Genomic DNA, 57,671 nt, shown 5'->3' with positions numbered 1-57,671 from the left:
GCGCTCGGAGGCGGCGACAGCCTTGAGTCGTTCGCCATCATCGCCAGTATCGCCGGGCTGGCCTGCCTCGTGCCGCTACAACCTTTCCTGCGACGCTGCCCTCTCACGGCCGCCGCCTGATCAAATCAAAAAGGACTTTTGATGATTCACCTTCCCTACACCGACGCACTGTGTGCGCTGGCGCAGCCTTACGAGCAGGATTCGGTACCACCGGGGCTGTTCGACCGCGCGATGGCTGAAGTCAGCCTGTTTCATTACCACCACACCCCCGGCTACGAACGCTGGCTGAGCGGCCATGGCCTGGATGAAAAGGCCCTTGATGAGCTGAATGACTGGTCGCAACTGCCGCCGATCTTCGCCAATTTTTTCAAGCAGCAACTGCTGTTGAGCCCGAGCGGTGAAGACGCGCTGGAGCTGACTTCGTCCGGCACCAGCGGCCAGAAAAGCCGCATGCGTTACGACGCTCGCAGCATGGCCGCCGCCCAAGGCATGGTCACGCGGATTTTCCAGCACTATGGCTGGGACACCCCGGACACGCCGTGCAACTACCTGTTGCTGAGCTACGAACCTGAACCCGACAACCGTCTGGGCACCTCTTACACCGATCAGTTTCTGTGCCGTTATGCGCCGGTCAATCAGATCGTCCATGGCCTGCGTCGCACCGGCACCGGCCATGAATTCGATCAGTTCGGCGTGATCCGTGCCTTGCAGGCGTTCGCCGAACAACAACTTCCCGTGCGCATTTTCGGCTTTCCGGCCTTCCTGTGGCAGGCGTTGCAACGCATGCAGGCGACGGGCATTGCGCCGCTCAAATTACCGGCGGAGTCATTGGTGTTTCTCGGCGGCGGCTGGAAAAACCATGCTGCGCAGGAGATTCCCCGGACTCACCTGTATGAGCGGATCGAGCAGCAGTTGGGCATCGATCCGGCCCGCTGTCGCGACGGCTACGGCGCGGTCGAGCACTCGGTGCCCTATATCGAGTGTGCCCATCATCATTTTCATGTACCGGTTTACTCGAGGGTTTTCGTGCGCAATCCATCTGACTTCAGCGTCCAGCCCTACGGCCAACCCGGCCTGTTGGGCTTCGTATCGCCCTATATTTCGTCGAGCCCGGCGCATGCCGTAGTGATGAGCGACCTGGCCACGCTTTACCCCGGCGCGACATGCGGCTGTGGCCTGTCCAGTGACTGGTTCCAGTTGCACGGGCGCGCCGGCACCAGCGTCGGGCGCAGTTGCGCGATGGCTGCGGCCGAATTGATCGGGAGGGTTTGAAATGTTCCTGATCAATGGCCAATTGCATGCCGGACTTTCCCTCGATAGCGCTCTGGACACCCTGCACCAGGCGTTGCCGCGATTGCTGATGACGCCCATCGACAGCGACACCGTCGTGGCCGCCGCCGCTCGCTTTGCCGAGCAATTGCAAGCGGACGAATTAGGCGTGGGCCTGGAAGAGGAGCAACGCTTGGGGCTGATCGATTTCTGCCAGCCTGGGCACCTGACCGACAAACTGGAGCGCGAACTGGGTGTGCAGGCGCGCTCACTGAGGCGCATCGATTACCGGCAACCGCGCTTCGAGAGTTGGCACCCGTTGGGGCTGGTGGTGCACATCACGCCAGGCAATGCTCCGATGTTGGCGTTTTGTGCGGTCCTGGAAAGCCTGTTGGCCGGCAACATCAATTGGCTGCGCCCCAGTTCCAGCGACCAAGGGCAAACAGCGCGCCTGCTGCACGCCCTCGCCCAGTGCGACAGCAGCGGCAGGCTGGCGGACTTTATCGCGGTGTTGCCCTTGGACACCGCACACATCGGACGTCTCTGCACCCGTGCCGACGGCGTCGCAGCGTGGGGCGGCGAAACCGCGCTCAAGGCCATCCGCCAGCAACTGCCCGGCGGCTGTCGCTGGATCGACTGGGGGCATCGGATCAGCTTCGCTTACCTGAGTCCCGAGGCTGCACAGCCGTCGACACTCGATACCTTGGTCGATGAAGTCTGTCGCCTGGATCAACAAGCGTGTTCCAGTCCGCAATGGGTGCTGGTGGACAGCGATGACCCGGCCGTTCTGCGGGATCTGGGTGCGCGCCTGGCCGAGGCGTTCAAGCGCCGCAGCGCGCAGTGGCCGGCGCTGGTGCCCACGGATCAAGAAGCCTCGGAAATCACCACTCGCTGCGCGATGGCCAAACTGGAGCAATGTTTTGCCGGGCAAACCGGTGAGGTCTGGAGCGGAGCCGGATGGCGAGTGATCTGGGAACATCACCGAACCCTCGCGCCTTCACCGCTGTTTCGCACGTTGGTGCTCAAACCGGTGCCGCAGCCGCTGATTGCCGAAACCCTGCTGCCCTGGCGCACGGTCCTGCAAAGCTGTGCCTTGATCTGCCCACCAGCGCAAACCCCGGCGCTGGTACGCAGCCTGATCAATGCCGGCGTCACGCGCATTGCGCCTGCCGGGTCGATCCATGATGGCTACGCCGGTGAGCCTCACGATGGCGTCTATGCGCTGACACGCTTGAGTCGCCGGCTGTCGGTGAGCCTGTCCGCTGGCGTGCTGAGCAGCCATGCCAGCCTTGATGCACTGCCCGCTGCCCCGGACATTAGCGGTCTTGCGATCATGGACAAAACCGCGTTCCAGGCCCAGCCCATCGACCGCACGGCGCAGTTGTACTTCCGTTCTGGAGGCAGCGGTGGCACCCCGGCGCTGGCCGGTTTCAGCTACCGCGACTTCCATCGGCAAATGCGCGCAGCGGCTGACGGGCTGTTCGCTGCCGGGCTGGATCCGTCGCAGGACCGGGTGATGAACCTGTTCTACGGCGGCAACCTTTACGGCGGCTTTTCGAGTTTTTCCTGGATCCTGCAACAGATGGGCGCCACGCATTTCCCCATGGGCGCCCCCCATGACGATGACTTCAGCGAAATCGCGCAAATAATTGTGCAGCAACGGGTCAGCGTGTTGATCGGCATGCCGAGCACCCTGCATCGTCTGTTCCTCTCTGAGCAAACGACCCTGCGCGGGTATGCAGGCATTCGCAAAGTGTTTCTCGGTGGCGAGCATCCGGGATTGGCCAGCCGCCAATTGATGGCAAGTTGCGGCGTCTCGACGATCCGCTCGGCGATTTACGGCTCCGTCGACGCCGGCCCCTTGGGCCACGCTTGCGCCGCGACCGGCGATGGCATCTTTCATTTGATGTGCGATACCCAGCATCTGGAAATCGTCGATCTGGAACAGGACGCGCCGGTCCGCAATGACCAGGTCGGGCGCCTGTTGTTCACCTCACGGGCCCGCCAGGGTCAGAGCGTCCGCCGCTACGAAGTGGGCGACACCGGGCGCTGGGTGATCGGGCCATGTCCGTGTGGATTGAGTTCGCCACGCTTCCAATTGCTGGAGCGCCATGGGCAATGGCTGCGGATTGGCACCCAGTTCATCTCCCCTTCGCAACTGGCTCAATACGCAGGCGTGCCTGTTCAGATAGTGCTCGACTACGCAGCCAACGGGGTCGAACGCCTGGTGGTACGCGCCGAGGCCGACGCTGATCACGTTCACCAGCAATTGCTTTGCGATGCAACACTTAAAAATGTCGTGGACGCCACACTGCTGGTGCTGGAAGTGAGGACCTGCGCCGCGACTCAATTCGAGCGCAACAAACACAGCGGCAAGATGCCATTGGTGATCGACCGCCGACAACGCCCAATAACGGAAAAGGAATTCCAATGAACGAGCTGCTTACGCTGGAGCAACTGGTGCAATACCTGCGCGAACACTCGCGTTTTTATAAAAAGCACCTTGAACACTTGCCGCTGCAGGGATTTACCTCGGGCGATATCCCCTTGATCGACGGCAACACCTATTGGGCCGGCAGCCACGACCTGGCGCAGTGGCCCGTTCTTACGGCCCCGGTCGACGATGCGCTGTTGTTTAAAACCGGGGGCACCACCAGCCAGGGCAAACTGGCGGTCTACACCCACGCGGAATGGCAAACCCTGGTCACGGCATTTGGCAAAAGCCTCTCCTCGCAACTGAACGGCGGTGACCGGGTGGCCAATCTGTTTTTCTCCGGCGACCTGTGCGCCAGCTTTCTGTTTATCCACGACTCTCTCGCCCACGTCAGCGTCCCGATCAGCGAATTCCCCTTCACCGGCAACGCTGATTTTTCCGGATTGGCGGCGGCGATTCGCGACCATCGAATCAATGTGCTGGCAGGCATCCCGGCGCAGTTGCTGAAGTTCGCGGCTTACCTGACCGAGCACAACCAGGTGTTGCTCGGCGTCGACACGCTGCTGTATGGCGGGGAAAGCGTATTTGCCGGGCAACTGACGATCTTCGCCCGAGTCTTTCCCAATGCCCGCGTGACTTCCATCGGCTATGCCAGCGTTGACGCCGGATTGATCGGCGGCAGTGATCGTGACTGTGCACTGGGCGAACATCGGGTATTCGACCAGCACACATTGCTCGAAATCATCGACGAACACAGCGGCGAGATCATCGAAGAATGCGACCGTGTGGGCCTGTTGGTGGTGACCAATCTGAGTCGTCGCCTGATGCCGTTGTTACGCTACCCAGTGGGCGATCGCGCTTGCTGGCTCGAACCCGTCGCCAGCCCCAGGCGCAAGTTCGTCCTCAGAGGCCGCAGCGCCCATAGCCAGCGAGTGCGGGTCGGCGTTATGTCATTGCAGACGGACGAAATACACGGAATTGTCCAGCAGGTCACCGGCAGTGATCAGTGGCAAATACGCATTGAACAGGTGGAGTACATCGACCAATTGAGCGTGAACTGGGTGCCCGACACCGGTGCCCTGGCCATCGAGCACATGAGTGCTGCGCTGCACGATGCACTGGTCGCCCACTATCCCGCCATCAGCACTTTGAGCCAAGACGGCTTGCTGGTTTTCCAAGTCACAACGTGTGCCGCCACCGAACTCCCGTTGCATCCGCGCTCGGGCAAACAACTGCGGGTCCTGGACTTGTGGGTATACACGTCCGCGTCGCAGGTCGGGCCATGATTTTCCGCCCCTTCAGGGCCGCCGACGCCCAGGCTCTCAGTCAGCTGTTTCGTCTGGTCTATGGCGATCATTACGTGCAGCCGGACGTTTATCTGCCGAAGCTGATCACCCAGCACAACGCCGACGGTCGCTGGCAATCCATGCTCGCGCTGCAAGGTTCACAGGTGGTCGGCCACGCGGCGTTGTGCCGCGACAGGCTTCCGACCGCCAGCGCCGAACTGGCCCTCAGCGTGGTGCACCCGGCGGCCCGTGGCCAGAGCATCGCCACCCGCCTGGGCCGTGAGGTGCTGGAACATGCCGGGACTGTCGCGGGTCGCTGCGTGCTGATCAAGCAAGTCACCCATCACCCATACACCCAGCGCATGGCGCAAACCCTGGGGTTCCATTGCACTGGATTGCTCCCCGACTACGTGCCGTCGCCTTTCGCCGGGGCATCGGCGGAAAGCATCGTGGTCGGTGTGCATCCACTCGACGGCCATGCTTGCCCACTTCCGGACATTGCCTGGCCGGACAGCTGCCGTGGGTTCATGCAGCATCTGGGTTCGGTGTTTGGCAGCGGCAAGAGCGTGGCGGTTTACCCGGCTCAGCCCCTGCACATGCAACAGCATCAGCAGAGGATCGATGTGGTCATTGAGCGGTTGGACAAACGCTTGCTCGATCAACTGATTCAACTGCCGGCGGCCTGGCTGATTTCCCTCAGGCTGGCCCTGTCACCGGGCTTTGCCGAGGACTGTCAGCGTTTGAGCATCAAGGATTTTGTGTTCACTGGGGTGATGCCCGCACCCGATCAAGGGCGATGGTTCGCCTTGTTCCATCGCGGCGCCCGGGCGCGGGATTTGCAAATGCACTGCCCGCACATGCAACGACTGCATGACCACTTGCAAGGAGCCGAGGCCGATCAGTCAGCCGCTTGAGTCACTTCGATAAAACTGCTGGCCCGGTTGCGCACAGAGTTCAACCAGCCAATCAACGAATACCCGCACCCGCCGGGATAACTGGCGGTGCGGCGGATACAGCGCAGTCAGCGGCATGCCCGGCGGCGGCGCGTCTTTAAGAACCTCGCACAGACGCCCTTCGCTCAATTGTCGGGCAACGTGATAGTACGGCGCCTGGACCAGACCATAACCGGCCTCACACGCGGCCATGTAGCCGTCGGCGCTGTTGACCGAGACCTGTCTGGGCATATTGACTGCTTGCACCTGCCCGTCCACCACAAACTCAAGCCCGAAGCGCGTGCCGGTGGTCGCGGAGAAATACTCCACCATCTGATGGCCGTGCAGGTCCGATGGGCACTCGGGCACGCCATGACGCTGCAAGTATTCAGGGCTGGCGCAGGTCACCTGATCGAGCATGACCAGTGGGCGCGCCACCAGAGAGTCATCCAGCGGCGAGCCACCGCGCAACACGCAATCCACGCCTTCGCGAATCAGGTCAATCGTGCGGTCGTTCAAGCTGATCTCCAATTCGATCTGCGGATACCGGGCGGTAAATTGCGGCAATGCCGGAATCACGATCAGCCGCCCGATTCCCGCCGGCATGTCGATCCGCAGCAAGCCCTTGGGATTGTGTCGGGCGGCAGAAAATACCGCTTCGGTTTCCTCGAGGTCCGCAAGTAATTGCACACAACGAGGATAATAGGCCGCGCCATCCAGGGTCAGGCTGATGTGCCGGGTGGTGCGCTGCAACAGTTGCACCCCAAGATGAGCCTCGAGTTGCTTGATCAGAATGGTCACCGAGGCGCGGGGCATTTGCAGGCTGTCCGCTGCCTTGGCGAAGCCGCCCAGCTCGACGATCCGGGTAAATACGCGCATGGCGTTGAGACGGTCCATGGTTCTGCCGTACCTGCCGATTATTTAGAAATCATGAATAGTGATAGCAGTTTTAGCCGGTTTATCTTGTTTCTGTCGAGGGGAACAATGGCGACTCACATCTTCAAGGAGCTGAACTGATGCAAACACGTCAACTGGGCAAAAACGGACCACAGGTGAGCGCTATCGGATTGGGCTGCATGGGCATGACCGATTTCTACACCACCGGCACCGATACCCGCGAAGCCACCGCGACCCTGCACCGTGCGCTGGAGTTGGGCATCAACCTGCTCGATACAGCCGACATGTACGGCCCACACACCAATGAAGAACTGATCGGCAAAGCCATTGCCGGCAAGCACGACCAGGTGTTCCTGGCCAGCAAGTTCGGCATCGTTCGCGATCCGGCCAACCCGACCGCACGCGGTGTCGACGGGAGCCCGGAATACATTCGCCAGTCCATCGACGGCACTCTCAAGCGCCTCGGCGTGGACACCCTGGACTTGTACTACCAACACCGGATCGATCCGCAAGTCGCCATCGAGGAAACCGTCGGCGCCATGGCCGAACTGGTGAAGGCCGGCAAGGTGCGCTACCTGGGATTGAGCGAAGCCTCAGCGGCCACGCTGGAACGGGCGAACAAGGTCCATCCGATCAGCGCACTGCAAAGTGAATATTCATTGTGGAGCCGTGACCAGGAAGACAACGGTTGCCTGGCCGCGTGTCAGCGCCTGGGTATCGCGTTTGTGCCTTATAGCCCGTTAGGCCGTGGCTTTTTGACCGGCGCACTGAAAAGTCCGGACGACTTTGCCGCCGACGATTACCGTCGCTTCAGTCCGCGTTTTCAAGGGGAGAATTTTGCGAAAAACCTGTTGCTGGTGCAGCAAGTGCAAACGCTGGCCGCCGACAAAGGCGTGACGGCCGGGCAACTGGCGTTGGCCTGGGTGCTGGCGCAAGGCGAGTTCCTGATCCCGATTCCCGGGACCAAGCAGCGTAAATACCTGGAGGAAAATGTCGCGGCGCTGGAGGTGAAACTGAGCGCCGGCGAGTTGCAGGCGCTGGAAGCTATCTTCCCGGCCCACGCCACGGCCGGCCTGCGTTACCCGGAAGCGGTGATGCAAATGCTCGACCGCTGATCCAGCGACTTCTGCCCCGCTCAGCATACTGAGCGGGGCAGACAGTCATTTGTCCTTTTTCTTGACCGTAGTGCCGTTACCTTCACCGTAGGTTTTCAGGTTCTGCAGCACGTAGATCGCTTTCTTGAACTCAGGCACTAGGTAGTTGGCGTACTTGTTGCCCTTGAGGTTGTTGCTCTGGATCGAATCCAGCTGCGTGGCAAAGTAGTCCAGCGCATTGAATTTGGCATCCGGGTCGTTCGGGATACCAAACTTGTCGAATTTGTCGCCAGCGTTGAGCAAGGTCAGCGCGGTCACATCGCCGATGATGCCGTTCTGCTTGAGGAAGGTGCTCATGTTGCCCAATTGCTTGGCCGAGATGTTCGATGGATCGAAGCCCTTGACCTGTTTGAACAGTTGCAAGCTATCCATTTTCGCCCGATCGAGGATCGTCGGGTTGGTGCCGACCATGGTCAGGATTTCCCGCACCTTGGCGCTCTGGGTCACCGGCTTCGCATTCTCCGAACCCTGGCGCACCAGCAGGCCCGATTTGGCAGTCCAGTTGCCGACCAGACCAATTGTCATGACCGTACTCCTTTCGACTGGAACATAGAAAATCCTTGTTTTGAGCGAGATGATTGCGGGGAAGTATCGGCGTGAAACGACAGTACACCTATTAATATTTCGTCTTTTTACAAATTTCGTACATTTTTGATACAAATCGCCAAGTGCCCGGTTTCATTGGCCTAGATGAAATTTTTGATCTTGGTCTAGCCGCCCTATCGATTGTCATTTTTTACAGAAACATTCCGTTTGTAGCGGTCTCGACACTCGCCTGATCTTGACCGTCTGTCCCCCTGACTGATTTCTTGTACGCCCGTACTAAAGCTCGCCCCCGCCAGGCCGATAAGCCCTGGATAGCCCCACTTCCAGAACCCAAACAATAAAAACGCAGCACAAGGACCGGTCCCATGCCCGCATTCCGTACCATTCAGGCTCGCTACACGCTGTTTCTGGTCCTGTTCATCCTGCTGCTTTCGGTGCTCACGGTGGTGGGCATCAGCCAGTTGGTCGCGCCGAAACTGCGCCAGACCGAAGAACAGGTGGCCCTCAACCGCATTGCTGAAGTCGCCGAGCAAATCCAGGGCGAACTGAACAAGGTCCAGGCCCAGCAACGCAGCATCACCCAAACCATTCCCCTGCTCGACAGCGCCGCCATCGATACGGTGTTGCCCGGCCTGGTGGACCAGTACGGTGAGCTGAAAGTGTTCGGAGGCGGGATCTGGCCATTGCCCGGCCAGCGTGAAGCGGGCCGCAACAAGTTCAGCACCTTCTGGCACCGCGACAGCTCCGGCAAACTGGCGGTGAACACCTTCTGGAACAGTGACGCCGCACCTAACTATTACGACCAGACCTGGTACAAGGGCGGCATGGCCACCCCGCGCGGCCAGTGCGCCTGGGCTGCGGCCTATAAAGATGACGCGAGTGCCGAACCGCGCACCAACTGCGCCATGGCCATCCAGAAAAATGGCGCGGCTTACGGCGTGTCGACCATTGACGTGACCCTGGGCTTCTTCAACGACCTGATCGCGCGCAAGGAAAAAGACCTCGGCGCCGAAATGCTGATCGTCGAGTCCGACGGCAAAATCATCAGCAACAGCTCGCGCATCAGCGGGCCGATCGTGCTGAAGAACATCAGCGAACTGGCCGGCAACTCGCCGTTCGCCAGTCAGGTCAAGGCTGGCCTGCAAAACCGCGACAAGGCCCAGCGCGTCGAATTCGACAACAACGGCGAAGCCAGCACCTTCTTCATGCGCCCGATCGAAGGCACGCCGTGGTACCTCGCCACTGCCCTGCCGACCAAGTTGATCACCGCTCAGCGTGACGATGTGCTGAACACCTTGAGCCTGTTGCAGATTCCGATGGTGATCCTGCTGGTGCTGTTGCAGATCTACGCGATCCGCCAGTTGATCCACCGCATGAAAATCCTCAAGGCCAACATTGACGCACTCTCTGCCGGCGACGCCGACCTGACCAAGCGCATCACCATCCGCGCCGAAGACGAACTGGGGGCCATCGGCCATTCGGTCAACGCCTTCATCATCTACTTGCAGAACATGATCGGCGAAGTGACCCAGGCCACCGGCGCCATGGCGTCGAGCCTGGACAACCTGCAACGGACGTCGGAGCACACCAGCCAGATCCTGGTGCGTCACGCTTCGGAAACCGATCAGACCGTTACCGCCATCACCGAAATGAGCTCCACCGCCGACAGCGTGGCGCAGAACGCCGCCGAAACCGCTTCGTTTACCCAGCGCGCCAGCGAACACGCGGATCGCTCGCGGGTAGTGGTCGGTGAAGCCTCCAGCAGTGTGGTGGCGTTAATTGAAGAAGTGGCCAGCGCCACGCATAAAGTCGAAAACATGCAGCAGGATGCGCAGCGGATTACCGAGATTCTCGGCGTGATCGGTGCGATTGCCGGGCAAACCAACCTGTTGGCACTTAACGCTGCGATCGAAGCGGCACGCGCCGGTGAACAGGGTCGTGGCTTTGCGGTGGTGGCCGATGAAGTCCGCGCCCTCGCTGCCCGGACCCAGGCCAGCACCTCGGAAATCAACGAAATGCTCAAGCGCCTGACCCAGGGCGTGAGTTCCTCGGTGGCTGCGATGGAAAACACCCAGGCCAGCTGCCAGTCCGCCGCCGATGCGACGGCGCGGGTGAACTCCGGTCTGGATGAAATGGCCGGCTCCGTCAGCCACATCAACAGCCTCAGCACGCAGATCGCCACCGCCGCCGAACAGCAAAGCGCAGTGACCGAAGAGATCAACCGCAGCATGGTGCAAATCCGCCACATGGTGGATGAACTGGTGAAAAGCGGTCACGCCAGCGAACTCAATACCCAGCAATTGCTGGAAGCAAATAGCCGGGTGAGCGCAATCATGGGCCGGTTCAAGGTTCGCTAGGCCATATGTCAGCGCTCGGCTCGTAGCAGCTGTCGAGGCACGAGGCTGCGTTCGGCTCGTAGCAGCTGTCGAGGCACGAGGCTGCGTTCGGCTGCGAAGCAGTCGTGAAATCAGGCGACGCGGTCTTTCAGCAAGACCGTGTATTCAGGCTTGACGACTGCTCCGCAGCCGAACGCAGCCTCGTGCCTCGGCAGCTGCTACATGAGCCAGTCGTGAAATCAGGCGACGCGGACTTTCAGGAAAACCGTGTACTCAGGTTTGACGACTGCTCCGCAGCCGAACGCAGCCTCGTACCTCGGCAGCTGCTACATGAGCCGGCACTGTATTACTTCGAAACACTCTCGCCCCGCGCGGTCGGTTAAAGTGGTCAAAATGCGTCTTTTTTTGACCGCCACCCGAGTCGAGATCCTCCCATGCGAACCCACCTGCGTCTGGTCGCCCTGAGCGCCCTGTTTCTCTCCTCCCTGGCCCACGCCGCCGCCCCGATCCCCATCGAAGTCCACCGCGACGCCAACTGTGGCTGCTGCAAAAAATGGATCAGCCACCTGGAAGCCAACGGCTTCAAGGTCGAAGATCACGTCGAAGCCGACATGAGCCAATTCAAGCAACAGCACGGCGTGCCGCCACGCCTGGCGTCGTGCCACACGGCGCTGATCAACGGCAAGTTCGTCGAAGGCCATGTGCCGGCCGAGCAAGTGCTGGCCCTGAGCAAGCGTGACGATCTGCTGGGAGTCGCCGCACCGGGCATGCCGATGGGTTCGCCGGGCATGGAAATGGACGGCATGAGCGACGCCTATCAAATCATCGGCCTGAAAAAGAACGGGACTGACACGGTGGTAGCGGACTACCCCGCCCATTGATGTCCGGCGCACTTATCGGGCTGTTTCTGGCGGCGTTCGGGGCCGCGACGTTATTGCCGTTGCAGTCCGAGGCGGTGCTGGTCGGGTTGTTGCTCAGCCATCGTGATTGGCTGTGGTCGTTGCTGGCGGTTGCGACGCTGGGCAATGTGCTTGGCTCGCTGGTGAACTGGTGGCTGGGTCGCGGTATCGAACGCTTTCGTGAACGGCGCTGGTTTCCAGTCAAGCCACGGCATCTGGAAACAGCGCGAAAACATTATCAGCGCTATGGTCACTGGTCATTGCTGCTCAGTTGGCTGCCGGTGATCGGTGATCCGCTGACCCTGGTCGCTGGCGTGATGCGCGAACCGCTGTGGCGATTTCTGTTGATCGTCAGCCTGGCCAAAGGCGCGCGTTATGCGGTGTTGGCCCTGGCAACCCTCGGCTGGATGAACTGAACCTGTGGGAGCGAGCCTGCTCGCGAAAGCGGCATATCAGCCAACATTTATGTTGAGGCAAACGGCCCCTTCGCGAGCAGGCTCGCTCCCACAAGGTCATTTGCTTAATCTCGCCCTAATCGCGCCGATCCAGCATCGACGAATTTCCCATGGAGTCCACCTATGTCCCCTTCCCGCTGGCTGCCCGGCCTGCTGTTGACCGCCGCCCTGCCAATGCTGGCTCACGCCGAAGGTCCGGAGTACGGCCCGGAGCTTCAGGGCTTCGAGTACCCCTACACGGTCAAGCACTTCGCCTTCCAGTCCCAGGGCAAATCCCTGCAAATGGGTTACATGGACGTCGCCGCCCATGGCAAGGCCAACGGGCGCAGCGTGGTGCTGATGCATGGCAAGAATTTCTGCGGCGCCACCTGGGACAGTTCGATCAAGGCCCTGAGCGAGGCCGGTTACCGGGTGATCGCGCCTGACCAGATCGGCTTCTGCACCTCCAGCAAACCGGACAACTATCAATACAGCTTCCAGCAACTGGCGACCAACACCCAGCAGTTGCTCAAAGCCTTGGGCATCCAGAAAGCCACGTTGCTCGGGCACTCCACCGGCGGCATGCTCGCCACCCGTTATGCGTTGCAGTACCCGGAACAAGTCGAGCAACTGGCGCTGGTCAATCCCATCGGCCTGGAAGACTGGAAAGCCCTCGGCGTGCCCTATCGCACCGTTGATCAATGGTATCAACGCGAGCTGAAAGTCAGCGCCGACGGCATCCGCGAATACGAACGCAGCACCTATTACGCCGGGCACTGGAAGCCTGAGTTCGACCGTTGGGTCGACATGCTGGCGGGGCTCAGCAAAGGTCCCGGCAAGACTCAGGTGGCATGGAACTCGGCGCTGATCTACGACATGATCTTCACCCAACCGGTGTACTACGAGTTCAAGGACTTGAAGGTGCCGACGCTGTTGCTGATCGGCACCTCCGACACCACCGCCATCGGCAAGGACATCGCGCCACCAGCGGTGAAGGCGAAGATTGGTCACTATGAAGTGCTCGGCAAGCAGGTTGCCCAGCTCATACCTCAATCGACGCTGATCGAATTTCCAGGCCTGGGCCATGCGCCCCAGATGGAAGAACCGGCAAAATTCCACCAGGCCTTGCTTGGCTGGCTGACTCAATACAACCCTGTTCGCGGATGAGGTAAGGCTGATGGCAGTGCAGATTGCGGTGATCGATGACTGGCAGGACGTGGCCAGCGGCGTGGTGGACTGGTCGGTGCTGGAAGGTATTGGCCAGGTGAGTTTTCTGCATGACTACCCGGCGGACAACGACACGCTGGCCGACCGTTTGGCCGAGTTCGAAGTGATTTGCGTGATGCGCGAACGCACACGGTTCGACGCAGACCTGCTGCGCCGTTTGCCGAAACTCAAACTGCTGGTCACCGGCGGCATGCGCAACGCAGCCCTGAACTTTAAAGCCGCCGCGGCGCTGGGCATTCAGGTCAGCGGCACCGACAGCTACAAACACGCCGCCCCGGAACTGACCTGGGCACTGATTATGGCCGCCACCCGCAACCTGGTGGCCGAAGCTAACGCGTTGCGCGCCGGCCAGTGGCAGCAAAGCCTGGGCGGTGACTTGCATGGCAAGACCCTGGCGATCCTCGGCCTGGGCAGCATCGGCCAGCGTGTCGCGCAGTTTGGTCAGGTGTTCGGCATGCGGGTGATCGCCTGGAGCGAAAACCTCACTGCCGAACGCGCCGCCGAAGTGGGCGTGAGTTATGTCAGCAAGCAAGAACTGTTCGAACAGGCCGACGTGCTGTCGGTGCATCTGGTGCTCAGCGAGCGCAGTCGCGGGATCGTCGATGCCCAGGCGCTGGACTGGATGAAACCCACTGCCCTGCTGGTCAACACGGCGCGCGGGCCGATTGTCGATGAAGCGGCGCTGATCAAGGCCTTGCAGAAGAATCATCTGGCGGGCGCGGCGCTGGATGTGTTCGACGAGGAGCCGTTGCCCGAACTGCATCCGTTCCGCACGCTGGACAATGTGCTGGCCACGCCGCATGTCGGGTATGTCAGCCGGCAGAATTACCAGCAGTTCTTTTCCCAGATGATCGAAGACATACAGGCTTGGGCGGCGGGAGAGCCGGTTCGGTTGCTGACCTGAAACCGAGTCATCGTTCATCGCGAGCAAGCTCGCTCCCACAGTGGATTCGGGTGCACACAAAATTTGTGTTCACAGCAGATCCCCTGTGGGAGCGAGCTTGCTCGCGATGAGGCCACCACTATCACTACAACTCTTAAAACTCTACGCACCACAACAGTGCAAAACCCATCTCCCCCTCGCACACCCATGTGACTCCCACGTGACATTTTGGCCCGTCTTTTCAAAAAAACATGCCCTTCGTCGGTGCGTTTGCCCTCCGTATTTGCACGTCCGTACCTCTTTAAACCGATTGTCGAACAATTTTGCCATTTGGTCCGTGCCGCTCTAAGTTCTGGCCTAGACTGATTTTCGCAGGCTGAAACCGGTCGGTCACAAAGCGGGAAAAAACTCGAAACTTTTACCTGTTGTGCAGAGTCCTCTCTAAGACAGGTGCGTTCCGACTGGTGCAATCCTTGCAACAGCCCCTTCACCCTTTGTGCTTTAGCGTATCGGGCAGCCATTGCTCCTTGATGCGTAGCGCGTTTGCGCCCGGCCACAGGATTTGGCCACGAACACCGTTTGTGCCAGGCCTAGAATTAGATCAACAACACGGGAGATTCATATGATCAGTGCGGCTTTAGATATTCAGGGAGAACGTGCTCATCAGCAGGTCGGCGAATCGAGCGCCGTGAATGCCCCGAGCAGCAAGACAGTCAGCGTCCCCGGCACCAAGACGCTGGCACCGGTCGCCAGTCAGAACCCCAACCGGAAGAAAGTCCTGTTTGTCACATCGGAAATCGCCGACCTGGTGAAGACCGGCGGTCTGGGTGACGTTTCTGCAGCGCTGCCGCGCGCCATGGCTCATCTGCACGATGTTCGTGTGCTGATCCCAGGTTATCCGCAAGTGCTGCACAGCGAAAACCCGATCCACATCATTGGCGAACTCGGCGGTCATGCCGCATTGCCGCCCTGCAAGATCGGGCGCATGGACATGCCGGACGGCCTGGTCATTTACGTGTTGATCTGCCCCGAACTCTACGAGCGCGAAGGTTCGCCCTACGGCGCCAACAACGGTCGCGACTGGCCGGACAACCATATTCGTTTCGCCCGCCTGGGCCTGGCCGCTGCCGATATCGCCGCCAACCTCGCACAAATCCACTGGTGCCCGGACCTGGTGCACGCCCATGACTGGCCAGCGGGCCTGGCCCCTGCCTACATGCACTGGCGCGGGCAGCGCACGCCGACCCTGTTCACCATCCATAACCTCGCCTATCAGGGCGTGACCAGTCTTGGCTCTTGCCCAGAGCTGGGCATTCCAATGCACGCACTGCAACAGGAAGGCATGGAGTTCTACGGCAAGATGTCGTTCCTCAAGGCCGGTATGGCTTATTCGAGCCACATCACCACGGTCAGCGCCACCTACGCCCAGGAAATCACCACGCCGGACTTCGGCTGCGGCCTCGACGGCTTCCTCGCCGCCAAGACCCAGCAAGGCCTGCTCAGCGGGATTCCCAACGGCATCGACGAGAGCTGGGACGCGGCCACCGACCCGCACCTGTTCTGCCCGTTCACCATTGGTGACTGGGACGGTAAAGCGGTCAACGCCGCCCATGTCCGCGAGCTGTTCGGCCTCGAAGACTCCGAAGGCCCGCTGTTTGCCGTGGTCTCGCGACTGGTCTATCAGAAAGGCCTGGACCTCACCGAAGCTGTGGCTGACTACATCGTCGAACACGGCGGCCAGATTGCAATCATCGGCCGTGGCGAGCCGGAAGAAGAACAAGCCATGCGTGAACTGGCCCTGCGTTTCCCAGGCCAGGTTGGCGTGCGTATCGGCTTCAACGAAACCGACGCCCGTCGCATGTTCGCCGGCAGTGACTTCCTGCTGATGCCTTCGCGTTACGAACCTTGCGGCCTGAGCCAGATGTACGCCCAGCGCTTCGGCTCGTTGCCGGTGGCACGCAATACCGGCGGCCTGGCCGACACCATTGAAAACGGTGTGACCGGTTTCCTGTTCGACGAATCCACCGCCGAAAGCTACCGCGAAGCCTTGAGCCGAGCGTTCAAGGTCTTCGCTTTCCCCGATCTGCTTAACGCAATGCGCTGCCGCGCGATGGCCGCACCGTTCAACTGGTGCAAGGCGGTCGAACCCTACGCCGAACTCTACGAAAAACTGGTGGGCAAAGCCTTGGGCAAATCGGGCCACAAATAACTCAGAGGCTTTCAACAATGCCGTTACGGACCCTTGAGACCTGGCCCCACGGCGCAATCATGCTGGACGCTGAACACACGCGTTTTGCCTTGTGGGCGCCAGATGCGTTAAACGTCAGTCTCGAACTGGATGATGGACAATCAATACCGCTACTGCCCCAGGCCGACGGCTGGTTTGTGATCAAGACCCGCTGCCCGGCCGGCACGCGATACCGCTACAACATCGACGCCGAACTGCAAGTGCCGGACCCGGCCTCTCGCGCCCAGGCCGGGGACCTCGACCGCCACAGCGTGGTGATCGATCCCCTCGCCTACCACTGGCAAAACAACGCCTGGCAAGGGCGGCCGTGGAATGAAGCGGTGATCTACGAATTGCACGTCGGTGCCCTCGGCGGTTTCAGTGAAGTCGAGCAGCACCTGGCGCGCCTGGTTGAACTGGGTATCACCGCCATCGAACTGATGCCGCTGGCGCAATTTCCCGGCGAGCGCAATTGGGGCTACGACGGGGTCCTGCCCTACGCGCCCCAAGCCTCCTACGGTTCTCCCGAACAACTCAAACACCTGATCGACACCGCCCACGGCCATGGCCTGGCGGTGATTCTCGACGTGGTCTACAACCACTTCGGCCCCGACGGCAATTACCTGCATCACTACGCCAAAGGCTTCTTCCGCGAAGACAAACATACGCCGTGGGGCGCGGCCATCGACTTCCGCCGCCGCGAAGTGCGGGAGTTTTTTATTGAAAACGCCTTGATGTGGTTAATGGAATACCGCTTCGACGGTTTGCGTCTGGACGCGGTACATGCCATCGAAGACCCGGACTTCCTCCAGGAACTGGCGCAGCGCGTTCGCGAGCAGACTGCACCCGGCCGCCACGTCTGGCTGAATGTGGAAAACGAACACAACCAGGCCAGCCTGCTGGAACAAGGTTTCGATGCGCAGTGGAACGACGACGGCCATAACGCCCTGCACGTGCTGCTGACCGGTGAAACCGACGCCTACTACGCCGACTACGCCGAGAACCCCACCGAACAACTGGCACGCTGCCTGAGCGAAGGCTTCGTGTTCCAGGGCCACATCAATCGTCACGGTGAGGCGCGGGGCGAGCCCAGCGGCCATTTGCCACCGAGTGCTTTCGTGCTGTTTCTGCAGAACCACGACCAGATCGGCAATCGCGCCTTTGGCGAACGCCTGCATCAACTGGCCCCGACCGATGCGTTGAAAGCGGCGACTGCGCTGCTGCTGTTGTCGCCGATGATCCCGCTGATGTTCATGGGGGACGAGTTCGCCGCCGAGCAACCGTTCCTGTTCTTCACCAGCCACCACGGCGAATTGGCGGAACTGGTGCGCGAAGGTCGGCGTAATGAATTCAAGGCCTTCAGCGCGTTCAAGGATCCGCACAAACGCGAAAAGATCCCCGACCCGAACGCGCCAAAAACCTTCGAAGCGTCGCAGCCAAAACCTGCCGGCGAACCGGCGCAGCAAGCCATTCACGAGCTGTATCGGCAACTGCTGAAACTGCGTCACGAGCACATCATTCCGCACCTGACCGGCACCCGCGCGCTGGGGGCCGAAGTGCTGGCCGACGGTGCAGTGAGCGCTCGCTGGCGGCTCGGCAACGGCAACCTGCTGCGCATTGACCTGAACCTCAGCGACGCGCCTGTGGTCCACCCTCCACAGGCCGATGCTTCGCTGTTGTTCGAACACCCTCCCGCGTCCGGCCTGTTGAACCAGAGCAGCCTCGCCCCTTTTTGCGTGCTCGTCAGCCTCACGGCTGCAAACCCTTTGCTACCTGATGGAGAGCGCCTATGAGCGATGCGCAACTGGAAATACTGGCCAGCCGTGCTGGCCTGGCAGTCGACTGGATCGACGCCAACGGACGCCCACAGAAAGTCGCCCCGGCCGTACTGCGCGCAGTCCTGATCGGCCTTGGCCATCCGGCCGGCACGACTCAGGAAATCGACGCCAGCCTGCTGCAATTGCAGCAAGTGCAACAAACCCGCCACCTGCCGCCGCTGATCACCGCGGACCTGGGCAAGGGCCTCGACCTCGCCCGTTATTTCGAGCCGGAAACCCCGTGCGAAGTGCACCTCGAAGACGGCTCGCGCCTGAACCTGAAACTCGATGCCAATGCGATCCTGCCGGGCCTGATCCCGGTCGGCTATCAACACGTCAGCATCGACGGCCATTCCTTCACGTTGGCCGTGGCCCCCGAGCGCTGCTACAGCGTCGGCGATGCGGTCGACAGTCCGATCCCGCGCACCTGGGGTTTGAGCGTGCAGCTGTATTCGTTGCGACGCCCCGGTGACGGCGGCTTCGGCGATACCCAAGCCCTCGAAGACCTGGCCCGCGTGGCCGGTGAACGCGGTGCCGAGGCGCTGGCGATCAGCCCGATGCACGCGATGTTCAGCAGCGACACCCATCGCTACAGCCCGTATTCGCCGTCCAGCCGCTTATTCCTCAACAGCCTCTACGCCGCGCCGGGGGCGATCCTTGGCGAGCGCGCCTTACGCGATGCGATTGATGCCACCGGGCTGGCCGAACAACTGCAAGAACTGGAAGCCCTGCCGCTGATCAATTGGCCGGTGGCCGCCGAAGCCAAGCATCGGCTGTTGCAGGCGCTCTACGAAGGTTTCGTCCAGGGCGAACATCCCTTGCATGAAGACTTCAGCAGCTTCCGCCATGCCGGCGGTGAAGCGCTGGAAAACCATTGTCGCTTCGAAGCCATCCAGGAAGCCCGCGCCGCTCGCGGTGAAGACCTGGACTGGCGTCACTGGCCGGAACAATGGCAAGACCCGCGCAGCGCCGCCCTCGCCGACTTCGCCGAAGAGAACGCCGGACGCATCGGCTTCTTCGCCTTCTGCCAATGGCTGATCGACCGTTGCCTGGCCCGCGCGCAAAGCGCTGCGCTCGGTGCAGGCATGAGCATCGGTTTGGTAGCCGATCTCGCAGTCGGCGCCGATGGCGGTGGCAGCCAGGCCTGGAGTCGCCAGGACGAATTGCTCGCGTCCCTGACCGTCGGCGCGCCACCCGACATCCTTAACCGTTCCGGTCAGGGCTGGGGCATCTCGGCGTTTTCGCCGGAAGGTCTGGTGCGCAATGGCTTTCGTGCATTCATCGAAATGCTGCGGGCCAACTTCGCCCACGCCGGCGGCCTGCGCATCGACCATGTGATGGGCCTGCAACGCTTGTGGGTGATCCCCAACGATGCACCGCCAGCCGATGGCGCCTACCTGTATTACCCGGTGGACGACATGCTGCGTTTGCTGGCCCTCGAATCCCATCGACATCAAGCGATTGTGCTCGGTGAAGACCTCGGCACCGTCGCCGACGGCCTGCGCGAAAAACTCATCGCTCGTTCGATCCTTGGTATGCGTGTGTTGCTGTTTGAACAAGACAACAGCCACTTCAAGTCGACGCTCGAATGGCCGGACAACGCGCTGGCGACCACCAGCACCCATGACTTGCCTACGCTCAACGGCTGGTGGCATGGCCACGATATCGACTGGAATGCCCGGCTCGGGTTGGTCGATGCAAATGGCGAGATCGAGTGGCGTCATCACCGTGAACGCGAGCGCGAAGGCCTGCGTCGGGTGTTGAGCGAGGACCCGCAGAACTTCCGCGAAGAGTCCCATGAAACCGATCAGGTGCTCGACGCCGCGATCCGCTTCCTCGGCCATACCCGCGCGCCGCTGGTGTTGCTGCCGATGGAAGATGCCCTGGGCATCGAACAGCAAGCCAACCTGCCCGGCACCATCGACACGCACCCTAACTGGTCACGGCGTTTGCCCGGTGACAGTGAAGCGTTGCTGGATGACTTGGACGCGGCCCGACGCCTTGAACTGCTCGCCTGCGCGCGACTCCAGGCGGCCGAGCGTGACCAATGAACCAGGCCTTGATCCAACCGCTGCGGGCGACCCTGCGGCTGCAATTTCATAAAGGTTTTACCCTCGACGATGCGGTACCGCTGGTGCCGTACTTCGCCAGCCTGGGTATCAGCCATGTCTACGCCTCGCCACTGCTCAGCGCCCGCGCCGGTTCCATGCACGGCTACGACGTAGTCGACCCGACCACGGTCAACCCGGAACTCGGTGGCGAAGCGGCACTGCGCCGTCTGGTCGATGCGTTGCGCCAGCAGAAGATGGGGCTGATCCTCGACATCGTCTCCAACCACATGGCGGTCGGCGGTGGCGATAACCCTTGGTGGCTGGACTTGCTGGAATGGGGACGCCTGAGTCCTTACGGCGAGTTTTTCGACATCCAGTGGCATTCTCCCGATCCGTTGATGGAAGGCCAGTTGCTGCTGCCGTTTCTGGGCAGTGACTACGGCGTGGCGCTGCAGGACGGCACCCTGCCCCTGCGCTTCGATGCCGAACACGGCGCGTTTTATGTCGAGCACTACGATCATCACTTTCCGATCTGCCCGACCGGCTACGGTGATTTGCTCAAGCCTGACGATCAACTGAATGCCGAACAAACCGAGCAACTGAAGTTTCTCGCCGACCGTTTTGCGGCCCTGAGCTACCAGACCGATGCGCATAGCCTGGCGATTCCCCTGCAAGAGGAACTGCGCGAGCTGGCCCGCGACCCGACCCTGCTGCACGCCATCCAACAGCACATCAGCAGTTATGACTCGCTGACAACAGAAGGCTTCCAAAACCTGCACAACCTGCTGGAGCGCCAGAGTTATCGGCTGGCCAGTTGGCGCACGGCGGCGGACGACATCAACTGGCGGCGCTTCTTCGATGTGAATGAACTCGGCGGCCTGCGGGTTGAACGCCCGGCGGTGTTCGAGGAAACCCACGCGAAGATCTTCGAACTGATTGCCGAAGGCCTGGTGGACGGCTTGCGCATCGACCATATCGACGGCCTCGCCGACCCTCGCGGTTATTGCCGCAAACTGCGGCGTCGGGTCGATAGCCTGTCACCGCAGCGGCACCTGCCGATCTACGTCGAGAAGATCCTCGGCGAAGGTGAAACCCTGCACCGTGACTGGTCGGTGGATGGCACCACCGGTTATGAATTCATGAACCAGTTGTCGTTGCTGCAACACGATCCCGCTGGCGCCGAAACCCTCGGTGAACTGTGGAGTCGCCATAGCGAACGGCCCGCCGAGTTCATCCAGGAAGCCCAACTGGCGCGCCAGCAGATCCTCAACGGTTCGCTGGCCGGGGATTTCGAAAGCGTCGCCCAGGCCCTGCTGCAAGTGGCCCGGGATGACGTGATGACCCGCGACCTGACCCTCGGCGCGATCCGCCGGGCATTGCAGGAATTGATCGTGCACTTCCCGGTATACCGCACCTACATCAGCCCGCGCGGTCGCTCGGCCGAAGACGATGTGTTTTTCCAGCAAGCCATGGACGGTGCACGGCAGACCTTGGGCGAGGCCGACTGGCCGGTGCTCGATTGCATCGCCGGCTGGCTCGGTGGCGAACCCTGGCGTAAACGCCCGGTGGGCCGCCAGCGCAAGATCCTCAAACACGCTTGCGTGCGCTTCCAGCAGTTGACGTCACCGGCGGCGGCCAAGGCCGTCGAAGACACCGCGTTCTATCGTTCGGCGGTGTTGCTGTCGCGCAATGACGTGGGCTTCAGCACCGAACAGTTCAGCGCGCCGGTCAGCGATTTCCACGACGCTTGCCTGCAACGCCTGGAAGCGTTCCCCAACAACCTGCTGGCCACCGCGACCCACGACCACAAGCGTGGCGAAGACACCCGGGCGCGTCTCGCGGTGTTGAGCGAACGCAGCGGCTGGTACGCCGAACAGGTCGAGCATTGGCGAAACCTGGCGCGGGAACTGCGCACCGACGACAGCTCGCCCTCGGCCGGTGATGAGTTGATCCTCTATCAAGCGATCCTCGGCAGTTGGCCGCTGGAACTGCGCAGCGATGATCAGCCGGCGCTAGAGGATTACGCCAAACGCCTGTGGCAGTGGCAGCAGAAAGCCCTGCGCGAAGCCAAGTTGCAAAGCAGCTGGAGCGCGCCGAACGACGCTTACGAACAGGCCACCGAAGCCTTTCTCAATCGTCTGCTGCTGAGCCCCGAAGGTCAGCCGTTGCGTTCGGCCTTGGGTGAAGCGGCCCAGGCGATTGCTGCGCCCGGCGCGTTGAATGGTTTGGCGCAAACCTTGCTGCGGATGACCGTGCCGGGGGTGCCGGATCTGTATCAGGGTAACGACTTCTGGGACTTTACCCTGGTCGATCCGGACAACCGCCGGCCGGTGGATTACGCCGCTCGACAACAGGCTTTGCAGGCGCCAATCGACCTGTCCGGGCTGTTGGCGAATTGGCGTGACGGGCGCATCAAACAACGGCTGGTCGCCCATACGTTGAACCGTCGGGCCGAGTACGCCGAGCTGTTTCGCCAAGGGACCTATGCGGCCCTTGAAGTGGTCGGCAGCGAGGCTCATCGCGTGTTGGCGTTCATGCGTTCGCTGGAAGGCCAACGCGCCATCGTGATCGTGCCGATACGCTGTGCCGGGTTGCTGGAAAACAGTGCCGCACCTCAGGTGGACGCGCTGCGATGGGGCGATACACGGGTCAAATTACCGTTCACCACCCCGAACGAAAACCTGAAGGGACTTTTTTCAACCACCGCAGTCACAAAAAACATGGAGCTGGAAATCAGCGCCGCGCTGGGGGACTTCCCGGTCAATCTCTTTATCCAAACTATCGACACTTGAGTTCAGTTCAGGAGCATTGCGATGAGTACCGAAGATAAACGCGTTCGCGAATTTGCCTATCAAATCTGGGAGTCGGAAGGGAAACCCGAAGGCCAGGAAGAGCGCCACTGGGAGATGGCGCGCAAGCTGGCCGAAGCCGAAGCCCTGGCGCCGAAGAAATCGCCGAAAGCTGCTGGCAGCAAGGCTGCTGCGGCCAAACCGGCTGCCGCCAAGGCTGACAGCAAACTCAACGGTCAGTCCGATGGCAAGGCTGCGGCGTCGAAAGCCAAGGCCAAACCTGCTGCGGCCGCCAAAGTAACCCCGCCGGGTGAAAAGGCTCCCGAGAAAAAACCACGCGCCGCGAAAAAACCGCCAACGGTTTAACGCTTCACGCCTTTTCCTGATTGATCTCGTGGCGAGTTCGCTCGCCACTGTGGGCGCACTCGCCCGGAATAAAGAGCTTCGCGAACTGAAACACTGCAATCCCTGTGGGAGCGAGCCTGCTCGCGAAAGCGACCTGTCAGCCGGTATTGATGGTGCTGACACACCGCTTTCGCGAGCAGGCTCGCTCCCACAGGGTCTGCACCAGACCGACTGACATCACCGTACTCGTACCCCATTTGCAGGAGCATTTATGACCAATCCAAAAAAAGCCGCGCCAGAACCTCAAGCCGAGGCCTCGCGAATTCGTGAAGGCTTGCCCTTCCCGTTGGGCGCGACCTGGGATGGTTTGGGGGTTAACTTCGCACTGTTTTCCGCCAACGCCACCAAGGTTGAACTGTGCATCTTTGACGACGCCGGCGAAGTCGAACTGGAACGTATCGAGCTCCCGGAATACACCGATGAGATCTACCACGGCTACCTGCCCGACGCCCATCCGGGGCTGATCTACGGCTACCGTGTCTACGGTGCCTACGACCCGGCCAACGGCCATCGCTTCAACCACAACAAACTGCTGATCGACCCGTACGCCAAACAATTGGTTGGCGAGTTGAAATGGTCCGAAGCGCTGTTCGGCTACACCATCGGCCACCCAGACGCCGACCTCAGTTTCGATGAGCGCGACAGCGCGCCATTCGTGCCGAAATGCAAAGTCATCGACCCGGCGCACACCTGGGGCAATGACCATCGGGTCAGCGTGCCGTGGGACAAGACGATCATTTATGAGACTCATGTGCGCGGCATCAGCATGCGTCACCCTTCCGTCCCCGAGAATCTGCGTGGCACGTTCGGCGGGTTGATGGTCGACGACGTACTCGAACACATCCGCAAGCTCGGCGTGTCGTCCGTGGAATTGCTGCCGATCCACGCCTTCGTCAACGACCAGCATCTGCTGCACAAAGGCATGACCAATTACTGGGGCTACAACAGCATCGCCTTCTTCGCCCCGGACCCGCGCTACCTGGCCAGCGGCAAGATCGCCGAGTTCAAGGAGATGGTCGCGCACCTGCACGAAGCCAATCTGGAAGTGATCCTCGACGTGGTCTACAACCACACCGCCGAGGGCAACGAACAAGGTCCGACCCTGTCGATGCGCGGTATCGACAACGCCTCGTACTACCGCTTGATGCCCGATGACAAACGCTACTACATCAACGATTCCGGCACCGGCAACACCCTGGATTTGAGTCACCCGTGCGTGCTGCAAATGGTCACCGACTCGTTGCGCTACTGGGCCACGGAAATGCACGTGGACGGTTTCCGCTTCGACCTCGCGACCATTCTCGGGCGCTACCACGACGGTTTCGACGAGCGCCACAGCTTCCTCGTTGCTTGCCGCCAAGACCCGGTGTTGCGCCAGGTAAAAATGATCGCCGAGCCGTGGGATTGCGGCCCCGGTGGTTATCAGGTCGGTGGCTTCCCGCCGGGCTGGGTCGAGTGGAACGACAAGTTCCGCGACACCGTGCGCGCCTTCTGGAAAGGCGATGACAACCAACTGGCGGATTTTGCCAGCCGTATGACCGCGTCCGGCGAGATGTTCAACCAGCGTGGACGGCGGCCGTATGCCTCGGTGAACTTCATCACCGCCCACGACGGTTTCACCCTCAACGACCTGGTGTCGTACAACGACAAGCACAACGAAGCCAACGACGAAAACAATCAGGACGGCAGCAACAACAACCTGTCCTGGAACCATGGCGTCGAAGGCCCGACCGATGATCCCGAGATCAACGAACTGCGTCAGCGCCAGATGCGCAATTTCTTCGCCACGCTGCTGCTGTCCCAAGGCACGCCGATGCTGGTCGCCGGTGACGAGTTCGCCCGGACCCAGGACGGCAACAACAACGCCTACTGCCAGGACAGCGACATCGGCTGGGTCAATTGGGATCTGAGCGAAGACGGCAAGGCGCTGCTCAAGTTCGTCAAACGCCTGATCAAGTTGCGTCTGGCCTATCCGATCCTGCGACGCGGACGCTTCCTGGTCGGCAATTACAACGAGGATATCGGCGTCAAGGATGTCACCTGGCTGGCCCCGGATGGCAGCGAGATGAGTACCGAACAATGGCAGGAAGCCCACGGTCGTTGCCTGGGCATGCTGCTTGACGGTCGCGCCCAGGAAACCGGGATCCGCCGCAAGGGTGGCGATGCGACGTTGCTGCTGGTGGTCAACGCGCACCACGACATCGTCAATTTCACCTTGCCGGAAGTCCCGGACGGCGGTCACTGGACCTGCATGATCGACACCAACCAGCCGTCGATTCGCGGTCAGGAACGCTTCGAGTTCGGTCACGAATATTCGGTCACCGGCCGATCGCTGCTGCTGTTCGAATTGCAGCATGAGGAAGAAGAGTGAAATGGACCTTCAGACGTTTCTGCAACAGCAACCCACGGACTACGCCGATACACAGGCGCTAGGCCGTTGCCTGCGGGCGTTGGTGGAGGCTGGTCTCGACCAGCTTCCGCTGCCCGGCAGTGGCGAGACGCTGGAACGCTTCCAGCGCCTGGCCGAGGTCGGTGGCCACGACCTCGGGTTGTGCAAATTATACGAAGGGCACACCGACGCGCTGGCGATCATCCAGCAACTCGGTGGCTCGCCGACTCCCGCCAGCACCTGGGGCATGTGGGCCGCCGAACCGCCGCAAGCCAAGGTTCGGGTCAGCCCTTCCGGGCACATGGTGTTGCTCAATGGACGCAAGGCCTGGTGCTCCGGCGCGGCGGTACTCAGCCATGCCTTGCTCACGGCTTGGGATGATCAGGACCGCCAGCAATTGGTCGCGGTCGCGCTGGATCAGCCGGGGGTGAACGTCACCGCTGACGGCTGGCACGCCGTGGGCATGGGCGCCACCGGTAGCGTTGAAGTGTTGTTCGAAGGTGCGGAAGCCCAAGCCATCGGCAACCCCGGCGACTATTTGCAGCGGCCAGGTTTCTGGCAAGGCGGGATCGGGATTGCCGCATGCTGGTACGGCGCGGCGCAGAGCATTGCCGAGCGCTTGCGCCGTCACTGCGCGCAACGACCCGAACCGCATGCCCTGGCCCATCTCGGCGCGGTGGACAGTGCCTTGCACGCAGCGGCGCAAGTGTTGCGGGTCAGTGCTTTGACCATCGACACCACACCGCTGGAAGACGCCGAATTACTCGCCCGGCGCGCTCGTGCAGTGGTCGAGCACAGCGCCGAACTCGTCATCCAGCACGTCGGCCATGCCCTCGGTGCCGGGCCTTATTGCAAGGATCGACAGTTCGCCCGATTGATCGCTGATTTGCCGGTGTTCCTGCGCCAAAGCCACGCCGAACGGGACCTCGCCGCCCTCGGCGAACAGGTGGTCAGCGGAGGGTGGACGCTATGAAAGCCAACCCCATCGTCGGCCAAGGCACGCCGCTGCATCTGTGGCAAACCTCCCAACAACTGGCGCAATTGCCGGTGATCGACATTCTGGAGCTGGTGCCCGAAGGCTCGCGCGCCGTGATCATCGCCCCACACCCAGATGACGAAGTGCTCGGCTGCGGCGGCTTTCTGCAACTGCTCGCCGACGCTGACCGGGCGTTGCAGCTGATCTCGGTCACCGATGGCAGCGCCAGTCATCCTGGCTCCCGGCGCTGGCCCGTAGAGCGCTTGAGCGCCGTGCGGCCGCAGGAATCCGCCGAAGCCCTGCGCCGGCTCGGCTTGCCACTGCACAGCCTGAAATGGTTGCGTGGCGGGTTTGCCGACAGCCAGGTGGCCGCGCGGGAAGCCGAGTTGAGCGCGTTCATCGAACGTCACTTGCGGCCCGACGACGTGGTCTTCACCACCTGGCGCGAGGACGGCCATTGCGACCACGAAGCCGTGGGGCGTGCCAGTGCCGACGCGGCCAATCGGGTCGGCGCGACGTTGCATGAGCTGCCTGTGTGGACCTGGCACTGGGCAACCCCGGAAGATAGCTTTGTACCCTGGGATCGCGCACGCAAGATTCTGCTCGACCCGCACCTGGTCGCCCGCAAGCGCCACGCTATCCATGCTTTCGCCAGTCAACTGGAAGGTGATCCGCAAGTCGGCCTGCCGCCCGTACTGGCGCCCTATGTGCTGGATCGGTTGCTGCAACCGTTTGAAGTGGTGTTTCTATGAGTGTCGAGGATCGTTATTTCGACGGACTGTTCTCGGGCAACGACGACCCTTGGGCGTTTCGTCAGCGCTGGTACGAACAGCGCAAACGCGCGATCACCCTCGCAGCCCTGCCCCGGCCGCATTACCGCGCGATCTTCGAACCGGGCTGTGCCAACGGTGAATTGAGCGCTGAACTGGCCAGCCGCTGCGACCGTCTGCTGTGCTGCGACACCGCAGCCGCCGCCGTCGCACTGGCCCGCACCCGCCTGAGCCTGTTCGACCACGCCGAAGTCCGCCAAAGCCGTTTGCCGGGCGAGTGGCCTGAAGAGAAATTCGACCTGATTGTGATCAGCGAGATCGGCTACTACCTGGACGCCGACGACCTCAAACGCCTGATCGTCCTGGCCGAACAATCACTGACTGCCGACGGCCAACTGCTCGCCTGCCACTGGCGCCCGCCCATCGACGGCTGCCCGCTGAACGCCCGCCAGGTCCATGACCTGCTCCACGAACACTTGCACTTGCCGCGTCTGGTCCTGCATCAGGAAGCGGATTTTCTGTTGGAACTCTGGAGCCGAGAACCCCGCTCCGTGGCGGCTCTGGAGGGCTTGCGATGATTGGAATCCTGATCCCGGCGCACAACGAAGAAGACTTGCTCGAACCCTGCATCCGCGCAGCCCTGCGCGCCGGTTGCCATCAACAGCTGGAGGGCGAACCGGTGATGGTGCTGGTGGTGCTCGACAGTTGCACCGACCGCTCGGCGCAGATCGTCGCGCAATACCCGGTGCACAGCCTGGAGATCGAAGCCCGCAATGTCGGGGAAGCCCGGGCCGCCGGGGCGCGTTATCTGCTGGAACAGGGCGCGCGCTGGATTTCCTGCTCGGATGCCGACAGCCTGGTTTCAAAGGACTGGCTGGTGGCGCAATTGGCCTTGGGTGCCGATGCGGTGTGCGGCACGGTCACAGTCGATCAATGGCACGCCGATTTCGACGAGCCTGCACAGATTCGCTATCACCAGCATTACCAGGCACGGGACGGTCACCGGCATATCCACGGCGCCAATCTGGGCATCAGCGCCGAGGCTTATCAACGTGCTGGCGGCTTCGAGCCGCTGGCCTGCGATGAGGATGTGCAACTGGTGCGGCAGCTCGAACTCTGTGGCGCGAATATCGCCTGGAGCCATCAGCCACAGGTGCTTACCAGTGCGCGCCTGGACAGCCGGGCCCGGGGTGGCTTCGGCGATTTTTTGCGGAACATGGTGCAAGTCGAGTAAAAAAAACCGGATCAGATGCAACAGTGAGGCGACGAATACCGTTGTATGAGCAATACTCTTGTTCGCTGCAATCCAGGGTTCGGAGCGCGGCACATTGCTATCAACCAGCCTTCACGGGTCTGCCAGGCTTGAAATCAAGCAACGCATGACTGAGGGCGAGACACAACAAGGACGTAACCCATGAAACCGGTTTACCTCAACGAAAGTACCCTGCCTTCACAGATCTGGAACAACGCGCCACAACTCGACAACATCCCGGTGATCAACACCCAGACCCTGGTTCCCGAAGGCGCACGCGCCGTGCTGATCGCCCCCCATCCCGGCGATGAAGTGGTGATGTGCGGCGGTTTGCTGCAGCTGTTGTCCACCCTCGGCCACCCCTTGCAATTGATCTCGATTACCGACGGCAGCGCCAGCCACCCCGGCTCGCAGCAGTGGTCGGAGAAACGCCTGAGCGTGTTCCGCCCCCAGGAAAGTGTCGAAGCCTTGCGCCGTCTCGGATTACCGATGCACAGCCTGAAATGGATTCGTGGCGGCTTCACTGACAACGCCTTGGCTGAACGCGAACAACAACTGAGCCACTACATCGCGCGCTACCTGCGACCGGGGGACGTGGTGTTCAGCACCTGGAGTGAAGACGGCATCGATGACCATGATGCGGTCGGCCGGGCTGCCGCCAGGGCCGCGGCGATTGTCGGTGTGGCGTACCACGAAATCCCGGTCTGGGCCTGGCACTGGCCGATGCGCGAGCAAGGGCAGATCCCATGGCACCGGGCGCGCAAGGTCCGTCTGGACACCTGGACCATCGCCCGCAAAAGCCACGCCACCCATGCCTACGCCAGCCAACTCGACGGCGAACCCGCCATCGGCATCGCCCCGCTACTGCCCAGGGCGCTGCTGGAGCGAATTCGATTGCCATATGAAATCGTGTTTGTCTGAGAGCGCTATTCTCCAAACAACGATGTACCCCTGTGGGAGCGAGCCTGCTCGCGAATGCAATATGCCAGTCAATATTGATGGTGACTGAACAGCCGCATTCGCGAGCAGGCTCGCTCCCACACTTGATATGTCGTGGACACAGGTTTTGTGGATACACACCTTATCGAGGTTATCCCGGCAATCGGGCTGAACTGCCCGCCCCCGCATCAGTCGCATTACTTGAGCAGCCCTGATTTAGAGGAGCCAACGTGACCAGCGATTCGCTCAAGACCATGCCACTGAACACCCCCACAGCGATTCATCGACTGCGAGTGCTGACGGTCAATACCCACAAAGGCTTTACCGCGCTCAACCGGCGTTTCATCCTGCCGGAGTTGCGCGAGGCGGTACGCAGTACCTCGGCGGACCTGGTGTTTCTGCAGGAAGTGGTCGGTGAACACGAGCGGCACTCTTCTCGCTACAACGAATGGCCGCAGATGTCGCAATACGAATTCCTCGCCGACAGCATGTGGAGCGATTTCGCCTACGGCCGCAACGCGGTCTACCCCGACGGTCACCATGGCAATGCGCTGCTGTCGAAGTACCCGATCCGTGAATTCCGCAACCTCGACGTTTCGATCACCGGCCCCGAGCGCCGTGGTTTGCTGCACTGTGTGCTGGACGTGCCAGGGCACGCCGAAGTGCATGCGATTTGCGTGCATCTGAGCCTGCTCGAAAGCCATCGCCAGTTACAGTTGCAGTTGCTCTGTCAATTGCTCGAATCCCTGCCCGACGATGCGCCGGTGATCATCGCAGGTGATTTCAACGACTGGCAGTTGCAGGGCAATGCCGCCCTCGCCCGGCGCGATTATCTGCACGAAGCCTTCGAACGCCATCATGGTCGCCCCGCGAAGACCTACCCGGCGCGCTTCCCCCTGTTGCGCCTGGACCGGATCTACCTGCGCAATGCCACCAGCCATAATCCCCGCATACTTGGTAACAAGCCCTGGACGCATCTGTCGGATCATTTGCCGCTGGCGGTTGAAGTGCATCTGTGATCAGCCCCACGACCTGATTGATCAACGCTGCCCCTCCACCTGTCATGTCTGACAGTAGCGACGCTGTAAGGTGGTTGCTACGCTGTGCCTGTCCATATCGGACCACCGCGCAGCCAAAGGCACTTTGGCCGGCACTGTGGGGAGACAAGCATGATTTCTTCGACACAACGACCAAAGTACGGGGCCTGGATTGCTTCGGCCTGCTTATGTCTGGGCGGCACACAGGTCTCTTATGCCAGTTGCACGCTCACGCCGTCGTCCGGCAATGACTCCTTCATCTGCGACAGCGGCACCAGCGGCCCATTGACCGACTTGTCCGGCAGCAACAGCCTGAGCTTTCCCGCCAACGGCACCGGGCGCATCAACGGCAACGTGACGTTCGGCGCCGGGATCGACTCGGTGCAGATGGACTCCGGCACCCTCGCCGGCGCACTGGATCTGGGCAACGGCAACGACAGCCTGCGCATCACGGGCGGGCAGATCACCGGCGCCGTCAGCCAGGGCAATGGCATCGATGATTTCGCCATGCTCGGCGGGACGATCCAGTCCCTCGCCCAGGGCGACGGTCGCGACACGTTCCTGATGACTGGCGGCACGATCACCGGCGCGTTCGAGGACGGCGACGTGGCGAGGATGACTGGCGGCAGCATCGGCCGGGTCGACATGAAGCTCGACAACAATATTTTCGACCTTTCCGGCGGGCAGATCCTCGGCAACCTGGTCACCGGTTTCGGCACCGACACCATCATCGTCTCGGGCGGACGCATCGGCGGCAACCTCAGCGTCAGCGGCGGCAACGACAGCATCACCGTGACCGGCGGCGAGATCGTCGGCGAAATCCGCGCCAGCACCGGCGACGACAGCCTGATCTGGAATGGCGGCGGCATTATTCGCTCGGCGATCCTGATGGCCGACGGCAATGACCGCGCCACCCTGAGCAATCTGGACGAAAGCACCCTCGCCTTCACGCCGAGCCTCGACGGCGGCCCCGGCAACGACCTGCTGACCTTCGACCACACCACAACCTCCAGCGCCGCGCGCTATATCAACTGGGAAACGGTCACCCTGAGCAACGGATCGCAACTCGACCTCGCCGGCAACCTGGTGCTGGGCGACAGCGCCAGTGGCACCGGTGTGTTCAACATCGACGGCAGCAGCACCCTGACTTCCGTCCAGGGCAGCATCCGGCCATTCGCCGCCAGCCAGTTGGCGACGTTGAACAACGCCGGTGTGATTGACCTCACGCGCAGCAACAGCCGCACCGACGACAGCCTGACGGTGCAAGGCAACTACGCTGGCAACAACGGCCAACTGCTGTTGCAAAGCGTGATCGGCGTCGACAATTCCCCCAGCGACAAACTGGTGGTCAATGACGGCACCTTGACCGGCAGCACTGTGATCAGTGTCAGTAACCTCGGCGGCCTCGGCGGCCTGACCCAACAGAACGGCATTCCGTTGGTGTTGGCCCAAGGCACGGCCGTCAGCGAGAACAGCGCGTTTGTCCTTAGCGGCCCGATATCCGCTGGCGCCTACGATTACCGTCTGTTCAAGGGTGGCGTGACCGTGGGCAGCGAGAACAGTTGGTATCTGCGGTCGGCGGTGGTCGCACCAGCGGTCATAAGCGTTCCCAATCCCGATCCGGCCTTGCCACCGATCATCGTTCCGCTGGCGGCGACACCCGTGGCAGCCGAGACGCCAACGATCGTGAGCATTCCCAACCCCGACCCGACTTTGCCTCCGATCCTGGTTGCGGCCGCCGCGACGCCGACGGTCATCAGCATTCCCAACCCTGACCCAGCGCTGCCACCGATCCTGGTCACGGTACCGGCGGCACCGGTCGGCAGTTCGCCGCTGCCGGTAGTGCCCGCCGCGATACCGGGCGCGGCGCCGATCCCCTTGTACCGCCCGGAAGTCCCGACCTGGTCAGTGTTGCCGCCCGCCGCCGCGCAACTGACCCTGAGCGCCCTCGGCACCTTTCATGATCGTCAAGGCGATCAGCGTCTGCTCACCGAAACCGGGGCACTTGGCGCCGGTTGGGGACGGGTCTATGGCAAGAACTTCGACCAGACCTGGGCCGGCACGGTGACGCCACGCCTCAACGGCTCGCTGAACGGTTTTCAGGTGGGCAACGATCTGTACAGCTCGCAAACCTCGGGCGGGCAAACCAAGCGCATCGGCTTCTTTGTCGGCCACACCCGTTTGCAGGGCGATGTCGATGGTTTCAACCAAGGTTTTGAAGGCAAGCGTGCCGGCAGCGTCGAACTGGAAGGCGACAGTTACGGTGTGTACTGGACGTTGACCGACCCCAAGGGCTGGTACGTCGATACGGTAATCATGGGCACCCGGTTCGACGGCGACAACCGTTCCGAACGCGGCCTCAAGCTCGACAACCGTGGCCACGCCCTGACGCTCTCGGCCGAGGCTGGCTACCCGCTCGCGCTGGCCGGCAACTGGGTGGTGGAGCCCCAAGTGCAAGTGATTCACCAGAAAATCTCCCTGGACAGCCAGGACGACGGCATCTCCCGGGTGTCCTTCGACTCGGACGGCGCCTGGACCGGCCGCCTCGGCGCTCGTCTCAAGGGTCGCTACGAACTCAGTGGCCGCCCGCTCGAACCGTACCTGCGGGCCAATCTGTGGCAGACCTTTTCCGGGACCGACACGGTGACGTTCGATCAAGTCGACCGGATCGAGAGCCAGCAGAAATCCTCCAGCGCCGATCTCGGTGTGGGGGTGATCCTGAGCCTCGCCTCCTCCGTCAGCGTGTACGCGAGTGCCGATTACACCCGCAATACTGACAGCAATCAGCTGCGTGGCGTCGTCGGCAACCTGGGTATCAGGATGAGTTGGTAGGTGTTTAGCCAACTATCAAAAGCGCGTGTCTCGACGGTTTGCTGATGATTTTTTGTACAAACAATCACTTATGGACACGCCGGAAAACAGACACTTGTAATCGCTAAAATAGCCCTACCACTTATCGGCCATTTTCTTGACGCAAGGTCTCGGGTCTTCTTAGCTACACGTTACTACCCCGGAAATACAACCCGGGACAAACCTTCAGACACCCGTTAAAACGGGCGGCCACAGGCTTGCCCCACTCCATTCGGTCGCCCCTCATTCGGGGTAGGAGAGACGCCAAAAGCGAGAACGGCATGCGTGTGCAAGGTAGACCTCCATGAAAACTTCATTCACCCCACAAGAGATCAAAATCACTTTTTGCACCGTCTCGAGCACACTCCTGCTCTGTTCGTCGATGGACGTACAGGCCGGCCCTGCCGAGGATGACACCGCCCCCTGGTATCGCCAGGAGGTTCCGACACTGACCTTGCCCAATGTCGCCGCCACCTACCCGGGCCGCTATACCTTCAGCCCGGACTTGCGAAGTACACGCCTGACCACCGAAGACGCCGCACCGGCTGCCTGGGATCAACTCTATGGGCAGGCGTCACGCCAGGCCCAAGCCGATGTACAGTCCTCGGGGTTTGCGATCCCCGGCTCGGATGATTTCAAAGGTCCGGCCCTGCTGACCCTGCAAAGCGGCAGCGGTCATGTGCAGCGGGTCGGACTGATCGGCGGCATCAGCCAATACCAGGGCAATAGCGATGGCCTGATGACCAGCCGCGCGATGGTCGACCCCGGCAATGACACCCTCAACCTGCAAGGCCAGAGCCTCGGCGCCTACTGGAGCCTGACCGGGCCCCAAGGCTGGCACGTGGATTTGACCGCCAGCGGTGGCCGGGTCAACGGTTACAGCCGTGACGCCCAGGGCATGCGGCAAACCGCCGAGGGCAGCGCGATGACCGTTTCGGTGGAAGGTGGCTTCCCCATCGGCCTGGGCGAGAACTGGGTAGTCGAACCCCAGGCGCAATTGATCAATCAGCGCATCACCCTGGACACGCCGTATGCCGGCGCCAACAACGCGAGCTCCAGCGACCTGTCCTCCTGGAGCGGCCGGGTCGGTGCGCGATTGAAAGGGAGTTACGCCATTAATGGCCTGCCGGTCGAACCCTATGTGCGGACCAACTTGTGGCACACGGTCTACACCGGCAATACCCTAACGCTGGACCAGGTGGACAAGATCAGCAGCAGCCGCAATTCATCTACGGTCGAATTGGGTTTGGGCTTGGTCGCCAGGGTTTCGCCCACAGTCAGCCTGTACGTCAGTGCCGATTACAGCAGTGACGTGGATGACAATGATTTGAATGGATTGATCGGGAGTCTGGGGGTTCGGATGCGGTGGTGAGAGGAATTAGTGACTGGGCTGACGCCTTCGCGAGCAGGCTCGCTCCCACAATTGAAATGCATTCCAATGTGGGAGCGAGCCTGCTCGCGAAGAACGATGACGCGGTGCTAGAGGATCAACCCTCCGGCCGCAGGATCAACACCGCCAATGGCGGCAGGTTCAACACCAGCGACAGTGCCTGGCCATGGCTCGGCTCTTCCTCGGTAAACGCCCCGCCGCCATTGCCATAGTTCGAACCGGCATAAGTGTCGGCATCGCTGTTGATCAGCTCGGTCCAGCGCCCGGCGAACGGTACGCCGATGCGATAAGCCTGACGCGGCACTGGCGTGAAGTTAGCCACGACCAGCGCCGGCCGGCCGTCCTTGCTCCAGCGCATAAACGCGTAGACGCTGTTGACCGCATCATCGCCGATCAACCACTGGAAGCCCTGCGGCGCATCGTCCTGATCGTGCAGCGCCGGTTCTTCGCGGTACAACCGGTTCAAATCACCGACCAGTTTCTGCACACCTTTGTGCTCGGAGTACTGCAACAGGTACCAGTCCAGTTGCTGATCGTGATTCCACTCGCGCCACTGGCCAAACTCGCAGCCCATGAACAACAGCTTCTTGCCCGGATGCGCCCACATGAAACTCAGGTAAGCGCGCAGGTTCGCGAATTTCTGCCAGCGATCGCCGGGCATCTTGTCGATCAGCGAATGCTTGCCGTGTACCACTTCATCGTGGGAGATCGGCAGGATAAAGCGCTCGGACCAGGCATAGACCAGGCCGAAACTCAGTTCGTTGTGATGATGCGCGCGGTACACCGGATCCTGCTGGATGTAATGCAGCGAATCGTGCATCCAGCCCATGTTCCATTTGTAATCGAAACCGAGGCCGCCCTGCTGGGTGTCCTGGCTCACGCCTGGCCACGCGGTGGATTCTTCGGCGATCACCAGCGCACCCGGCGCTTCGAGATTGACCACGTCATTCAGATGGCGCAGGAAGTCGATGGCTTCCAGGTTCTCGCGACCGCCGTGGCGGTTCGGCACCCACTCGCCGGCCTTGCGCGAGTAGTCGCGATAAAGCATTGACGCCACGGCATCGACCCGCAGGCCATCGACGTGGAAATGCTTGAGCCAGTGCAACGCCGACGCCAGCATGTAGCCGTGCACTTCGGTGCGGCCCAGGTTGTAGATCAGCGTGTCCCAATCCTGGTGAAAGCCTTCCATCGGGTTGGCGTACTCATACAGCGCCGTGCCGTCGAACTGCGCCAGACCATGGGTATCCGTCGGGAAATGCGCCGGCACCCAATCGAGGATCACGCCGATGTCAGCCTGGTGGCAGGCGTTGACGAAGGCAGCGAAGTCATCCGGCGAACCGTAACGGGCGCTCGGGGCAAACTGCGACAGCAACTGATAACCCCAGGAACCGCCAAACGGGTGTTCCATGATCGGCATCAGTTCGATGTGGGTGAAACCGAGTTCCTTCACATACGGAATCAACCGTTCGCCCAGTTCGTGCCAGGTGTACTGGCGCGCGACTTCGCCCAGATCGTCCAGCTCGCATTGCCACGAACCGGCGTGCAATTCATAGATCGACAGCGGTGCACTGGGCTTGTGCTTATCAGCGCGTGCCTGCATCCACTCATGGTCCTGCCAATCGATGCTCAGCGGCGCCGCGACTTTCGAGGCGGTGTCCGGCGGCAATTGCGTGGCCAGGGCCATCGGGTCAGCCTTGAGCGGCAGAATCCCTTGCGAGCCGAGGACTTCATACTTGTACGCTTCCCCTGCTTGCAGGCGCGGGATAAACAACTCCCAGACGCCGGTCGGATGGCGCAGGCGCATCGGGTGACGGCGACCGTCCCAGACGTTGAAATCACCTACCACAGACACCCGCTTCGCATTCGGCGCCCACACGGCAAACCGCACGCCATCGACGCCATCCACGTTCTTCAGTTGCGCGCCGAGGCAGGCACTGAGATCGCGGTGATTGCCTTCGGCGAACAGGTACAAGTCCATCTCGCCGAGCAGCGGCCCGAAGCTGTACGGATCTTCCGCGACTTGCTCGCCACCGGCCCAACGGGTACGCAGCACATACGGCCGCGCCCGGTCGAAGTGGCCAACGAACAGCCCCGGCGTCTGGGTGGCTTCAAGGTTGCCCAGCTCTTCGCCGGAATCCTTGGCCAATACCTGAACGCTCAGGGCGTCCGGCAGATAAGCACGAATGAATTGGCCGCCATGGTCATCGGCGTGAGGGCCGAGGATTGAAAACGGATCGTGGTGTTCGGCGCGTACGAGCGCGTCAATGTCACGCGCCTTGGGCAACAGCGCTTCTTTGTGATGCCCCTGTTCCTTGTTCGAGAAACTCATGAATACTCTCCACCAAGATCGGAAAAGGGTTTAAGCCCACTCAATAACCCATATAAACCGTGCAACGGCACCGGCAGCCAAGTGGGGCGATTCTCCGCCTCATAAGCCACCTCATAGGCCGCCTTCTCCAGGCCAAACAACGCCAGCGCGGCATCCTCGCCTTCAGGATCTTGCCACGCATGAGCAAGACTAGCTGCCGCCAGCCGATAAGCGTCGATAAATGCCTGTTGTGCTTCATTCAGATAGCGATCAGCCACCCGTTGCCGCGCCGCTTGGGCATCGGCGGTGTTGTCAACGTTGTGCACGTTGATCGCCATCGCGGCGGCGTAGTCGAAGGAACGCAACACGCCGCTGACATCTTTATACGGACTGTGCTTGCCGCGACGTTCGCTCAGCGGCCGTGCCGGCTCGCCTTCGAAGTCGATCAGGTAAGCGTCGCCCTTGATCACCAGCACCTGGCCCAAATGCAAATCGCCATGGACCCGAATGCGTAAACCACCGGTAGCCTTTTTGCCCAGTTCCTGGACATGGCTGATGATGATTTTTTTGTTGTCCAGCAAGCGAGTGACCAGCGCTTTGTCCGCCGGGTTCAATTCGTTTTGATGCTGCTTGAGCAACTTCAATGAATGTTCCAGCTGCGCCGCCACGTCCTTGGCCGAGGCCAGGGCTTGTTTCTCCGTGGTGACCTGCGGAGCGAAGTCCGGGTTGTCGGTGGTCGAGGCCAGCACCACGTGCATTTCCCCGAGACGCTGGCCGAGCATGCCGGCGAAATCTTTCAATTCACCCAAGGCGTTGTAGTGCTGCTCCTGCTCGGACATGGCGTCGGCCATTTCATCGCGCAGCGCCCGCTCGAGATTGTTCTGGGTCCATTCCCAGGCATCGCCCTGATTGCTCAAGTAGCCCTGGGCAATCATCAGCAGGTTGTCTTCGCCCTGAGCGTCGCGGCGAATCACCGAACCCAGCAACGGCGAAATGTTGGCGAACCCGGCGTTGGTCAGGTAGGCGCTCATCTCCAGTTCCGGGTGCACGCCCGAGGCGACCTTGCGGATCAACTTGAGCACCATGCCTTTGCCGACCACCACCGAACTGTTGGACTGTTCGGCGGACAGGTAACGCACTTCGGATTCCGCCGTCAGACCAAGCTTGGCCAGTTGCGCGGTCGGTTCGAAACGGATTTCGCCACCATCGGACGGCAACACGGTGTTGCTGTGCATGCCCTGCACCACCGCGCGGATAAAGTTTTCCAGGGCAAACGCGTCGGTGATCAAACCGACCTGCGGCCCACGTCGAACCCGGGACAACGCCAGTTGTTGCGGCAAACGGCGCGCCGACCTGATCTTCGGCAATAAAGCCGAACGGCAGTTGATAACGGCTGGTCTGGCCGCCGCTGGTGACTTCGATTTCGCTCAGCAACACCGGATGCTGCGGATCGCCGAAGCGCACGCCATAAGCGATATTGACCTGCTCGATCGTCGCGTCCTTGCCGGCGAACCAGCGACGGTTCTGCAGCCAGTTCGGCAGGATGCCCTGCTCCAGCGTGCCGCGAGACGGCGCTTCGAGCAGTTCTTCCATGCGTTTCTTCAGCACCAAAGTGGTGAAGTCCGGCAGGCTTTGCGCCGGTTCCACGTGCCAGCTCGGCATTTGATTCTCCGCTGCCAGTACAAACCAATAGAAGCCGTACGGCGCCAGGGTCAGGAGGAAATTCAACTGGCCGATCGGCGGGAAGGCGTTACCGCCCAACATTTCCACCGGGACCATGCCGGCGTAGGCCGACAGGTCGAGTTCGGCCGCTTGCGCACTGCGCGACACGTTGGCCACGCAGAGGATGATTTCGTGCTTGCCATCGGCCCCGGTGAATTCACGGGTATACGCCAGAATCCGTCGGTTGCTCGGCGAGAGCATTTTCAGCGTGCCACGCCCGAAGGCCTTGGATTGTTTGCGCACGGCAAGCATGCGTCGGGTCCAATTCAGCAGCGAATGCGGGTCGCCGGCCTGGGTTTCGACGTTGACCGACAGGTAACCGTATTGCGGGTCCATGATCGGCGGTAGCACCAGGCTGGCCGGGTCGGCGCGGGAGAAGCCGCCGTTACGGTCGATGGACCATTGCATCGGCGTGCGCACACCGTCGCGGTCGCCAAGGTAGATGTTGTCGCCCATGCCGATTTCATCGCCGTAATACATCGTCGGCGTGCCAGGCATCGACAGCAGCAGGCTGTTGAGCAGTTCAACACGGCGGCGATCACGCTCCATCAACGGCGCGAGACGGCGGCGAATCCCCAGGTTAATCCGCGCCCGACGGTCGGCCGCGTAGTAATTCCACAGGTAATCGCGCTCCTTGTCGGTGACCATTTCCAGGGTCAGCTCATCGTGGTTGCGCAGGAAAATCGCCCACTGACAGTTAGCCGGGATCTCTGGGGTCTGACGCAGGATGTCGGTGATCGGGAAGCGGTCTTCCTGGGCCAGCGCCATGTACATGCGCGGCATCAGCGGGAAGTGGAACGCCATGTGGCATTCGTCGCCATTCAGGCCTTTTTTATCGGTGTCGCCGAAGTACAGCTGCGTGTCTTCCGGCCATTGATTGGCTTCGGCCAGCAACATGCGGTCCGGGTAATTGGCATCGATTTCGGCACGGATCTGCTTGAGGACGTCGTGGGTCTCGGGCAGGTTTTCGTTGTTGGTGCCGTCGCGTTCGATCAGGTACGGGATCGCGTCCAGGCGCAGGCCGTCGATGCCCATGTCCAGCCAGTAACGCATCACCGACAACACCGCTTTCATGACTTGCGGGTTATCGAAGTTCAGGTCCGGCTGGTGGGAATAGAAACGGTGCCAGAAGTATTGGCCGGCGACCGGGTCCCAGGTCCAGTTGGACTTTTCGGTGTCGAGGAAAATGATGCGGGTGCCGTCGTACTTTTGATCGTCATCGGACCAGACATAGAAGTCCCGCGCCGCCGAGCCTTTCTTGGCCTTGCGCGCACGCTGGAACCAGGCGTGCTGGTCGGAGGTGTGGTTGATGACCAGCTCGGTGATTACCCGCAAACCACGGTTGTGCGCCTCGGCGATAAAGCGCTTGGCGTCGGCCATGGTGCCGTAATCCGGGTGCACACCACGGTATTCGGCGATGTCGTAGCCGTCATCGCGGCGTGGCGAAGGATAGAACGGTAACAACCAGATGGTGTTGACGCCCAGGTCGGCAATGTAATCGAGTTTGGCGATAAGACCGGGAAAGTCGCCGATCCCGTCATTGTTGGAGTCGAAAAAGGATTTAACGTGAACCTGGTAAATCACAGCGTCCTTGTACCAGAGCGGATCCTTGATGAACGTTGTGGCCTTGGGTTTCTTCGCCATTTGAAACTCCTGTTAATTCGATAAAACCGGTAAGGCGCAATACCTGCCTCTGTAGGAGCTGCCGAAGGCTGCGATCTTTTGATCTTGATTTGTGCTGCGGCATACATCGCAAAAGATCAAAAGATCGCAGCCTTCGGCAGCTCCTACAGGGTCATCCCGCAGAGGTGCTGCCTCAGGGGGTATTCAGGAAGTGGTAATCCGCCAAATCCCGAACGGCTGGTGGGCCGGGTCGATGCGCATGGACTGGTACTTGCCGTACCACGTCCAGCGATGGCCGCTCATCAAATCTTCGCCTTGGGTCTGGGCATCGTCGGGCAAGCCCATTTCCCACAGCGGCAGTTCGAAATTCGCTTCCTGGACGTTGTTCGGGTCCAGGCTGACGGCCACCAGAATGAAGTTGCTGCCATCGGCGCTGCGCTTGCCGAAATACAGGATGTTGTCGTTCCAGGCGTTGTAGATCTTCAGCCCCAAGTGCGTGTGCAGCGCCGGGTTCTGCCGGCGGATGCGGTTGAGCTGGGCGATCTCGGCAATGATGTTGCCCGGCGCATTGAAGTCCCGAGGGCGGATCTCGTACTTCTCGGAGTTGAGGTATTCCTCTTTGCCCGGGATCGGTGCGGCTTCGCAGAGTTCGAAGCCCGAATACATGCCCCACAGGCCGGAGCCCATGGTCGCCAGTGCCGCGCGAATCAGAAAACCGGCGCGCCCGGATTCGTGCAAGAACGCCGGGTTGATGTCCGGGGTATTCACGAAGAAGTTCGGGCGGAAGCATTCACTCCAGGGCGACTCATTGAGTTCACTGAAGTAGGTCGCCAGCTCAGCCTTGGTGTTGCGCCAGGTGAAGTAGGTGTAGCTCTGGGAGTAACCGACCTTGCCAAGGCGCGCCATCATCGCCGGGGTGGTAAAGGCTTCAGCGAGGAAGATTACTTCCGGGTGCAGCGCCCGCACATCGGCAATCAGCCATTGCCAGAACGGCAGCGGTTTGGTGTGCGGATTGTCGACGCGAAAGATCTTCACGCCCTCCTCGACCCAACCGACCACGATGTCGCGCAATTCCACCCAGAGGCTGGGGATCGCGTCAGCGGCGTAGAAGTCGACGTTGACGATGTCCTGGTATTTCTTCGGCGGGTTCTCGGCGTATTTGATCGTGCCGTCGGGACGCCAGTTGAACCAGCCTGGATGCTGTTGCAGCCATGGGTGATCCTGGGAACACTGGATGGCGAAGTCGAGGGCGATTTCCAGCCCATGGTCCGCCGCTGCAACCACCAGCCTGCGGAAGTCTTCGCGGGTGCCGAGTTCGGAGTGAATCGCCTCGTGGCCACCTTCGGCGCTACCGATGGCATACGGGCTGCCCGGATCGTCAGGGCCGGCAGTCAGCGAGTTGTTCGGGCCTTTGCGGTAGCTGCGGCCGATCGGGTGGATCGGCGGGAAGTACAGCACGTCAAAACCCATGTCCTGGATCATCGGCAGCCGCGAGTGCACATCGTTGAACGTGCCGTGGCGTGCCGGATCGTCGGTGATCGAGCGCGGGAACAACTCGTACCAACTGGCGAACTGGGCGATTTCCCGTTCGGCATCCAGCGGGAATTCCTGGCTGAGGCTCAGGTAGGCGCGATGATCGGCCTCGGCCATCAGGTCGGCGCTACGCTGGTGCAGGAACAACGCGACCTGCTCGGTTTCGAGCAGCGCGGATAATTCATGGTGCAGCCCGGCGAGTTGTTCGCTGAGTTGCCCTTCGCTGCGCTCGGCGGCTTGCTGGACCATGGTCCGGCCTTCCTGCAATTCCAGGCTCACCGGCACGCGGGCAGTGTGTTTCTTTTCCAGCTCATAACAGAAGCTGGCGAACTGATCGATCCAGGCTTCAATGCAGAAGACATGACGGCCCTGGCGTTCGACGCGGAACCGGCCCTCCCAGCCGTTGTTGCCCAGGTCGGCCATGGTTTCGCTGTGCCAGGACTCTTCGCCCTCGCCACGCCAGCGGATGCGTACGGCCAGTTTATCGTGACCGTCGGCAAAGACTTTGCCGGTGACCAGCACGTCCTGACCCACCACGGCTTTGACGGCAAACAGTCCGCCATCGAGGGTGGGCATCACGCTTTCAATCGCAATGCGCGGCAGCAATAAAGCCTGCGACAGCGGCATGTGCGGGTTGTAACTGAGTTCGGTCGGTTTTTCAGCGATCATCGAGCATCTCTCCTTTACGCCCCAAGGACGCTCTTTTGCTTGATGTCCATCCACATGGGGCGTTCTGTCCCGGAATGAACTCACTTAGGTTCCGAGCGACGGGCGCCGGTAAAAGTTCACGGGGATTTGCCTGAGTATTAGCGGGAATCAAATCCTGTGTGCGGTGGTCAACAAACTTAAGCACGAGTTACGCCATGTGCCACAAGGAGGCTTCACGATGAGCATACCGATCCCCGCTGAAACGCCAGATCCGAACATCGACAACCCGACGATTCCGCCGACCGAACCGGACCCGGTGCCCGAGCAAGAGCCACCGGGCACTACCCCGCCGCCCATGGAAGAGCCACCGGCCACCATGCCGCCAGTGATCGTCAGTCCTTAGGGCTACGATCTCTGTCGAGCATGCGCACCACCGCTGGCATGACGCTGAATATCGCTAATGCCAGCAACGTACTGAGCACCGCCGTCGCTTCGCGCCCCAACCCGGCGGAAACCCCAATCGCCGCGGTCATCCACAACCCGGCGGCGGTGGTCAGGCCTTTCACGTGACCCTCGTCGCCCTCGGTGTTCTTCAAAATCGTCCCGGCACCGAGAAAACCGATCCCGGCGATCACGCCTTGCACCACCCGACTCATGGCATCCGCCTGGGAGCCGGACATCTGCGGCACCAGCACAAACAGCGCCGCGCCCAACGCCACCAGCATGTGCGTGCGCACCCCGGCGGCCTTGCCCTTTTGCTCGCGCTCGAAACCGAGAATGCCGCCCAGCACAGCGGCCATCAGCAACCGCACGGTAATGCGCGTCAGTTGCGAAGCGTCGCCAACGTCGGCGAACTCCGCTTGCAGCGTCACCCAAACTTCATGCCACCAGGCGTCCATGGCGCAGTCCTTGTAATGATTGATAGAAGATGGACCGCGCCGACCATTAATCGGTTGCACAGAACGATGACCGTCCCGGGCGACCTAACGTTTTAGTCTCCGCTGAAAAAAGGACAGTCCTATGACCGTGCGCATCGAAAACCAGACCTGCTTTTTCACTGTCGAAAACGGCGAAGAAATTCGCCTGTGCCCCGACGTCACCATCATCACCGACTCGGAAAAAGCCATGTCGGCCGTGGAGCTCAATGGCCAGCGCGTCTACATCACCGAAGCAGAAGCCGACGCGTTAACCGTAGCAGGCGCTGTCGATGGTCGTAAGCATTTGAAGGCCACCGACAGTGATTCGGTGATTTGACTGACCCGGATCAACAAGCGCTGCGGACGCCTGGGATAGGCGCCCGCAGCCTGCGTTGGCGGGTGCATCAAGTTGTCGCAGGGATTCGTTCAAAACCCATCTGATCCGCTTTTTATTGCTATACCTGAGTCTGTTATGCAAACAGATCGCCGCTCATAGTGCACCGGCCTGATGGAGGCTGATGAGCGAACGACCATGAGCGAGAGAATCCCCGTCCGAACCGTAGAAAGCGCCCCGGCAGTCCAGCGCTATGAGCCTTCGCGTCCAAAGATGAAGGCCAAATCCAGCGACAACCTGATCCACACCCGCAGTTTCACCGGTCTGTACCGCAGCCTTCGCATGAGCGGCGCGGGTTTTCTGTTTCTCGCCTTCTTCGGCACTGTGTGGCTGAACTGGGGCGGTCGTCAGGCGGTGCTCTGGGACTTGTCTGAAAGCAAATTCCACATCTTCGGCGCGACCTTCTGGCCGCAGGATTTCATCCTGCTTTCGGCGCTGCTGATCATTGCCGCGTTCGGCCTGTTCGCGATCACCGTGTTCGCCGGCCGGGTCTGGTGCGGCTACACCTGCCCGCAAAGCTCCTGGACCTGGATCTTCATGTGGTGCGAGAAAATCACCGAAGGCGAGCGTAACCAGCGGATCAAACTGCAAGCTGCGCCGTGGAGCCTGAACAAACTGCTGCGCCGTTCGGCCAAGCACACATTGTGGCTGGGCATCAGCCTGCTCACCGGTCTGACCTTTGTCGGCTACTTCACGCCGATCCGGCCACTGGCCGAAGAACTGCTGACCTTGCAAATGGCCGGCGTCAGCCTGTTCTGGGTGATCTTCTTTACCGGCGCCACCTACATCAATGCCGGCTGGCTGCGTGAAGCGGTGTGCATGCACATGTGCCCGTATGCGCGGTTCCAGAGCGTAATGTTCGACAAGGACACCCTGACCATTTCCTACGACGTGGCCCGTGGCGAAAACCGTGGCCCGCGCAAACGCGAGGTGAAACCGGCGGACGTCGGCCTCGGCGATTGCATCGACTGCCAGGTCTGCGTGCAGGTCTGCCCCACCGGCATCGACATCCGCGACGGCTTGCAGATGGAATGCATCGGCTGCGCAGCGTGCATCGACGCCTGCGATTCAATCATGGACAAAATGGGCTACGCTCGCGGCCTGATCAGCTACACCTCCGAGCATGAACTGCAGGGTGGCAAGACCCATCTGTTGCGGCCACGGCTGATCGGTTACACGGCGGTGTTGCTGGTGATGATCGGTGCATTGGCATTGGCGCTGGTGGAGCGGCCGATGGTGTCGCTGGACGTCACCAAGGACCGTGGCATGTATCGCGAGAACAGCGAAGGCCAGATCGAAAACATCTACAGCCTCAAAGTCATTAACAAGACCCAGCAGCGCCAGGATTACCGCCTGAGCCTGGAGGATGGCGAAGGCTTCCAGCTGCAAGGCAAGACCGAGCTGAGCCTGGCACCGGGCGAGATTGTCGACGTCCCGGTGTCGGTGGCGATGACCACGGAACGGCCGAGCAGCAGCTCACAAACGATCAGTTTCAAGATTGTCGACAGCGATGAGCCGGACATCTACAGCGTGGCCCAGAGCCGGTTTGTTGCGCCGATGAATCGTTGAGCCTTTAGAATGCGGCGCGGCCATTCGCGAGCAGGCTCGCTCCCACATTTGAAACGCATTCCAATGTGGGAGCGAGCCTGCTCGCGAATGGCCGCACCGCCGATCTCCCAGACTGACACCAACCCAGGCACCCGATGAAACGCTACGAAAAATTCGCCGATGACATCGCTGAACTGATCCGCTCCGGGGTGCTCGGCCCCGGCCAGCGCGTGCCGTCGGTGCGCTACGCCAGCCAGACTTACGGGGTCAGCCCATCCACGGTGTTCCAGGCCTATTACCTGCTGGAACGTCGCGGCCTGATCCGTGCCCGGCCGCGCTCCGGCTACTTCGTCAACACCCATGCACCGAGCCCATTCTCGGAGCCGGTGATCAGCAGTCAGGTCAACGAATCCACCGAAGTCGATGTCAGCGAACTGGTGTTCTCGGTCCTCGACTCGATCAAGGACCCGACCACCGTGCCGTTCGGCTCGGCGTTCCCCAGCCCGACGCTGTTCCCGCTGCAACGGCTGTCGCGCTCCCTGGCCAGTGCCGCCCGGGAAATGGACCCACGCATGGTGGTTACCGACATGTCGCCGGGCAACCCGCAACTGCGTCGGCAAATCGCCCTGCGCTACATGGTCGGCGGGCTGATGTTGCCGATGGAAGAACTGCTGATCACCAACGGCGCCCTCGAAGCGCTGAACCTGTGCCTGCAAGCCGTCACCGAACCCGGCGATCTGGTGGCCATCGAAGCCCCGGCGTTCTACGCCAGCCTGCAAGTACTGGAGCGCCTGAAGCTCAAAGCCGTGGAAATCCCGGTGCACCCGCGTGACGGCATTGACCTTGGCGTGCTCGCGCAAACCCTGGAGCGGCATCCGATCAAGGCCTGCTGGTGCATGACCAGTTTCCAGAACCCGATGGGCGCGACCATGCCGGAGGCGAAGAAACAGGAATTGGTGGAGTTGTTGCGCAGCCATCAGGTGCCGCTGATCGAGGACGATGTCTACGCCGAACTCTATTACGGCCAGCAATCGCCGAAACCGGCCAAGGCGTTCGACACCGAGGGGCTGGTGATGCACTGCGGCTCGTTCGCCAAAAGTCTGGCCCCCGGTTACCGCATCGGTTGGGTCGCCGCCGGGCGTTATGCGCAGAAAATCGAACGGCTGAAACTTATGACCTCGCTCTGCGCCTCGATGCCGGCCCAGGCCGCGATTGCCGACTACCTGCAACACGGCGGCTATGATCGCCACCTGCGCAAACTGCGCTACGCCCTGGAAGAACAGCAAAGCGCCATGCTCGCCGCCATCGCCCGCTACTTCCCTGCACAGACACGCGTCAGCCAGCCGGCCGGCGGCTATTTCCTGTGGCTGGAACTGCCGCCGCAGATGGATTCGCTGAAGTTGTTTCAGATGGCGCTGGCGCAAGGCATCAGCATCGCACCGGGGCCGATCTTTTCACCGACCCAGCGCTTCAGGAATTGCATTCGGTTGAATTACGGCAGCCCTTGGGATGAGGCGGCGGAAAAGGCGATGGAGACGTTGGGCAGGATCGTCAGGTCTTTCTGACAGTGCGATGGTGTCAGGGCTATCGCCTTCGCGAGCAAGCCCGCTCCCACAGGGATCGGTGTTGTTCACAAATTATGTGTTCACCCCAATCTACTGTGGGAGCGAGCCTGCTCGCGAAGAGGCCCGCTCCGGCAACGCAAACCTCAAGGACTAACGCCCACCCCCAAGATCAACGAAGGTCCCGGTCGCATAAGAAGCCTTATCCGATAACAACCAGACAATCGCCTCCGCCACTTCATCCGGCCGCCCGCCGCGGGCCATCGGAATCGCCGACTCCAGCTTGCTGACCCGATCCGGGTCTCCGCTCAACGCATGGAAATCGGTGTAGATGTAGCCAGGCCGGACTGCGTTGACGCGAATCCCCTCGCCCGCCACTTCTTTGGACAGCCCCAGGGTGAAGGTATCCAGCGCGCCTTTTGAGGCGGCGTAATCGACGTATTCGCTCGGCGCACCCAAGCGGGCCGCGACCGACGATACGTTAACGATGCTGCCACCCTGCCCGCCATGTTTGGGCGACATGCGCAGGATTGCGTGCTTGGCGCAGAGGATCGGCGCCAGGACGTTGGTCTTGAGGATTTTGAGAATACGGAATTCGGACATTTCGTCGACCCGGGACTTGTGCCCGACGGTGCCGGCGTTGTTTACCAGCGCGGTAACCCGCCCCAACTCGGTGTCGACGCGGTGGAACATGGCGATCACTTCGTCTTCGATGCTGACATCGGCTCGTATCGCTATGGCTTGCGCACCGAGGGCGCGGACTTGCTCCAGCACACTCTGGGCCGCGACTTCGTCAGCCAGGTAGTTGATACAGATCCGATAGCCTTGCTCGGCGGCCAATAATGCAGTCGCGGCGCCTATGCCACGGCTGCCTCCGGTGATGACGATGACTTTTTCCATGCTGACGTTCCCCCGTTTCAAGCTTAAGCAGTCGGGGGCAAGAATAACCGTCATTGATGGGTTTTGCATGGGCTCTGTGGTGTACGTGAGGACGCCTTCGCGGGCAAGCCTCGCTCCTACAGGGTCAGCGCATGCCTTGTAGGAGCGAGGCTTGCCCGCGAAGAACGATAACGCGGTCTGCCAGTCAACCCGCCGCCATTCGCTCGCCACGATGGATGTCGTGCATGAAGCGCTCCGCTGGCAGCGGATGCCCCAACAGATAGCCCTGCAGCGAATCACACCCCAGCTTGGTCAGGAAGTCTTGCTGCACTCCGGTCTCGACACCTTCCGCCACGATCCGCAAACCCAATGCCTGGCCGAGCGCTACGATGGCCGAAACAATCGCGGCGTCATCACTGTCATGCTCCAGATCCCGGACAAAACCACGGTCGATCTTCAGCTCATTGGCCGGCAGACGCTTGAGGTACATCAAGCTCGAATAACCGGTGCCGAAGTCATCGATGGACAAATCCACGCCCATGTCCGACAGCTCCTGCAGCACCGTCATGCTCGCATCGGCGTCGCTCATGGCGGTGGTTTCTGTAATTTCGAGGGTCAGGCTGTTGGCCGGCAAATGGTGCGTGGCCAACGCCTTGGCCACGCTCTGGACCAGGCCTACGTGGCAGAACTGCAACGCCGACAGGTTCACCGCAATACGCCAGTCGGTATAGCCGAGCACATACCATTCGCGCATCTGCCGGCAGGCTTCGTTCAACACCCACTCGCCAATCGGAATGATCAACCCGGTCTTTTCCGCGAGGTCGATGAACTTGTCCGGCAGCAACATGCCTTGGGTCGGGTGCACCCAGCGCAGCAACGCCTCGGCACCCACCGGGCGGCCATTGCTGGCGTCGAATTTAGGTTGGTAATACAGGCTGAACTGTTGCTGCTCAAGAGCGGCGCGCAAGTCTTGCAACAGTTGCAACTGTTTGCGGGCGTTGCTGTTCATCGAGGCGTCGAAGAAGCTGTGGCCGTTTTTCCCGGCGCCTTTGGCGTGGTACATCGCGGCGTCGGCGTTCATCAACAGCTCTTGCGCAGTCTGGCCGTTGCCCGGATACAGCGCGATGCCGACGCTGGCGGAAATCTGCAGGTCATGTTCGGCCACACGGAACGCGCGTGAGATCAGGCTGACCTGACGCGCCGCCAGGTTGAGGGCGTCATCGGGTTCGCTCAGGCGCACCAGCAACACAAATTCGTCACCACCGATACGCGCCAGGGTGTCCTGGCTGCGCAAGTCCTCGCGCAGTCGCAAGCCGACCTCACGCAACAACTGGTCGCCCATGTGGTGGCCGAAGGCATCGTTGACCGGTTTGAAGCCGTCCAGATCGATGAACATCAACGCAAAACAACCGCCCTGCTCTTGCACCTTGAACATGGCCAACTCGATGCGGTCGGCCAGCAACATGCGGTTCGGCAGGCCGGTCAGGGTGTCGTGCAGCGCCAGTTTGGTGAGTTCGCGATTGGCCTCGGTCAACGACCGCGCAAGATCAGCGGTGCGAGCCTCCAGGCGCGCGTCGAGAATCGAGGTCAACAAGGCAATGCTCAGCACCGCCAGCGTGGTGATCAACACCAGATTGTCCAGGCCCTTGCCGCTCAAGCCATCGAGGGCGGCACCACAGAAGCTGCCGTCCGGAAAACGCGCCGCCGCCATGCCGGTGTAATGCATGCCGACGATGGCGAAGCCCATGATTATCGCAGCACCGCCACGGAACAGACTGACATAAGGCGAATGCTGGCGCAGGCGGAAGGCGATCCACAACGCCGCTGCCGACGCACCGACGGAAATCAGCAACGACGCGCTAAACAACGTCGGGTCGTAATCGATCCCCGGCTGCATCAGCATGGCGGCCATGCCGGTGTAATGCATGGCGCTGATGCCGCTGCCCATGACCAGCGCACCAAATGCCAGTTGCCACAGCGGCAGCTTCGGCTGGCTGACCAGCCACAGGGCAAAGCCGCAGGACAGCATGGCGATTAACAGCGACAGCACGGTGAGGCTGAGGTCGTAACCCAGATCGATGGGTAATTTGAAGGCGAGCATGCCGATGAAATGCATCGACCAGACGCCAATGCCCATGGCAACCGCGCCGCCGGCGGTCCACAAATGAACGGCGCGGCCCTTGGTCGTGGCGATCCGGCCAGTCAGGTCCAGCGCGGTATAGGAAGCGAGAATCGCCACGCACAGCGAGATGAAAACCAGCGTGGGGGAAAAGGTGCCGATGAGCATGATATTTCTCGTGACCGCCCCACCGTACTGCGTCCGTTCTCGGGGGGCAAAGTCGGCGATTGTACTGATTGCGCGGAAGAACGCACTGACAAAATTATCAAATGGCCATCAACCCGATGAAACGCTTGTTTGACACCAAATCAACGTATCGCACGACCTCCCGAAAACTTGGCCCGAACCCGATTCAAAGGTCTGGCGCGGGTCCTGTAGGAGCTGGCGAAGCCTGCGATCTTTTGACTTTTGCTTTCAAGATCAAAAGATCGCAGGCTTCGCCAGCTCCTACGGAAGAGATAGCGTTAGGGTTATTTGTTATCGCTCATCTCAAGTTGCCCATCCCACCCGCCGCCCAACGCCGCAATCAACTGCACACTGGCAATCAACCGGGCCTGCAACACGTTCAACACGCTTTGTTCATTGCTTAGCGCGGTGGCTTGCACCACCACCACATCCAGATAGGCAATCAACCCGGCCTTGTACTGGTTCTCGGTCAGGCGTAAGGAATCCCGGGCGGCGTCCAGCGCTTCCTGGCGCACCGCTGCTTCGTTCTCATAGACCTTGAGCTGCACCAGGTAGTTTTCCACCTCGCGGAAACCATCGAGTACGGTCTGGCGGTACTTGGCCACGGTTTCATCGTAGAGCGCTTCGTTGCGATCGACTTCCGCCGAGCGTGCGCCACCGTCGAACAGTGGCAAATCGAGTTTCGGCCCCACCGACCAGAAGCGGTTCGGCAAGCTGATCAGGTTGCTCGACGTACTGCTGCTGTAGCCGCCACTCAGGCTCAGGCTCAAGTCCGGGTAGTACGCAGCTTTCGCCACGCCGATGTTGGCGTTGGCGGCAATCACCGAGCGCTCAGCGGAAGCGATATCTGGCCGGCGTTCGAGCAGTTGCGATGGCAGGCTCAGGGGAATCTGCGGCAGTTTCGGAATGTCCTGGGTTTCCGCCAGGTTGAACTCCGCCGGAGCCTTGCCGATCAGCACGGCAATCGCGTTTTCGAACTGTGCGCGTTGCCAGATCAGGTCCACCAGATCCGCCTGGGTGCTTTTCAGCTGCGCCTGGGCCTGGGCCACCGCGTCACGCCCGGAGACGCCGGCGCGGTACTGGTTCTGGGTCATTTGCAGGGAGCGTTCATACGCCGCGACTGTCGATTCCAGCAAGCGTTTCTGCTGATCGATCACCCGCAACTGCAAGTAGTTCTGCACCAATTCGGACTGCTGGCTCAGGCGCATGGCCGCCAGGTCGGCGAAGCTGGCCTGTGCGCTGGCGGTATCGGCTTCGAGGCCGCGACGCAGCTTGCCCCAGATGTCCGCTTCCCAACTGACACCCAACTGAGTGGTGTAGGTATTTCGAATACCGCTGGCCGAACTGCTCAGGCTTGAACTGCTGCTGCCGGCGCCCTGGCTGGAGCGGGTCTTGCCCGCGCTCAGGTCAACCGTGGGGTAAAACGCCGCACGGGCGCTTTCCACCAAGGCTTGCGACTGACGATACCGGGCGTCGGCCTGGGCCACGGTCTGGTTGGCGCTGTTGAGTTGCTCAATCAAGCCATTGAGCTGGCGGTCGCCGTACAACTCCCACCAGGCACCACGGGCCAGGGAATCGCTCGGGCTGGCCTGACGCCAGCCTTCGGCTTCCTTGTACTGCGCCGGCTCGGCGGTGGGCGGACGCTGATAGTCCGGGCCGACGGCGCAGGCGCTGAGCATCGCCACACACAGCGCCAGGCTCAACAGGCGCGAGCCCCGGGCCGTGGCAATCGGTGCTGCCAGAGTGATAAGCGAACGGTCAGTCATAGCGGAGTTTCCAGAGCTGCATCGGTACGTACCCCACGCCATTTATTGAAACGATGGCGCAGTTTGTCGAGATAGAGGTAAACCACCGGAGTGGTGTAAAGGGTCAGCACCTGGCTGAAAATCAACCCGCCGATGATGGTCAGGCCCAATGGCTGGCGCATTTCCGCGCCTTCGGCACGGCTGAGCAGCAGCGGCAGTGCGCCGAGGATCGCCGCCAGGGTGGTCATCAGGATTGGCCGCAGGCGTTGCAGACAGGCGCTGCGAATCGAATCCAGCGGCGTCATGCCCTGATGCCGCTCCAGCTGCAACGCCAGGTCGATCATCAGGATGGCGTTTTTCTTCACCACGCCGATCAACAGGAACAGCCCCAACAGCGAGATCAGACTGAACTCCCCGCCCAAGGCATAGATCGACAGCAACGCGCCAACCCCGGCAGACGGCAAGGTCGACAGAATGGTCAGCGGGTGAATGTAGCTTTCATACAGCACGCCCAACACCAGATACACCGCCACCAGCGCGCCGAGAATCATGAACGGCTGGCTCTTCTGGGTCGCGGCGAAAGCGTCGGCGGTGCCGGCCATTTTCACGATCACGTCTTCCGGCATGCCAAGCTTGGCAATCGCCCGCTCGATGGCCGCCGTGCCTTGCTCCACCGTGACGCCTTCGGCCATATCGAAGGAAATACTCTCGGAGGCGAACTGGCCTTCGTGGCTGACCCGATCATCTTCCAGGCTGTTTTCGTAGTGCGCGATGGTCGACAGCGGAATCCGCGCGCCGGTGGAAGTGATCACCTGCACCTGCTTCAGCGTAATCGGGTCCTGGGCGTATTTCGGATTGACCTCCATCACCACTTGATACTGGTTGAGGCTGTCGTAGATCGTCGAAATCTGCCGCTGGCTGTAGGCGTTGTTCAACACCGCCGTGACCATGTCCATGTCGACACCCAGGCGCTTGGCCTGGTCACGGTCGACAATCAGCGTCACCTGTTGCGCGCCACGTCCTTCACGGGCGTCAATCGCGGTGAGCTCTGGCAAGGCGCGCAGCGCGGTGACGACTTTCGGGTACCACTCGCGTAACGAGCCGAGGTCGGCGCTTTGCAGGATGTAGGAATACTGCGAAGTGGTCTGCTCACGACCGCCGCCGAATTGCAGGTCCTGGTCCGCCATCAACATCAGCTGTGCGCCGGCAACCTTGGGCATTTCCTTGCGCAGGCGTTCGATAACCTTTTGCGCCGAGATATTGCGTTCCTTGATCGGCTTCAAGCGCACCAGCATAAAGGCGTTGTTGGTGCCGTTGGTGCCGCCGATGAAGCCGGCCACGCTTTGCACTGCTTCGTCCTTGAGCACGGCGCGGCGGAAGATTTCCATCTTCGGCTGCATCACGCTGAATGACAGGCCATCGTCGCCACGCACGAAACCGATCAACTGGCCGGTGTCCTGCTGCGGCATGAAGGTTTTCGGCACTACCACGTACAGCGCGACGTTGACGCCAACGGTCACGATCAGGCTGAGCAACGTCAGTCGGCGGTGGCGCAGCACCCAGTCGAGGCTGGTGGCGTATTTGCCGACCATCCATTCGTTGGCGCTCTGGCTCCAGCGTTGCAAACGGTTTTCCTGCCCCGGCGTGTGCGGCTTGAGCCAACGGGCGCAGAGCATTGGCGTCAGGGTCAACGAGACGATCAGCGAGACGACGATGGACGCCGCCAGGGTGATGGAAAACTCACGGAACAGGCTTTCAATGATCCCGCCCATAAACAGGATCGACAGGAACACTGCCACCAGCGAGACGTTCATCGACAGCAAGGTGAAGCCGACTTCCTGGGCGCCGAGGTACGCAGCCTTCATCGGCGGCACGCCTTCGTCGATGTGCCGGGAAATGTTCTCCAGCACCACGATGGCGTCGTCCACCACCAGTCCGGTGGCGAGAATCAGCGCCATCAGCGACAGGTTGTTCAGGGAAAAGCCGTAGAGGTACATCACCGCAAAAGTGCCGACCAACGACACCGGCACCGCTAGCGTCGGAATCAGCGAGGCACGGAAGTTACCGAGAAACAGGAACACCACCAGAATCACCAGGGCCACGGCGATCAGCAGGGTCATTTCCGCTTCGTGCAACGTGGCCTTGATCACTGGCGAACGGTCCATGGCCAGGTTCAGTTTGACGCTGGCCGGCAACACCGCCTGCAACGCCGGCAACTGCGCCTTGATCTCGTTGACGGTCTCGATGATGTTGGCGCCGGCCTGACGGTTGATCACCAGCAACACCGCCGCGTCGTCGTTGAAGAAACCGCTGTTGTAGCGATCTTCGACGCCGTCGCTGACCGTCGCCACATCCTTCAGGCGCAACGCCGCACCGTTGTTGTAGTGGATGATCAGCGACTCGTAGTCCTTGGCCTTTTCCAGTTGATCGTTGGCCTGTACCTGCCACAAACGCTGGTCGTCCTCGACCGAGCCCTTCGGCCGGCGCACGTTGGCGTTGGCGATGGTGTTACGTACATCGTCCAGGGCCACGCCGTATTGGTTCAGCGCCTGAGGTTCGAGTTCGATGCGCACCGCCGGCAAGGAGCTGCCGCCGATCTGCACTTCACCCACACCCTGCACCTGGGACAGGCTCTGGGACAGGATCGTCGAGGCCAGATCGTAGAGCTGACCTTTTTCCAACACATCCGAGGTCAGCGACAACACCATGATCGGCGCTTGCGACGGGTTGACCTTCTTGTAGGTCGGCATGCTGCGCATCCCGCTCGGCAGCAGGTTGCGCGAGGCGTTGATCGCCGCTTGCACTTCCCGCGCCGCACCGTTGATGTCGCGGTCGAGGTCAAACTGCAAAATCACCCGGGTCGAGCCCTGGCTGGAGCGGCTGCTCATGGTGTTGACCCCGGCGATGGCGCCGAAGGAACGCTCCAGTGGCGTGGCCACAGTCGAAGCCATCACTTCCGGACTTGCACCGGGCAAACTGGCCTGGACCACAATCACCGGGAAATCCATCTGCGGCAGCGGCGACACCGGCAACAGGCCGAAGCTCACGCCGCCCAGCAGCATGATCGCCAGGCTCAGCAACATGGTCGCGACCGGGCGCTTGATGAAAGGTCCGGACAGGTTCATGGCTGTTCTACCGCTTCCACGGTTTCAGACTTGCGGCCCCAGCGCCGACCGAGACGATCGAAATACAGGTAGATCACCGGCGTGGTGAACAGCGTCAGCACCTGGCTGACGAGCAAGCCACCGACCATTACCAGACCCAAGGGTTGACGCAGTTCCGCGCCGGAACCGGTGGCCAGCATCAGTGGCACCGCGCCGAACAACGCGGCCAGGGTGGTCATCAGGATCGGCCGGAACCGCAGCAGCGCCGCTTGATAGATCGCCTGCTCAGGGGCCATGCCCTGGTTGCGCTCGGCGTCGAGGGCGAAGTCGATCATCATGATCGCGTTCTTCTTCACGATGCCGATCAGCAGGATGATGCCGATGATCGCGATCATCCCCAGGTCATTGCCGGTCAGCAGCAGCGCGAGCAAGGCGCCGACCGCCGCCGAGGGCAAGGTCGAGAGGATGGTGATCGGGTGAATGTAGCTCTCGTAGAGCACGCCAAGCACGATGTACATGGTCACCACCGCCGCGAGGATCAGCAGCAAGGTGCTCGACAACGAGGCCTGGAATGCTTCGGCCGCGCCCTGGAACTGGGTCTGCACGCCAATCGGCATGCCGATGTCTTTCTGCACCTGATCGATGACTTCGACCGCATGCCCCAGCGCCACGCCGGGCGCCAGGTTGAACGACATCATCACCGCCGGGAACTGACCGATGTGAGTTATCGCCAATTGCGTCTGGCGTTGCTCGACATGCGCGAGACTGGACAGGCGCACCTGACCGCCATCGGTGGTCTTGACGTGAATCTGGTTCAGCGCGTCCGGGCCGATCTTCTCGCCTGACTGCGATTGCAGAACCACGCGGTACTGGCTGGCCTGGGTGTAAATGGTGGAAATCTGCCGCTGGCCGAAGGCGTCATACAGCGCATCGGTGATGTTTGACACCGACACCCCGACCCGTGACGCGGCATCGCGGTCGATCACCAGATACACCTGCAAACCCTTGTCCTGCAAATCGCTGGCGACGTCGGTCAGTTCCGGACGCTGGGCCAGGGCCTCCACCAGACGCCCGCTCCACAGGCTGAGCAGTTCCGAATCCGGGGACGACATGCTGAATTGGTACTGCGTGCGGCTGACCCGGTCTTCGATGGTCAGGTCCTGCACCGGCTGCATGAACAGACGGATGCCGATCAGCTTGTCCACTTCCGGTTGCAGGCGCGCAATGATCTTGGTCGCGCTGAGATCGCGCGCACTGTGGGGCTTTAGGTTGATCAGCATGCGGCCGCTGTTCAGCGTCGAGTTGTCACCGTCCACGCCGATGTAGGACGACAGGCTTTCGACCGCCGGGTCGGCGAGAATCACTTTCGCCAGCTCCTGCTGACGTTCGCTCATCGCCGCAAAGGAAATCGACTGCGGCGCTTCGGAAATGCCCTGGATTACCCCGGTGTCCTGCACCGGGAAGAAGCCCTTGGGCACGACCATGTAGAGGAAAACCGTCAGCCCGAGAGTGGCGATGGCCACCAGCAAGGTCAGCGGCTGGTGCTTGAGCACCCACTGCAATTTGCGCCCATAGGCGGCGATCATCCAGTCGATGGTCGCGCCGCTGGCCCGGTAGAAACGCCCCTGCTCTTCTTCCTTGGGTTCACGCTTGAGCAACCGCGCGCACATCATCGGCGTCAGGGTCAGGGACACCACCAGGGAAATCAGGATCGCCACCGCCAGGGTGATGGCGAATTCTCGGAACAGGCGCCCTACTACGTCGGCCATGAACAGCAACGGAATCAGCACCGCGATCAGCGACAGGGTCAGGGAAATCAGGGTGAAGCCGATCTGCTTGGCGCCCTTGAGCGCTGCATTCAGCGGCGTGTCGCCCTCTTCGATAAACCTGGAAATGTTCTCCAGCATAACGATCGCATCGTCCACCACAAAACCGGTGGCGATGGTCAGCGCCATCAAGGTCAGGTTGTTGACCGAGAAGCCTGCGAGGTACATCACGCCGAACGTACCGATCAGCGACAACGGCACGGCGACCGATGGAATGATCGTCGCGCTGGCCCGGCGCAGGAAGAGGAACGTCACCATCACCACCAGTGCGATGGCGATCAGCAGTTCGTGTTGCACGTCGGTGACCGAAGCGCGGATGGTCTGGGTGCGGTCGGTGAGGACCGTGACGTCAAGACCGGCCGGCAGGT

Annotated in this window: 39 protein-coding genes and 1 pseudogene (2 of these 40 cut by a window edge); 29 read left to right on the top strand and 11 right to left on the bottom strand. The window is 61.2% G+C overall.

Features of this window, described 5'->3' with window-relative positions; translation table 11 throughout:
* The 5 genes in view from LOY68_RS15305 to LOY68_RS15285 are tightly spaced (at most 21 nt apart) and all read left to right on the top strand, a layout consistent with a single transcriptional unit that may run on beyond the window.
* Positions 1-120, top strand: the end of a protein-coding gene (locus tag LOY68_RS15305; RefSeq protein WP_265045613.1) for an MFS transporter. Its footprint begins 1,104 nt before the window's first position; the window shows 120 of its 1,224 coding nt (coding positions 1,105-1,224); its start codon lies beyond the left edge, outside the window; its stop codon occupies positions 118-120.
* Positions 121-141: 21 nt separating this feature from the next.
* Positions 142-1,272, top strand: a complete 1,131-nt coding sequence (locus LOY68_RS15300) for an acyl-protein synthase (protein ID WP_265045612.1) — start codon at positions 142-144, stop codon at positions 1,270-1,272.
* A 1-nt stretch (position 1,273) separates the two neighbouring features.
* The gene (locus tag LOY68_RS15295; RefSeq protein WP_265045611.1) at positions 1,274-3,703 is read left to right on the top strand and encodes an acyl-CoA reductase; all 2,430 of its coding nucleotides are present in this window, start codon (positions 1,274-1,276) and stop codon (positions 3,701-3,703) included.
* Positions 3,700-4,989, top strand: coding sequence for a phenylacetate--CoA ligase family protein (locus LOY68_RS15290; RefSeq protein ID WP_265045610.1), 1,290 nt, complete (start codon positions 3,700-3,702; stop codon positions 4,987-4,989). The genes LOY68_RS15295 and LOY68_RS15290 overlap by 4 nt, the downstream gene beginning before the upstream one ends.
* The gene (locus LOY68_RS15285) at positions 4,986-5,903 is read left to right on the top strand and encodes a GNAT family N-acetyltransferase (protein WP_265045609.1); all 918 of its coding nucleotides are present in this window, start codon (positions 4,986-4,988) and stop codon (positions 5,901-5,903) included. The genes LOY68_RS15290 and LOY68_RS15285 overlap by 4 nt, the downstream gene beginning before the upstream one ends.
* Here the strand turns inward: LOY68_RS15285 and LOY68_RS15280 are convergent.
* Entirely contained in the window at positions 5,892-6,818 is a 927-nt protein-coding gene (locus tag LOY68_RS15280; protein ID WP_265045608.1) for a LysR family transcriptional regulator, read from the bottom strand. The two genes, LOY68_RS15285 and LOY68_RS15280, sit on opposite strands and share 12 nt — an antisense overlap.
* 119 nt (positions 6,819-6,937) lie before the next feature.
* On the opposite strand from LOY68_RS15280, the gene LOY68_RS15275 reads away from it, so the two are divergent.
* Positions 6,938-7,933 carry an aldo/keto reductase gene (locus tag LOY68_RS15275; RefSeq protein WP_265045607.1) on the top strand — a complete coding sequence of 332 codons (996 nt, stop codon included), beginning with the start codon at positions 6,938-6,940 and terminating at the stop codon, positions 7,931-7,933.
* A 45-nt stretch (positions 7,934-7,978) separates the two neighbouring features.
* Here the strand turns inward: LOY68_RS15275 and LOY68_RS15270 are convergent, their stop codons facing one another.
* On the bottom strand, positions 7,979-8,497 hold the full coding sequence (locus LOY68_RS15270; RefSeq protein WP_163909969.1) for a hypothetical protein: 519 nt from the start codon (positions 8,495-8,497) through the stop codon (positions 7,979-7,981).
* 386 nt (positions 8,498-8,883) lie between these two features.
* Here LOY68_RS15270 and LOY68_RS15265 point away from each other — a divergent pair, with 386 nt between their 5' ends.
* The 19 genes from LOY68_RS15265 to LOY68_RS15175 all read left to right on the top strand — a co-directional run bounded on the left by LOY68_RS15265 (position 8,884) and on the right by LOY68_RS15175 (position 35,171).
* Positions 8,884-10,875, top strand: a complete 1,992-nt coding sequence (locus LOY68_RS15265; RefSeq protein WP_163909968.1) for a methyl-accepting chemotaxis protein — start codon at positions 8,884-8,886, stop codon at positions 10,873-10,875.
* A 413-nt stretch (positions 10,876-11,288) separates the two neighbouring features.
* Entirely contained in the window at positions 11,289-11,735 is a 447-nt protein-coding gene (locus LOY68_RS15260; RefSeq protein WP_265045606.1) for a DUF411 domain-containing protein, read from the top strand.
* The gene (locus LOY68_RS15255; protein WP_163909966.1) at positions 11,735-12,169 is read left to right on the top strand and encodes a YqaA family protein; all 435 of its coding nucleotides are present in this window, start codon (positions 11,735-11,737) and stop codon (positions 12,167-12,169) included. Before LOY68_RS15260 ends, LOY68_RS15255 begins: the two co-directional genes overlap by 1 nt.
* Before the next feature lie 162 nt (positions 12,170-12,331).
* On the top strand, positions 12,332-13,354 hold the full coding sequence (locus tag LOY68_RS15250) for an alpha/beta fold hydrolase (RefSeq protein ID WP_163909965.1): 1,023 nt from the start codon (positions 12,332-12,334) through the stop codon (positions 13,352-13,354).
* Positions 13,355-13,364: 10 nt separating this feature from the next.
* On the top strand, positions 13,365-14,318 hold the full coding sequence (locus LOY68_RS15245; protein WP_265045605.1) for a D-2-hydroxyacid dehydrogenase family protein: 954 nt from the start codon (positions 13,365-13,367) through the stop codon (positions 14,316-14,318).
* A 601-nt stretch (positions 14,319-14,919) separates the two neighbouring features.
* Positions 14,920-16,506 (top strand): glycogen synthase GlgA, encoded by a 1,587-nt coding sequence (gene glgA / locus LOY68_RS15240; protein WP_265045604.1) that lies wholly within the window; start codon positions 14,920-14,922, stop codon positions 16,504-16,506.
* 17 nt (positions 16,507-16,523) lie between these two features.
* Positions 16,524-18,317, top strand: a complete 1,794-nt coding sequence (gene treZ, locus LOY68_RS15235) for a malto-oligosyltrehalose trehalohydrolase (RefSeq protein WP_265045603.1) — start codon at positions 16,524-16,526, stop codon at positions 18,315-18,317.
* On the top strand, positions 18,314-20,392 hold the full coding sequence (gene malQ / locus LOY68_RS15230; RefSeq protein ID WP_265045602.1) for a 4-alpha-glucanotransferase: 2,079 nt from the start codon (positions 18,314-18,316) through the stop codon (positions 20,390-20,392). Before treZ ends, malQ begins: the two co-directional genes overlap by 4 nt.
* Complete coding sequence (locus LOY68_RS15225; RefSeq protein ID WP_265045601.1) at positions 20,389-23,184, top strand: malto-oligosyltrehalose synthase; 2,796 nt, start codon at positions 20,389-20,391, stop codon at positions 23,182-23,184. The genes malQ and LOY68_RS15225 overlap by 4 nt, the downstream gene beginning before the upstream one ends.
* A gap of 21 nt (positions 23,185-23,205) precedes the next feature.
* Positions 23,206-23,547 carry a DUF2934 domain-containing protein gene (locus tag LOY68_RS15220; protein ID WP_265045600.1) on the top strand — a complete coding sequence of 114 codons (342 nt, stop codon included), beginning with the start codon at positions 23,206-23,208 and terminating at the stop codon, positions 23,545-23,547.
* Between the two features lie 250 nt (positions 23,548-23,797).
* Positions 23,798-25,957 carry a glycogen debranching protein GlgX gene (glgX, locus tag LOY68_RS15215; RefSeq protein ID WP_054046436.1) on the top strand — a complete coding sequence of 720 codons (2,160 nt, stop codon included), beginning with the start codon at positions 23,798-23,800 and terminating at the stop codon, positions 25,955-25,957.
* Between the two features lies 1 nt (position 25,958).
* Entirely contained in the window at positions 25,959-26,948 is a 990-nt protein-coding gene (locus LOY68_RS15210; RefSeq protein ID WP_265045599.1) for an acyl-CoA dehydrogenase family protein, read from the top strand.
* Complete coding sequence (locus LOY68_RS15205; RefSeq protein WP_265045598.1) at positions 26,945-27,703, top strand: PIG-L deacetylase family protein; 759 nt, start codon at positions 26,945-26,947, stop codon at positions 27,701-27,703. Before LOY68_RS15210 ends, LOY68_RS15205 begins: the two co-directional genes overlap by 4 nt.
* Entirely contained in the window at positions 27,700-28,299 is a 600-nt protein-coding gene (locus LOY68_RS15200; RefSeq protein WP_265045597.1) for a nodulation S family protein, read from the top strand. Before LOY68_RS15205 ends, LOY68_RS15200 begins: the two co-directional genes overlap by 4 nt.
* Positions 28,296-28,955: a glycosyltransferase gene (locus tag LOY68_RS15195; RefSeq protein ID WP_163909957.1), complete on the top strand. Its 660-nt coding sequence runs from the start codon at positions 28,296-28,298 to the stop codon at positions 28,953-28,955. Before LOY68_RS15200 ends, LOY68_RS15195 begins: the two co-directional genes overlap by 4 nt.
* A 180-nt stretch (positions 28,956-29,135) precedes the next feature.
* Positions 29,136-29,894 carry a PIG-L deacetylase family protein gene (locus LOY68_RS15190; protein WP_265045596.1) on the top strand — a complete coding sequence of 253 codons (759 nt, stop codon included), beginning with the start codon at positions 29,136-29,138 and terminating at the stop codon, positions 29,892-29,894.
* A 272-nt stretch (positions 29,895-30,166) separates the two neighbouring features.
* Complete coding sequence (locus LOY68_RS15185) at positions 30,167-30,931, top strand: endonuclease/exonuclease/phosphatase family protein (protein ID WP_265045789.1); 765 nt, start codon at positions 30,167-30,169, stop codon at positions 30,929-30,931.
* A gap of 150 nt (positions 30,932-31,081) precedes the next feature.
* A complete protein-coding gene (locus LOY68_RS15180; RefSeq protein WP_265045595.1) occupies positions 31,082-33,781 on the top strand; it encodes an autotransporter outer membrane beta-barrel domain-containing protein in 2,700 nt (899 codons plus the stop codon).
* A 322-nt stretch (positions 33,782-34,103) separates the two neighbouring features.
* A complete protein-coding gene (locus LOY68_RS15175) occupies positions 34,104-35,171 on the top strand; it encodes an autotransporter outer membrane beta-barrel domain-containing protein (RefSeq protein WP_265045594.1) in 1,068 nt (355 codons plus the stop codon).
* A gap of 115 nt (positions 35,172-35,286) precedes the next feature.
* Here the strand turns inward: LOY68_RS15175 and glgB are convergent, their stop codons facing one another.
* The 3 genes and pseudogenes from glgB to LOY68_RS15160 all read right to left on the bottom strand — a co-directional run bounded on the left by glgB (position 35,287) and on the right by LOY68_RS15160 (position 43,044).
* The gene (glgB, locus tag LOY68_RS15170) at positions 35,287-37,518 is read right to left on the bottom strand and encodes a 1,4-alpha-glucan branching protein GlgB (protein ID WP_265045593.1); all 2,232 of its coding nucleotides are present in this window, start codon (positions 37,516-37,518) and stop codon (positions 35,287-35,289) included.
* Positions 37,515-40,863 (bottom strand): annotated as a pseudogene (gene treS, locus LOY68_RS15165) (maltose alpha-D-glucosyltransferase). The gene glgB and the pseudogene treS overlap by 4 nt, the downstream one beginning before the upstream one ends.
* Positions 40,864-41,046: 183 nt before the next feature.
* A complete protein-coding gene (locus LOY68_RS15160) occupies positions 41,047-43,044 on the bottom strand; it encodes an alpha-1,4-glucan--maltose-1-phosphate maltosyltransferase (RefSeq protein WP_265045592.1) in 1,998 nt (665 codons plus the stop codon).
* A 217-nt stretch (positions 43,045-43,261) separates the two neighbouring features.
* On the opposite strand from LOY68_RS15160, the gene LOY68_RS15155 reads away from it, so the two are divergent.
* Positions 43,262-43,426 (top strand): hypothetical protein, encoded by a 165-nt coding sequence (locus tag LOY68_RS15155; protein ID WP_177331432.1) that lies wholly within the window; start codon positions 43,262-43,264, stop codon positions 43,424-43,426.
* Here LOY68_RS15155 and LOY68_RS15150 read toward each other — a convergent pair.
* Positions 43,416-43,922, bottom strand: a complete 507-nt coding sequence (locus tag LOY68_RS15150) for an MgtC/SapB family protein (protein ID WP_163909950.1) — start codon at positions 43,920-43,922, stop codon at positions 43,416-43,418. The two genes, LOY68_RS15155 and LOY68_RS15150, sit on opposite strands and share 11 nt — an antisense overlap.
* Before the next feature lie 121 nt (positions 43,923-44,043).
* On the opposite strand from LOY68_RS15150, the gene LOY68_RS15145 reads away from it, so the two are divergent.
* The 3 genes from LOY68_RS15145 (at position 44,044) to mapR (ending at position 47,447) form a co-directional block, all read left to right on the top strand.
* On the top strand, positions 44,044-44,277 hold the full coding sequence (locus LOY68_RS15145) for a DUF3203 family protein (RefSeq protein WP_054046461.1): 234 nt from the start codon (positions 44,044-44,046) through the stop codon (positions 44,275-44,277).
* Between the two features lie 195 nt (positions 44,278-44,472).
* Positions 44,473-45,903: a cytochrome c oxidase accessory protein CcoG gene (gene ccoG, locus LOY68_RS15140; protein ID WP_054614909.1), complete on the top strand. Its 1,431-nt coding sequence runs from the start codon at positions 44,473-44,475 to the stop codon at positions 45,901-45,903.
* 134 nt (positions 45,904-46,037) lie between these two features.
* Positions 46,038-47,447, top strand: coding sequence for a GntR family transcriptional regulator MpaR (mapR, locus tag LOY68_RS15135; RefSeq protein ID WP_265045591.1), 1,410 nt, complete (start codon positions 46,038-46,040; stop codon positions 47,445-47,447).
* Between the two features lie 150 nt (positions 47,448-47,597).
* Here the strand turns inward: mapR and LOY68_RS15130 are convergent, their stop codons facing one another.
* From LOY68_RS15130 to LOY68_RS15110, 5 genes are all read right to left on the bottom strand, one after another.
* Positions 47,598-48,344: an SDR family oxidoreductase gene (locus LOY68_RS15130; RefSeq protein WP_054614910.1), complete on the bottom strand. Its 747-nt coding sequence runs from the start codon at positions 48,342-48,344 to the stop codon at positions 47,598-47,600.
* Between the two features lie 184 nt (positions 48,345-48,528).
* Positions 48,529-50,610: a putative bifunctional diguanylate cyclase/phosphodiesterase gene (locus LOY68_RS15125; RefSeq protein WP_265045590.1), complete on the bottom strand. Its 2,082-nt coding sequence runs from the start codon at positions 50,608-50,610 to the stop codon at positions 48,529-48,531.
* A gap of 302 nt (positions 50,611-50,912) precedes the next feature.
* Positions 50,913-52,394: an efflux transporter outer membrane subunit gene (locus LOY68_RS15120; RefSeq protein ID WP_265045589.1), complete on the bottom strand. Its 1,482-nt coding sequence runs from the start codon at positions 52,392-52,394 to the stop codon at positions 50,913-50,915.
* Positions 52,391-55,498: an efflux RND transporter permease subunit gene (locus tag LOY68_RS15115; protein WP_265045588.1), complete on the bottom strand. Its 3,108-nt coding sequence runs from the start codon at positions 55,496-55,498 to the stop codon at positions 52,391-52,393. The genes LOY68_RS15120 and LOY68_RS15115 overlap by 4 nt, the downstream gene beginning before the upstream one ends.
* Positions 55,495-57,671: the 3' portion of an MdtB/MuxB family multidrug efflux RND transporter permease subunit gene (locus LOY68_RS15110; protein ID WP_054046474.1), read on the bottom strand. Its footprint extends 928 nt past the window's final position; the window shows 2,177 of its 3,105 coding nt (coding positions 929-3,105); the start codon falls outside the window, past its right edge; it ends in the stop codon at positions 55,495-55,497. Before LOY68_RS15110 ends, LOY68_RS15115 begins: the two co-directional genes overlap by 4 nt.

This window comes from Pseudomonas sp. B21-053, from assembly GCF_026016365.1.
GTDB lineage: Bacteria > Pseudomonadota > Gammaproteobacteria > Pseudomonadales > Pseudomonadaceae > Aquipseudomonas > Aquipseudomonas nunensis.
This window is presented reverse-complemented; position numbering and strand designations above follow the sequence as displayed.

Bases quoted from the DNA above. Each gene is read 5' to 3' on its own strand.
- LOY68_RS15300 (WP_265045612.1), top strand. From the start codon at position 142: ATGATTCACCTTCCCTACACCGACGCACTGTGTGCGCTGGCGCAGCCT.
- LOY68_RS15295 (WP_265045611.1), top strand. From the start codon at position 1,274: ATGTTCCTGATCAATGGCCAATTGCATGCCGGACTTTCCCTCGATAGC.
- LOY68_RS15290 (WP_265045610.1), top strand. From the start codon at position 3,700: ATGAACGAGCTGCTTACGCTGGAGCAACTGGTGCAATACCTGCGCGAA.
- LOY68_RS15285 (WP_265045609.1), top strand. From the start codon at position 4,986: ATGATTTTCCGCCCCTTCAGGGCCGCCGACGCCCAGGCTCTCAGTCAG.
- LOY68_RS15280 (WP_265045608.1), bottom strand. From the start codon at position 6,818: ATGGACCGTCTCAACGCCATGCGCGTATTTACCCGGATCGTCGAGCTG.
- LOY68_RS15275 (WP_265045607.1), top strand. From the start codon at position 6,938: ATGCAAACACGTCAACTGGGCAAAAACGGACCACAGGTGAGCGCTATC.
- LOY68_RS15270 (WP_163909969.1), bottom strand. From the start codon at position 8,497: ATGACAATTGGTCTGGTCGGCAACTGGACTGCCAAATCGGGCCTGCTG.
- LOY68_RS15265 (WP_163909968.1), top strand. From the start codon at position 8,884: ATGCCCGCATTCCGTACCATTCAGGCTCGCTACACGCTGTTTCTGGTC.
- LOY68_RS15260 (WP_265045606.1), top strand. From the start codon at position 11,289: ATGCGAACCCACCTGCGTCTGGTCGCCCTGAGCGCCCTGTTTCTCTCC.
- LOY68_RS15255 (WP_163909966.1), top strand. From the start codon at position 11,735: ATGTCCGGCGCACTTATCGGGCTGTTTCTGGCGGCGTTCGGGGCCGCG.
- LOY68_RS15250 (WP_163909965.1), top strand. From the start codon at position 12,332: ATGTCCCCTTCCCGCTGGCTGCCCGGCCTGCTGTTGACCGCCGCCCTG.
- LOY68_RS15245 (WP_265045605.1), top strand. From the start codon at position 13,365: ATGGCAGTGCAGATTGCGGTGATCGATGACTGGCAGGACGTGGCCAGC.
- glgA (WP_265045604.1), top strand. From the start codon at position 14,920: ATGATCAGTGCGGCTTTAGATATTCAGGGAGAACGTGCTCATCAGCAG.
- treZ (WP_265045603.1), top strand. From the start codon at position 16,524: ATGCCGTTACGGACCCTTGAGACCTGGCCCCACGGCGCAATCATGCTG.
- malQ (WP_265045602.1), top strand. From the start codon at position 18,314: ATGAGCGATGCGCAACTGGAAATACTGGCCAGCCGTGCTGGCCTGGCA.
- LOY68_RS15225 (WP_265045601.1), top strand. From the start codon at position 20,389: ATGAACCAGGCCTTGATCCAACCGCTGCGGGCGACCCTGCGGCTGCAA.
- LOY68_RS15220 (WP_265045600.1), top strand. From the start codon at position 23,206: ATGAGTACCGAAGATAAACGCGTTCGCGAATTTGCCTATCAAATCTGG.
- glgX (WP_054046436.1), top strand. From the start codon at position 23,798: ATGACCAATCCAAAAAAAGCCGCGCCAGAACCTCAAGCCGAGGCCTCG.
- LOY68_RS15210 (WP_265045599.1), top strand. From the start codon at position 25,959: ATGGACCTTCAGACGTTTCTGCAACAGCAACCCACGGACTACGCCGAT.
- LOY68_RS15205 (WP_265045598.1), top strand. From the start codon at position 26,945: ATGAAAGCCAACCCCATCGTCGGCCAAGGCACGCCGCTGCATCTGTGG.
- LOY68_RS15200 (WP_265045597.1), top strand. From the start codon at position 27,700: ATGAGTGTCGAGGATCGTTATTTCGACGGACTGTTCTCGGGCAACGAC.
- LOY68_RS15195 (WP_163909957.1), top strand. From the start codon at position 28,296: ATGATTGGAATCCTGATCCCGGCGCACAACGAAGAAGACTTGCTCGAA.
- LOY68_RS15190 (WP_265045596.1), top strand. From the start codon at position 29,136: ATGAAACCGGTTTACCTCAACGAAAGTACCCTGCCTTCACAGATCTGG.
- LOY68_RS15185 (WP_265045789.1), top strand. From the start codon at position 30,167: ATGCCACTGAACACCCCCACAGCGATTCATCGACTGCGAGTGCTGACG.
- LOY68_RS15180 (WP_265045595.1), top strand. From the start codon at position 31,082: ATGATTTCTTCGACACAACGACCAAAGTACGGGGCCTGGATTGCTTCG.
- LOY68_RS15175 (WP_265045594.1), top strand. From the start codon at position 34,104: ATGAAAACTTCATTCACCCCACAAGAGATCAAAATCACTTTTTGCACC.
- glgB (WP_265045593.1), bottom strand. From the start codon at position 37,518: ATGAGTTTCTCGAACAAGGAACAGGGGCATCACAAAGAAGCGCTGTTG.
- LOY68_RS15160 (WP_265045592.1), bottom strand. From the start codon at position 43,044: ATGATCGCTGAAAAACCGACCGAACTCAGTTACAACCCGCACATGCCG.
- LOY68_RS15155 (WP_177331432.1), top strand. From the start codon at position 43,262: ATGAGCATACCGATCCCCGCTGAAACGCCAGATCCGAACATCGACAAC.
- LOY68_RS15150 (WP_163909950.1), bottom strand. From the start codon at position 43,922: ATGGACGCCTGGTGGCATGAAGTTTGGGTGACGCTGCAAGCGGAGTTC.
- LOY68_RS15145 (WP_054046461.1), top strand. From the start codon at position 44,044: ATGACCGTGCGCATCGAAAACCAGACCTGCTTTTTCACTGTCGAAAAC.
- ccoG (WP_054614909.1), top strand. From the start codon at position 44,473: ATGAGCGAGAGAATCCCCGTCCGAACCGTAGAAAGCGCCCCGGCAGTC.
- mapR (WP_265045591.1), top strand. From the start codon at position 46,038: ATGAAACGCTACGAAAAATTCGCCGATGACATCGCTGAACTGATCCGC.
- LOY68_RS15130 (WP_054614910.1), bottom strand. From the start codon at position 48,344: ATGGAAAAAGTCATCGTCATCACCGGAGGCAGCCGTGGCATAGGCGCC.
- LOY68_RS15125 (WP_265045590.1), bottom strand. From the start codon at position 50,610: ATGCTCATCGGCACCTTTTCCCCCACGCTGGTTTTCATCTCGCTGTGC.
- LOY68_RS15120 (WP_265045589.1), bottom strand. From the start codon at position 52,394: ATGACTGACCGTTCGCTTATCACTCTGGCAGCACCGATTGCCACGGCC.
- LOY68_RS15115 (WP_265045588.1), bottom strand. From the start codon at position 55,498: ATGAACCTGTCCGGACCTTTCATCAAGCGCCCGGTCGCGACCATGTTG.